The organism is Pseudomonas sp. 28 E 9, assembly GCF_900004785.1.
In the GTDB taxonomy this organism is placed as follows: Bacteria; Pseudomonadota; Gammaproteobacteria; order Pseudomonadales; family Pseudomonadaceae; genus Aquipseudomonas; species Aquipseudomonas orientalis_A.
This window is the reverse complement of record NZ_CVTK01000052.1, coordinates 1-57671: the sequence shown is the minus strand read 5'-3', so window position 1 is coordinate 57671 and position 57671 is coordinate 1. Positions and strand designations below refer to the sequence as shown.

Here is a 57671-nt window from a genome sequence, read left to right as displayed (position 1 = left end):
GGTAACAATGCCAATGGAAACTGGGCGCCCATCGCGATCAAGACGCTGAACAGCAACCTGGTGGTACACCCCTTCATCGCCGCGTCCAGTGAGTTGACCCTTACCCGGGAACAACCGATCGACGGCTCAGCCACCCTGGAAGTGGTGTACCTCTAACCCTTCATCTTCGTACTAAGGAAGGTTCAAACGATGACTTACCTGAGCGCTGTTCCCTTGGCCGTCCTCTTGTTGGGCGCCTCATCTTTCACGCTGGCAGGCAGCAGCCAGGACCTTACGGTCAAGGGCATCATCACCCCGAGTGCCTGCGCGCCCATGGTCTCCGGTGATGGCACGGTTGACTTCGGCAAGGTATCCGTCAGAGACCTCAACCCCGACACCTACACCGACCTGCCCAGAGAAACCATGCTGCTGAGCGTGCGTTGTGAGGGGCCGACCTTTTTTACCCTGAACACCATCGACAACCGCGCCGGCACCACCGCCAGCCACTTCGCCTGGCATGGCCTGGGCGTGACAGCCAACGATGAAAAAGTCGGCGATGCCGGGCTCGGCCTGTACAGGCCAGTGGCCGATGGCGTGCCGGTACGCACCATCACCTCAAGGGATGGCGGCGTGACCTGGATGCCCTCGGTGATGCTCAGCCATACCTTGCTGACGGCGGTCGCCGACAACGACGGCCTGGCGCCGATCGCAGTCCAGGCGCTGGACGCCGAAATACGCCTGATCACGCACATCGCCCCTGCCAGCAGCCTGACGCTGACCGACGAAGTGCCCATCGACGGCCACGCCACTGTGCAAGTCAATTACCTCTAAGGAGCTCCCCCGATGAAAACCCGATTGACCACCCTGGCCGCCAGCGTGCTGCTGCTCAACTCGGCCACCGCCTTCGCCGCGTCCAGCGTGGACCTGACCGTCAAGGGCCTGATCGTGCCCAGCGCCTGTACGCCGACCCTGTCCGGTGGTGGCGTGATCGACCATGGCAAGGTCTCGGCCAAAGATCTGAACCCGGACAGGGCCACATCAATTGGCTTTCACACCCTGTCACTGAGCGTCAATTGTGATGCTCCCATCCAATTTGCCCTGCACCCCATCGATAACCGTGCAGCGTCAGGCATCTCGACGGACTTTGGCCTGGGCTTTATCAACGACACCCAGAAGCTGGGCCATTTCAGCCTCACATTGCGTAACCCGGTGGCTGACGACGGCGTAGCCGTACAGACAATCGCATCGATTGACCAAGGTAACACTTGGTACAGCGATTATTCCTGGGAGCCGAGTATGTATATGTCGGTAGCCTCGATGGATGACGACACCCAGCCACTGCCGGTCAAGGATTTGAGCATCGATCTGCAAGTCAACACGCTCATCAACCGTACCGATGGCCTGGATCTCAGCAATGAGGTAACCATCGACGGTTCCGCCACCATTGAAGTGAAGTACCTGTAACCCATGGCTGCCCATCCCTTGAATTCCGGCAGGCATGGGCGGCGCCTGGTTTTGCTCATGCACGCCGCAAGGATGTGCACCTTGTTGAGCGTGATTGGCCTGGCGGCGATAACCAAAGCCCATGGGGCCTCGGCCGTCGACCTCACAGTCACCGGCCGGGTAACCCCGGATGCCTGCCATGTCGAGCTGACCCATGACGGCACCGTCGATCACGGCAAGATTGCTTCCCACAGCCTCAAGGACGACGAGTTCACCGTGCTGCCGATCCAGATGCTCGAACTGCGCGTGCAGTGCGCCAGGCCCATGCTGTTTGCGCTGGTGGGCATCGATAATCGCGCCGACTCTTCGTCGGCTCCCGATTATTTCTACGGGCTGGGCAGGAACATCCACGCCCCCGAAGAACGCCTGGGCTCCGTGGCGCTGGCCTATCGCAACGCGGTGGGCGACGCGCAGCCCATGCAGGTATTGGCCTCCGCCGACAACGGCGAAACCTGGTCGCAGGAGCCCAATGCCTACCCCGGTATCCATATGGCCTTTGCACCGACGGGTGACCGTCAACCCGACTTCATCAGCCAGTTGATCGTCCAGCTTCAAGTGAGCACCGCCATCAACTTCTCGCGTTACCTGACCCTGGACCAGGAAGTCCCGCTCGACGGAGCCATCGTTCTGGACCTGCGCTACCTCTGATCGATCCTCTTTTCGGCCTAATGGAAACCCGTCATGACGACGACATTCTCAAACACCGCTGTGGGCCTCCTTGCCTTGTTCCTTGTGCTCGGCAATCAGGTAAAAGCCGACGGCATGGTCCCGGACACGTCCGTGGTGATCGTGCATGAAGAAGACGGCGAAGCGTCCGTGTCGGTGACCAACACCGACAACCAGCTCGCCCTGCTGCATGTCACCTTGCAGGACATTGCCGAAGACACCGAACCACTGCTGGTGGTGACGCCGCCGCTGTCACGGGTCGAAGCGTCCAAATCCCAACTGGTGCGTTTCATTTTGCAAAACCAGCAGCCATTGCTTACCCAACGGCTTAAACGCGTGGTGTTCGAAGGCATGCCCCAGGGCCGCGCAGCCACCGCTGCCGGGCATGCCCGCGTGGGCGTGACCGTGCGCCAGAACCTGCCGGTGATCGTGCACCCCAAGGGCCTGGCCCCCAACCGCACACCCTGGACCGACCTGACCTGGACACTGCGCGACGGCCAGTTGCAAGTGCGCAACGACACCCCGTATGTGGTGCGGCTGGCGCAGGAGCTGCAACTGCTGCCCGGCGACGGCAAGGCCATGCTGCCGCGCACCTACGTGCTGCCGGGCGAAGCCTTGAGCGTACCGGCCAGTGGTGACCAGGCCCATACGGTGAGGCTGCAACCGGCCACCGTGTACGGGTTTGCGGTCAAGGCCTACGACGCACCGATCAGTTTCTGACGGAACATCCAGGCGGCATAACCTGCCGCCGCCTGAGTAACGCAGTGACCGCTCATTGAGCGGCACCCGAACGCCTGACCACAAGTCCCGGGCGTTCACCACTCGAGTACCTTGCGTGAAAACAGTATTGAGTTACCGTGACGGCGAAGCCGTGCCCGATCCCTCTGCCGGCGCTGCCCTGCCACTGGTGCTGCTGCTGTGTGCGCTGCTACCGGCCAGGGTCTGCGCCGAAGATTCCGGCCCGTCCGGCTTCGATGCACAGACCTTGCATCAACGTGGCATCGATCCGCAGTTGGCCAGCCTGTTGCTGGCCGCACCGCGCTACGCGGCCGGGCAACATACCGTCAATCTGCGCGTCAACGGTCAACCCCGTGGCCGCTTGGCGGTGAATTTCGATCAGCAGGGCAATCTGTGCTTTGACCGCACGTTGCTGGACGGCGCCCAGCTGATGCGTGCCGATGAGGCGGCCGGGTGCGAGGATTTCCTTGTCCGCTACCCGCAAACCCTGGTGGAGCCGGACCCGGCAACGCTGACGGTGTCGCTGGTGGTGCCCACTCAAGCGCTGCGCACCGAACAGCAGGATATCTCCGGCTTCGAAACCGGTGGAATTGCCGGGCTGCTCAACTACGACCTCAGCGGCTTCTACAATCGCTTCGGTGATGACGCCAGTCGCTTTGGCTCGGCCAATACCGAGGTGGGCTTCAATGCCGGCGACTGGATCGTGCGCAGTCGCCAGGTGCAGACCTGGCAGGATGGCCTGTCACGCAGCACCCACCTGGAAGCCTATGCCCAGCGCACCTTCGCCAGCCACCAGGCGGTACTGCAGGCCGGGCAGATCAACCTGTACAACCCGGTACTGTCCGGCGCGCAGATCACCGGCGTGCAGGTGCTCACCGAACACGCCCTTCAAGAACAGGGCCAGGGCGCGCAGATCCAGGGCATCGCCAACAGCCCGGCCCAGGTGGAGGTGCGCCAGAACGGCGCGTTGATTCATTCCACCGTTGTGCCCGCCGGGCCCTTTACCCTCACCGATGTGCGGCGCTTGAACACGCGCTCGGACGTCGAAGTCACGGTCAAGGAAAGCATCGGCGGCGAGCGGCGCTTTACCGTGCCGGCGGCGATGCTCGGGCTCGGGCTGCCGGCGCCGGGTTACTCCGTGGCGGCGGGCCGGGTGCGCAATGTGGGCGATGCCGAAGGCGATGATCCGTGGTTAATCAGTGGCGGCTGGACCGGCGCCCTGCACCCGCAGTTGACCCTGGGCACGGGCGTGCTGGCGGCCAGTGAATACCGCTCGATGGGCGCCACCCTGGGCGTATTGCCGTGGCTGGAGAGTCAGCTTCAGTTGTCCACTCAACTGTCCAATACCCAGGCCCGGGAAAAGGTGTCCGGCATACAGACCGATCTCTCCTGGTCCCAGCGCCTGGGCGAGCGATGGTCGATCAGCGCGGCCAATTCCTGGCGCAGCATCGGCTACCGTGAACTCGAAGAAAGCACTTACGCGCGCGACGACAACCACCGCGATTCGCGCTACCGCGACCAGCAAAGCCTCAACCTGGGCTGGTCCCATCCACGATTGGGTGCATTCAGCGTCGGGGTGTCGCGCTCGGCCAATTTTGCCGGCGACAGCAGCAGCCGTGCGCTGGCCTCCTGGGGCACAAGCCTGGGCGTGGTGTCGTTGTCAGCCAGTGCCGAGTGGCAAATGGGCGGTCGCCAGCAGCAGGACAACGCGGTGTACCTCACGATCGGCGTGCCGTTGGGCGAGAGTCGCCGGCTACGTAGCTGGGTGCGCAATTCCGGCGGCCAGAACCGTACCGGGCTGGGCATCACGGAACAGATCGACGACCAACTCGGCTATCGCGTCAGCGCCGAACACGACAGCAGCGACCATCAAGTGGAAACCACCCTGGGCCTGTCGGCATTACCGCGCTACAGCCAACTCGACGTGAGCTACAGCCGCTCCGATGCCGAGCGCTCCAGCTACCAGGGCAGTGCGCGCGGCGGTGTGGTGCTGCACGGCGGCGGCGTGACCTTTTCCCCCTACCCGGTGCGTGACACCTTCGCCCTGGCGTCGGTGGGCGACATGAGCGGCATCAAGCTCAACACCCCCAGCGGCCCGGTATGGACCGACTGGCAAGGCCAGGCCGTGGTGCCGCAAGTGGCTGCCTACGGTCGCAGCCCGGTGGAAGTGCAGACGCGTTCATTGCCGCGCAACGCCGATATCAATAACGGCCTGGCGATGATCTCGGCCGGACGCGGTGCCGTGGAGCGCGTCGAATTCGGCGTCGGCCTGACCCGCCGCCTGTTGCTCACCGTCAGCACGGAACAGGGCGAACCGCTGCCCGCAGGCGCCTCCGTCAGCAGCGCTGACGGCGAGTTCATCACCCTGGTGCAGGACAGCAGCCAGGTGTTCCTGCCCAATGTGCTGGACCAATCGACACTGTGGATAACCACGCCCCAAGGGGGTCGTTGCCAATTGCGCTACTCACTGCCGGAAAAAGCCGACCCCTCGGTGTACTTCGAAACGGCCCCCGCACGCTGTCATGCACCTTGAGGATTCCCGCCATGCCCCTTGCAACCTGCTTGCGTCAACTGTGCCTGTGGCTGTTGATCGGCGTCGCCGGCACTGCCCGGGCCATGGACGAATGCCAACTGAACGTCAGCGAACCGCTGCTGGATTTCGGCCTGATGAACCGCCTGGCGCAAAGCGACAGCGCGCCGGAACGCCTGCTCGGCGAACGTCGCCTGAGTGTGACCGTCAACTGCCCGCAGGCCGAAGACCTCAGCCTGTTCTACCGTGCAAAAGCCGCCAGCCCACAGCGCCTGCGGTTTACCGAGCACGGCAGCTATGCCATTGAGGCCGGGAATGCCCTGCTCGATGGCCGGGCGGTGGAGCTGGGTTTGCTGCCGGCCGTGGGTCAGGCACCCGTCGCCAATGGCAGCGTCGTGCAATGGCGACCCGGTCATGGCATCGCGCCGGTCGAACGAGGCGCTGTGCTCACGGGAAAAACCCTGGCGCTGCAATTGACCGTGCGCGCCTGGGCTGACCCTGCCGCCACCCAAGTGCGCGATGCCACCACCTGGGAAATCTCCGACATGCTGTACGGCGCACGCCACGGGCGCTACCGGGAACTGACGCTGCGTGCGCACTTTGCCCCGATCGCCTGCCTGCCGACGCTATCCGACCAGGGTGTGGTGGACTACGGCACTTTGTATGCCAAAGACCTCAACAGCAGCACTGAAACGCCCTTGCCCACTCGCACCCTGCGCCTGAACGTGACGTGCGACGCGCCGATCCGCTTCGCCCTGCACATGAAGGACAACCGCGACGGCTCGGCCACCGGCGGCACCGATGAAACCGCCTACGGCCTGGACCTGGATGCGAGCCGTGGCAAGATCGGGCGCTTTTACCTCACCCTCGATCCGGCGGAGTTCAGCGCCGATACCTTCCCCGCGTTGTACCGCACCGACTCCACCAGCAATGGCGTGGCGTGGAGCAGTTCCACCGCGCGACAAATCCCCATGGCCGCCAACAGCATCATGGGTTTTACCGACAAAACCGGCGTCACCAGCGGGCCTGTGGCCCTGCAGACCCTGACCGGCACGATGCGCATCAAGACTTATCTTGCGCCGATGCAAACCCTGGACCTGCGCGAGGTCGTGCGGATCAACGGTTCCGGCACGCTCGAAATCGTCTACCCCTGAGCCATCACTCTGAGGAGTCCATCCCATGAAAACCCGTCTCTTTTCCAGCCTGTTGCTACTGGCCGGCGCCCCCTCGGCGCTGGCCGCCTCGACTGTGGACCTGAGTGTCCATGGCCTGATCACTCCCGCCGCCTGCTCACCGCAGCTGTCCAGCGGTGGCCTGATCGACTACGGCAAGATCGCCCGGCAGGACCTGAACCTGGAGACCGCCACGCGCCTGCCGCCAAAGACCCTGCATATTGGCATCGTCTGCAATGGCCCCGTGCGCTATGCCTTGCGCATGCGCGACAACCGTGACGGTTCCGCCATGGTCAACAGCGAGATTTATTACGGGCTGGGGTTCGATAACAGCGGCAATCGCCTGGGGGTCTACTCCATGACCTTCGACCCAAGGCAAACCCAGGCCGGCAACACCGCGCAGGTCTATGGCACCGAATCCACCACCGGTGGCCTGGCATGGCGCACGTCCAATCTCAACCCCATCGACATCGGTTCCAGAAGCTACCTGGGCTTTACCGCTGTCGAGGGCAGCGTCAGCGGACCCACGGCCATCAGTCTCCTGGACGGCATTGTCACGGTGCAGACCGTGATCAACGCCCGGCAGAACCTGGACTTGAGCGTGGAGACCGCGCTCGATGGGTCAGCCACGCTGGAAGTGGTGTACCTCTAGACTTGCTCGCTGGTGACTTGCACGTAGCGTGCACGCCCGGCACCGAGGCCCGCGACGATGGCGCCCAGGCCGATCACGGCGAAGATCCAGCCGATGGCTGTCCAGCCGCCGGTCCAGTCATGCACCAGGCCGACCGCAAAAGGGCCGAGGGACGCCAGGGTGTAACCGATGCCCTGGGCCATGCTCGACAGGTTGGCCGCCACGTGGGAATCGCGTGAACGCAACACGATCAAGGTCAGCGCCAGGCTGAAGGTACCGCCCTGCCCCAGGCCCAGCACAATCGCCCAACCCCATAAGCCCTCCAGCGGTGCGTAAAGGCAACCGAACAAACCGCCCAGGGTCAGCAGCATCACCACCACGATTGCCAGGCGCTGGTCCTTGCCACGGGTGGCGAGCCAGGGGGCGGCAAGGGAGCTGAGCAGTTGCACGATGATCGAACCGGATAATGCCAACCCGGCCTCGGTGGCGCTCAGGCCGCGACCGATCAGGATCGACGGCAACCAGCCGAACACGATGTAGGCCAGCGACGACTGCAGGCCCATGTAGAGCGTGACCTGCCAGGCCAGTGGGTCGCGCAGCAGACCCTTTACGCGATAAGCAACGCGGTGACTGCCGTGCTGTTGGCCGACCTGGGGCAACCAGACCAACGCCGCCGCCAGCGCCGGCAGTATCCAGAAGCCCAGGCCAATGGTCCAACTGTCACCAAAGTAGTGACTCAACGGCACGGTAGCGCCCGCTGCCATGGCGGCGCCCAGGCACAACGCCATGGTGTAGACCCCGGTCATGGTCCCGGCCTGCCTGGCGAAATCACGCTTGACGATGCCCGGCAACAACACGCCGATAATGCCGATGCTCGCACCGGCAATCAGGCTGCCGACGAACAGGCCCACTTCGCCGAACGAACTGCGCAGGATGATCCCGGCGGCCAGGGTCAACAGAATGCCCAGCACCACGCGCTCGGCGCCAAAACGTCGCGCCAGCATCGGCGCGGTCGGCGCGAACAGGCCCAGGCACAGCACCGGCAAGGTGGTCAGCAAGCCGGCCTTGGCGGCCGACAAGCCCAGGCTGCTGGAGACTTCAGCCAGCAGCGGCGACAGGCTCGACAGCGCCGGGCGCAGGTTCAGCGCCACCAGGACCAGGCCGAGCAACAACAACCAGGGTCGCGCCACACTCGGCTGCGCGTGTTGCACACCCTCATCGTCGGCCTCGGCGTCAATCAGCAGCTCTTCAAGTTCAGTCTTGCGTTGCGTTTCAGGGGTCATTGATCAACTGCCGGCAGAGGGATTTGGCGCGTTGCGGGTCTTGCCGAGCGCAGTGCCTGCAGATCGCCTGCAGGACGGCCAATCATGGGATGAATTTTCCCACAGGCTATTCGGAGCTGCCTACAAAGGCAACGCACTAGAGTTCTTGGGCAGGAAAAGGAGCAGTATTTTCGATTGGTAAAATTACCCTCAGAGGGTAATTATTGGCCTCAGGTGTCTTATGGAAAAGTACACACCTCATTACGATTTGGCGGTGATAAAGGCGGATGTTATCCGGCTGGGCTATGGGGCGTTCACGGCAAGCGCACGGGATGGCGCTCGGCGACTTAAGCTGAGCATCCGCCAAATGCAAAGCGTGATCTGCGCCCTTGAGAAAAAAATGTTGTACAAGTCAATGACCGCCTATTCAGACCCTCGGATATGGCAGGACGTCTATTTAATCAAGATTTTTGGCACGGAGATTTACATCAAAGTGACTTACCGCCCAAGCGGTGGTCCTCCAGTAATCTCCTTCAAGGAGAGAGTCTTATGAGAACCCAACAGTGCATGAGCTGCGGAGCGCATGAGGGAATGCAGCACTTCGAAGGTCGCACTTTCACCATCGACACATACGGAATGATCCGCAAAATTCCTGATATTGCAGGCTGGGAATGTCAGGTATGCAAGGAGGTGGAGTTCGATTACGACGATGACAGCGCAGAGCGTTATTCCGATGCCAGCGATCAATTGTTAATTGATGCCAGGGCAATCATCGCCGCAGAAATGAAAAGAATCCGCCGAAAGCTGCACCTGACACAGAAAGAGGCGGTAAAGATACTCACTGGCCGTGGCCATAACGCGTTTTCTCGATACGAACGCGCGGAAATGTTCCCACCGCAGCCGCTATTAACGCTGATGCGTCTTCTTGATAAACACCCGCACCTGCTGGCCGAGATACAGGCCTTTAATACAGGCGAAGACCTGAATCGATTGCTCATGGCAAAAGACGAACAACAACTCGCGGCTCAATCCTGCGCATAAAGCCCACAGGCAAAAATAAACCCGGCACCAGGCCGGGTTTATTTTTCACCCATCGATCAATGCAAAATCTGGCTCAGGAACAACCTGGTCCGATCATTCTGCGGATTGTCGAAGAAGTCATTCGGCGCCGCCTGCTCCACGATCTCGCCCTTGTCCATGAAGATCACGCGGTTGGCCACGGTGCGCGCAAACCCCATCTCATGGGTCACGCACAACATGGTCATGCCGTCTTCGGCCAGGCCGATCATGGTGTCCAACACCTCCTTGACCATTTCCGGGTCGAGTGCCGAGGTCGGCTCGTCGAACAGCATGATCTTGGGCTTCATGCACAGCGCGCGGGCAATCGCCACACGTTGTTGCTGGCCACCTGAAAGCTGCCCCGGAAACTTGTGGGCCTGCTCCGGAATGCGCACGCGCTCAAGGTAATGCATGGCGATTTCCTCGGCCTTGCGCTTGGGCATCTTGCGCACCCACATCGGCGCCAGCGTGCAGTTCTGCAGGATGGTCAGGTGCGGGAACAGGTTGAAGTGCTGGAACACCATGCCGACCTCGCGGCGGATCGCTTCGATCTGCTTGAGGTCGTTGGTCAGTTCCACGCCATCGACCACGATACGGCCCTGCTGGTGCTCTTCCAGACGGTTGAGGCAGCGGATGGTGGTGGACTTGCCCGAACCCGACGGGCCGCACAGCACGATACGCTCGCCCTGCTTGACGTTGAGGTTGATGTCTTTCAACACGTGGAACTGGCCGTACCACTTGTTGACGCCCTGCATCTGGATAATGCCTTCAGGGCTCACAGGCTGTTTGATCGCTTCGCTCATAACAACAACTCCTAACGCTTGTGGCCTGTGTCGAGCTTGTGTTCCAAATGAATGGAATAGCGCGACATACCAAAACAGAAAATCCAGAACACCAGGGCGGCGAACACGTAGCCTTCGGTGGCCATGCCCAGCCATTTGGGGTCGGCGGCGGCTTGCTTGACGCTGTTGAGCAGGTCGAACAGGCCGATGATGATCACCAGGCTGGTGTCCTTGAACAACGCGATGAACGTGTTGACGATGCCGGGGATCACCATCTTCAGGGCTTGCGGCAGAATCACCAGGCCCATGCTGCGCCAGTAACCCAGGCCCATCGCCGCAGCCGCTTCGTACTGGCCCTTGGGAATCGCCTGCAACCCGCCGCGCACCACTTCGGCCACGTAGGCCGACTGGAACAGGATCACGCCGATCAATGCGCGCAGCAGCTTGTCGATGCCCATGCCTTCAGGCAGGAACAGCGGCAGCATCACCGAGGACATGAACAGCACGGTGATCAACGGCACGCCGCGCCAGAATTCGATGAAGGTCACGCAGACCACCCGAATCGCCGGCATGTTCGAACGCCGTCCCAACGCCAGCATGATGCCCAGCGGCAACGCGCCGGCAATGCCCACGGTGGCGATGACCAGGGTCAGCATCAAGCCGCCCCACTGGCTGGTGGCCACGTTGGTCAGCCCGAACGCACCGCCGTGCAGCAGGAAGAACGCGATGATCGGGTACAGCACCAGAAAGCTCAGGCCATAGACCGCCTTGCGTTGAAAACGCGAGATGAACAACGGCGCCACGCCGACAATCGCCAGCCAGACGGTGAGGTCTACGCGCCAGCGCAGATCGCCGGGGTAGTAGCCGTACATGAACTGGCCGAAGCGCTGTTGGATGAACACCCAGCAGGCGCCTTCCTTGGTGCAATCGGCGCGCGTGGTGCCGACCCAGTTGGCATCGATGATCGCCCAGCTGAGGATCGGCGGCACTACCAGGTAGATCAGGTAGAACGCCAGCAACGTCAGCAGCGTGTTGAGCCAACTGGAGAACAGGTTGGCGCGCATCCATGCCATCGGCCCGAAGACTTTGTTCGGCGGCGGCATATCAGGTTTGAACGTATGTGAACTCATGGGCGTTTCCTCACCGCTCGATCAGCGCAATGCGCTTGTTGTACCAGTTCATCAGCAGGGAAATGCTGATGCTGATCGCCAGGTACACGCTCATGGTGATGGCAATGACTTCGATGGCCTGGCCGGTCTGGTTGAGCACCGTGCCGGCAAACAGCGAAACCATTTCCGGGTAACCGATACCGGCGGCCAGTGACGAGTTTTTCGCCAGGTTCAGGTATTGGCTGGTCAGCGGCGGAATGATCACCCGCAGGGCCTGCGGGATGATGACCTTGCGCAGCGTCGGCCCGGGGCGCAGGCCCAGGGAACGTGCCGCTTCGGTCTGGCCATGGCTGACCGACTTGATGCCTGAACGCACGATCTCGGCAATAAATGCAGCGGTATAGACGGTCAGCGCCAGGGTCAGTGCCAGCAGTTCAGGGATCAGTACCCAGCCGCCGACGAAGTTGAAGCCTTTGAGCTCGGGCATTTCCCAGTGCAGCGGCGCGCCGAAGAGCAACGCGCACAACGCCGGGATCACGATGAACAACGCCAGCCCCGCCCAGAATTTATGAAACGGAACACCGGTGGCTTCAAAGCGCTTGTTGGCCCAGCGTGCCATCAGCACGATTGCCACGATGGCAACCACGACGCTGGCCACGAACGGCCAGAAACCATCAGCGGCAATCGCAGCCGGCATGTTCAGGCCACGGCTGCTGACAAAGAAGGTGTCGCCGAAATTGTGACTATTGCGCGGCCCCGGCATGGTCAGGAACACCGCAAAGTACCAGAACAGGATTTGCAGCAGCGGCGGAATGTTGCGGAATACTTCCACATACACGGTCGCCAGCTTGTTGATCATCCAGTTCGGCGACAGCCGCGCCACGCCGATGATGAAGCCGAGCAGGGTCGCCAGGACCACACCGATCACGGTCACCAGCAAGGTGTTGAGCAAACCGATCACAAACACCCGGGCATAGCTGTCCGACTCGGTGTAATCGATCAAGTGCTGCGCGATGCCGAAGCCGGCACTGCGCTCAAGAAAGTCGAAACCCGAGGTAATGCCCCGGTGCTGCAGGTTGGTCTGGGTGTTATTGAAGAGGTACCAGCCCAGCGAGACCACCGCCACAATCGTGATGATCTGGAAGAGCCACGCACGCACTTTGGGATCGCTGAAGCTGAGCTTCTGCTTGGGTGCGCCGATTTGATTTTGCATGAAGTGCCCCGAAAAGAATGGAACAGAACATCACCCGGCGGTTGGCCCACCGGGTGACAGAACCATCAGCGATCAGCGCACAGGCGGTGCGTATTGAATGCCGCCGTTGTTCCACAGCGCGTTCAGGCCACGGTCGATTTCCAGCGGGGTGCTCTTGCCCAGGTTGCGCTCGAACACTTCGCCGTAGTTACCGACCTGCTTGACGATCTGCACGACCCAGTCTTTCTTCACTTTCAGGTCTTTGCCGTATTCGCCGTCGGCACCGAGCAGACGGGCAACGTCCGGGTTCTTGGTGGACTTGGCTTCAGCTTCAACGTTTTTGGAGGTGATACCGGCTTCTTCGGCATTGAGCATGGCGTAGCCAACCCAGCGCACGATGGCCAGCCACTCGTCGTCGCCGTTACGCACGACCGGGCCCAGGGGCTCCTTGGAAATGGTTTCCGGCAGCACCACGTAGTCCTTCGGCGCGGCCAGCTTGCTGCGCTGGGCGAACAGTTGGGACTTGTCGGAGGTCAGCACGTCGCAACGCCCGGATTCCAGCGACTTGGCGCTTTCATCGGAGGTGTCGAAGGTGATCGGGGTGTACTTGAGGTTGTTGCCACGGAAGTAGTCGGAAACGTTCAGCTCGGTGGTGGTACCGGCCTGGATGCAGATGGTTGCACCGTCCAGTTCCTTGGCGCTTTTCACGCCCAGCTTGTTGTTAACCAGGAAACCGATGCCGTCGTAGTAGGTGATGAAACCCGGGAATTTCAGGCCCATGCCCGCATCGCGGGAGCTGGTCATGGTGGTGTTGCGCGACAGGATGTCGACTTCGCCGGACTGCAGCGCGGTGAAACGCTCCTTGGCGTTCAACTGGCTGAACTTGACCTTGGTCGCGTCGCCGAAAACGGCGGCGGCGACGGCACGGCACACGTCAGCGTCGATCCCGAGGATCTTGCCGCTGGCATCCGGCACCGAGAAACCCGGCAGGCCGTCACTCACGCCACACTGTACAAAGCCTTTCTTCTGCACGGCGTCCAGGGTGGCGCCAGCCTGGGCAAAACCACTGACACCCAATACGGCGGCCGCGGTCACGATGGCCAGGGTGGATTTCAATACCTTCATTCAAACCTCCAGTTGCTCTTGTTGTGTCGGAGCTCCAACCTCAGCGCACCCTTATGAGGCGATATCGACCCGTGTTGGCTTTTTTTGGGGTCAAGCAGCATGAGATCTTTGCGGTAATTCCAGTTGCTTCCCCACAAGCGGCAGTCACTGATAGTGTTACCGCCCTGGGAGAGTTCTGACATCGACCTACACATAGCAAGGCCCGTACCAGAGTGCCGGCCGAGTCGCCGAGTACCCTGTTCAATAGCAAAAGATTCAACCTTGCGACATTCTCTTAACAGATCAACCTGTCGCGCACCGTTGCGACGCACCCAATCGGAGCGCCTGCACATCTATGGAGCAAACATGACCGAACCCTTGATTCTAGAGCCCGCCAAGCCCGCAGACGCCTGCGTAATCTGGCTGCATGGCCTGGGCGCCGATCGCTATGACTTTCTGCCGGTAGCCGAAATGCTGCAGGAAACGTTACTGACCACCCGCTTCGTTTTGCCCCAGGCACCCAGCCGCCCGGTGACGATCAACGGTGGCTACGAGATGCCGAGCTGGTACGACATCAAGGCCATGAGCCCGGCCCGTTCGATCAGCCTGGAAGAACTGGAAGCGTCGACCGATACGGTCACGGATTTGATCGAAGCGCAGAAGAGAACCGGGGTAGACGCTTCGCGTGTTTTCCTGGCTGGTTTTTCCCAAGGGGGTGCGGTGGTTTTCCACACAGCCTTTAAAAAATGGCAGGGCCCGCTGGGTGGCGTGATCGCCCTCTCCACTTATGCGCCGACGTTCGACGATGAGCTGGAATTATCCGCCAGCCAGCAACGCATCCCGGCCCTGTGCCTGCACGGCCAGTACGACGAGGTGGTACAGAACGCCATGGGCCGCAGCGCCTATGAGCATCTGAAGACCCGTAGTGTCACCGTGACATGGCAGGAATACCCAATGGGCCACGAAGTGTTACCCGAAGAGATACGCGATATCGGTACCTGGCTGGCTGAGCGCCTGCGCTGACTCGCGCGTTTATGTAGTTGTATGACAGACGCACTACGCCGCGCCCGATTCTTGCATTACACTGGCCGGCGTACATTCCTTAACCAATTAATGAGATGACCGTGCTCAAAGCACTCAAGAAGATGTTCGGCAAAAGCGAGGCTGAGCCGCTCGCGCCTGTTCCCAGTGCTCCCGTCCCGCCAACCGGCAGCCGCAATGACGGCAGGCAGCCCGCCCGCACGGCACTTGTTGCCCAGCCGAACGTAACCGCGCCTGAACAGACAAAACCGGTTGAGACCGCTGCCGCGCCGGCCGCGCCAAAGCCTCGCCGCGAACACGCCCCGAAGCCGGTCGTCATCCCGTGGAAACTCGAAGACTTCGTCGTCGAGCCCCAGGAAGGCAAGACCCGCTTCCACGACTTCGACCTGGCCCCGGAACTGATGCACGCCATCCAGGACCTGGGCTTTCCGTACTGCACGCCGATCCAGGCGCAGGTGCTGGGCTTCACCCTGGCCGGCAAAGACGCCATCGGCCGCGCCCAGACCGGCACCGGCAAGACCGCCGCGTTCCTGATCTCGATCATCACCCAACTGCTGCAAACACCGCCGCCCAAGGAACGCTACATGGGCGAACCGCGCGCGCTGATCATCGCCCCTACCCGGGAGCTGGTGGTGCAGATCGCCAGGGACGCCGCCGACCTGACCAAGTACACCGGCCTCAACGTCATGACGTTCGTCGGCGGCATGGACTTCGACAAGCAGCTCAAGCACCTCGAGGCGCGTCACTGCGACATCCTGGTCGCCACCCCAGGCCGTCTGCTCGACTTCAACCAGCGTGGCGACGTGCACCTGGACATGGTCGAAGTGATGGTGCTGGACGAAGCCGACCGCATGCTCGACATGGGTTTTATCCCGCAAGTGCGCCAGATCATTCGCCAGACCCCACCAAAAGCCGAGCGCCAGACCCTGCTGTTCTCCGCGACCTTCACCGAAGACGTGATGAACCTCGCCAAGCAGTGGACCACCGATCCGTCCATCGTCGAAATCGAGGCGCTGAACGTCGCCAGCGAAAACGTCGAGCAGCACATCTATGCCGTGGCCGGTGCCGACAAGTACAAATTGCTCTACAACCTGATCAACGACAACGGTTGGGAACGCGTGATGGTCTTCGCCAACCGCAAGGACGAAGTGCGCCGCATCGAAGAGCGCCTGGTGCGCGATGGCGTCAACGCCGCGCAACTGTCCGGCGACGTGCCACAGCACAAGCGCATCAAGACCCTGGAAGGCTTTCGCGAAGGCAAGATCCGCGTGCTGGTGGCCACTGACGTGGCCGGGCGCGGGATTCACATCGACGGCATCAGCCACGTGATCAACTTCACCCTGCCGGAAGTGCCGGACGACTACGTACACCGTATCGGTCGTACCGGGCGTGCCGGGGCTGCGGGCGTGTCGATCAGCTTTGCTGGGGAAGATGACTCGTACCAGCTGCCGTCGATCGAGACGCTGCTGGGGCGCAAGATCAGCTGTGAGACGCCGCCGACGCACTTGCTGCGGGCTGTAGAACGCAAACGCCCTTAAGCTGAAATGCAATAAAAGTGTGGGAGGGGGCTTGCCCCCGATAGCGGTGGGTCAGCTAGACATAAGCTGGCTGATCCACCGCCATCGGGGGCAAGCCCCCTCCCACATTCTGATCTGTGCTGATTTTGAGATAGGTGTCCGGCTGGCTATTTCCAGCGATCCGCTGCGGCGTGGTCACTGCTGCGCCCTTCAACCCAACGCGCACCTTCCGGCGTGTTCTCTTTCTTCCAGAACGGCGCACGCGTTTTCAAGTAATCCATCACAAACGCACAGGCATCGAATGCCGCCTGGCGATGCGCACTGGCCGCCGCCACAAACACAATCGGCTCACCCGGCTCCAGCGCGCCGATGCGATGCAGCACCTCCAGCTTGAGCAACGGCCAGCGCTGCTCGGCCTCCACGGCGATCTTGGCCAGGGCTTTTTCGGTCATGCCCGGGTAGTGTTCCAGAAACATCCCCGACACGTCGCGGCCGTCATTGAAATCGCGTACATAGCCGACAAAACTCACCACCGCGCCCACGCCCACATTGGCTGCGTGCATCGCATTGACTTCGGCACCGGGATCAAAGGCCTCGACCTGCACACGAATGGCCATGCTCAGCCTCCGGTCACGGGCGGGAAAAACGCGATTTCGTCACCGGCCTCGACCGGCTCGTCGAGATTGCACAGTTCTTCGTTGCGCGCACACATCAGGCTCGCCTCGTTGAGTACCGCGAACTCCGGGTCAGCGGCCAGTGCCAGGCGCACGGCATCAACGGTGGCAAACTCACCTTCCATCTCCAACGAATCAAAGCCCACCGCTTCGGCGTATCGTGCAAAAAAAAGTACGTTGATACTCATTGCTGATCCGCCTTGAAATGCCCGCTTTTACCGCCCAGTTTTTCCAGCAGTCGAATACTTTCGATGGTCATGCCGCGATCCACGGCCTTGCACATGTCGTAGATGGTCAGTGCCGCGACACTCGCCGCCGTCAGCGCTTCCATCTCTACACCGGTCTGCCCGGAAAGCTTGCAGCGCGCCAGGATATGCACGGCATCCACGCCATCGGCGCGCAGTTCGACCTTGACGCCAGTGAGCATCAGCGGGTGGCACAGGGGGATCAAGTCACTGGTTTTTTTCGCCGCCTGGATCCCGGCAATGCGGGCCACGGCAAACACGTCGCCCTTGGGATGGGCGCCGTCGACAATCATTTTCAGGGTGTCGGGCAACATGCGCACCCGCGCTTCGGCCACGGCTTCACGGAACGTCACGGCTTTGTCGGTGACGTCGACCATGTGGGCGCGACCTTGGGAATCGAGATGAGTCAGCACAGCGATACTCCTGATCAGGAGCAGCGATTGTAAACCCAACACGGAACAAAATGTGGGAGGGGGCTTGCCCCCGATTGCGGTGGGTCAGTCAACAGAGATGTTGAATGTGCCACCGCTATCGGGGGCGAGCCCCCTCCCACATTGATCGCGTTTACAAATGAGACTCGGCGTACTCGGCCAGAATCGAACGTGGTACGCCCTGCAGCGCGATGTGCACGCCGTTCGGGAAGTCCTTGAAGCGTTCCGTCAGGTAAGTCAGCCCGGAGCTGGTCGCGGACAGGTAAGGGGTGTCGATCTGTGCCAGGTTGCCTAGGCACACCACTTTGGAACCGGCGCCGGCACGGGTGATGATGGTTTTCATCTGGTGCGGGGTGAGGTTCTGGCATTCGTCGATCAAAATCAGGCTCTGCTGGAAGCTGCGACCTCGAATGTAGTTGAGGGATTTGAACTGCAACGGCACTTTGCTGAGGATGTAGTCGACGCTGCCATGGGTGTTTTCGTCATCCATGTGCAAGGCTTCGAGGTTGTCGGTGATCGCCCCCAGCCACGGCTCCATTTTTTCCGCCTCGGTGCCGGGCAAAAAGCCGATTTCCTGGTCCAGGCCCTGCACGCTGCGGGTGGCGATGATGCGGCGATAGCGCTTGGTCACCATGGTCTGTTCGATGGCGGCGGCCAGGGCGAGGATGGTTTTCCCCGAACCTGCGGCGCCCGTCAGGTTGACCAGGTGAATGTCCGGGTCGAGCAGCGCATACAGCGCCAGGCTCTGGTAGATATCACGCGGTTTCAGGCCCCAGGCTTCCTGGTGCAACAGGGGTTCCTGATGCAGGTCGAGGATCAGCAGCTTGTCGACCTGAATCTCCTTGATCCAGCCCACGAAGCCCTGCTCGTCGACGATGAATTCGTTGATATGCACTGCCGGCAGGTTGTCGGTCAGCTGCACCTGATGCCAGGTGCGGCCGTGGTCCTGGCGGGTTTCGACCTTGCTGACACGGTCCCAGAACGAGCCGGTCATCATGTGATAACCACGGGACAGCATCGACACGTCGTCCACCAACTGGTCGGTACTGTAGTCCTCGGCAGCGATCCCACACGCTCGTGCCTTGAGGCGCATATTGATGTCTTTGGTCACCAGCACCAGACGCAGGTCCTTGTCGCGCGCGTGCAGGTCGATCAATTGGTTGATGATTTTGTTGTCGTTGAGGTTTTCCGGCAGCAGGCTGCTGGGCTCGCTGCGCTTGTTCATCAGGATCGACAGCAACCCCTTGGGCCCGCTCTTGCCACGCTGGATCGGCACGCCGACTTCAACGTCCTCGGGCGAGGCTTCGCCCAGGGTCTTGTCGATCAGGCGGATGGCCTGGCGGCATTCGGCAGCGACGCTGTGGTGGCCGCTTTTGAGTTTGTCCAGTTCCTCCAGCACGATCATGGGGATGGCGACGTGGTGTTCTTCAAAGTTAAGCAGTGCGTTTGGATCGTGAATCAATACGTTGGTATCAAGCACATAAAGGATTGGCTGGTCGGAAGAAGGGGTGCGTCCATGATCATCCATACTCGGTCACCTTTGTGGGAGCCAGTCGACGCAATACCTTGGCGGTGCTGCGCCTCGATTCGACCACCGACTGCACCTGGTGTGACGTCAAGTGCAGTGCCCACATTAGGAGTCTTGGAAGACGCCACCTGTGCTGCAGGTTTCGGCGGTCTGACTTCGTAATACCGCAAAACCCATGACAGGAAAAAGCACTTTGACGCTTTTTTGAAGTTTATTTTTCAGGATGACGAATAGCACTAGCCGAGTGCCATGCACCCCGTTAAAGTCGGAAGTCCGCCTGCATCGAAATGTCGCGGCAAATTACCCCGAAAATCCCCCTCGACTAACAGGGCCGGGCATTTCATCGAAATGCTTCACGACAGTCCTGCCAACCCAGGCCACTCTGCGCCGTCGACTGCAACAACATTGGCAATGCCACCCGCGCCTTGTCCTGGGGATCGTGGAACACAATCACGCCTTTGCGCCACAGCAGCATCAGCGTCAGCACCCGCTGCGCCGACTCTTCGGCCTTGAGCTTGCCCGGATCGTCCTGGGAATCGATGTCCCATAGCGCCACTTGCAGACCCTGGGCCTGAAAGAAGCCCTGGCTGTCCGCGCGCCGTTGCCCGTAAGGCGGCCGAAACAGCGGCACATAGTTTTCCGGCAGCAGGTTTTGCACCAGTGATGCACTGCGGGTGATGGAGTCCTGCCAATCGACCCAGTGGCTGTGAGAGCGATACTGCCAACCCTGGATACCCACGCACTGCCCCTGGTACAACGCCTGTACATCCGCAGCGGAACTGCGCTCCACACGGGTTTGCAGGCTGCTGCCGAGGGCGAAGAACGTGGCGTTGATCTTTTGCTTGCGCAGGTAATCGGCCAGCCAGTCGGTATTGCCGCCGACCGTTGCCGGGCCGCCATCGAAGGTCAGCAGAAACATGCGATCGTTAAGCTCATCGCCATTGCGCTCGTGGTCGCCAAAGCGCGCCACTTCGCTGCTGATCTGCGGCATCAGCGCGGCCTTGCGCAGCAGTTCATCGAGATAGCGCTCATGAAAGTGCCGGCTGGGCGCGGCCCAGCCTATATAGAACGAGTCGTCACTGACGGCGAACTTGCCGGCCTGCTCGCGCAGGTCGTCCATGTTTTCCACCAGATAACAGAACGAAGCGTCCTCTTCGCAGCTTTGCTGGGCGAACGTGTAGTTCTCCAACAGCCGCTGCCAGAGTTGGCGGCGCAGGTCGTCAATGGCGGCCAGGTTGATGATCTTCAGCCCCAGGCGCTGCTTGAGCGCGGTTTCGTCCAAGGCTTCGCTGGCGATCAAACCATGGGCGAACATCAGGATTTCCGCCCGCGAGGCCACGTCGAACAGCGCCGGGCTGCCGAGTTTTTCCGGCCAGGTGGCGCGGTCGAGGCTGGCGACATCAACCGGCGCGGCCTGGGCGTTCAGGCAGAGCAGGCAAGCCGATAATAAAAGCGCTAATCGCACACGGGGTCTCCCTCTCCAGAGTTACCGCCCATCATAGCGGACTGCCCCGCCCTTTTTGTGTAGGCGCGAGCTTGCTCGCGAAAAACGTCTGGGCACCGCGTTTATTCAGCCTGCCCGCGTTATCGTTGACGACTTTCGCGAGCAAGCTCGCTCCTACACAAAAACCGGGGCCTATTGGCTTGATAGGTGGAGTCGAACGCTCCAACCCCCTAGAATCCCGCACACGATTCCAGGAGCCAACTTCATGCTGATGGTGATTTCCCCCGCCAAAACCCTCGACTTCGAGTCCAAGCCGGTCACTGCGCGCTTCACCCAGCCGCAGTACCTGGACCATTCCCAGGAACTGATCGAGCAACTGCGCGAACTGAGCCCGGCGCAGATCAGCGAGTTGATGCACGTCTCCGACAAGATCGGCGGCCTCAATGCCGCCCGCTTCGGCAGCTGGACGCCCGCTTTCACCCCGGCCAATGCCAAGCAGGCCCTGCTGGCGTTCAAGGGCGATGTATACACCGGCCTTAACGCCGAAACCTTCAGCGATGCCGATTTCAGCTACGCCCAGGACCACCTGCGCATGCTCTCCGGCCTCTACGGCCTGTTGCGCCCGCTGGATTTGATGATGCCTTACCGCCTGGAGATGGGCACCAAGCTGGCCAACGCCCGTGGCAAGGACCTCTACGCGTTCTGGGGCACGCGCATCAGCGAATGGTTGAATGAAGCGCTGGCCGCGCAAGGCGACGACGTGCTGCTCAACCTGGCTTCCAACGAATACTTCTCGGCGGTCAAGCGCACGGCCCTGAACGCGCGCATCATCAACACCGAGTTCAAGGACCTGAAAAACGGTCAGTACAAGATCATCAGCTTCTACGCAAAAAAGGCCCGGGGCATGATGAGCCGGTTTGTGATTGAAGAACGCATCAACGATCCGGCCAGGCTCAAGCAGTTCGATATGCAGGGCTATCGCTTCAATGCGGAGCAATCCAAACCGGATAACCTGGTGTTTTTGCGCGATCACGCCCCGGAATAAGACCGCACAGATACTGACGATCAAATGTGGGAGGGGGCCTGCCCCCGATGGCGGTGGATCAGTCGATACTTTACATAGGTATCTACACAACTCTGAAGCGCCCAACCGTAACCACGATGCGAAGCGAGTCGCTCTTGATCTTGATCTGCTTTTGATCTCAGGCGCCCCGTTAAACCACGCTGGCCGAACGCAGGCTTGAATCCGTGGGTAACCCGGCAGGACGCCGGGTTAGCCGCCCCGCGCCATGGATGGCGCGTGGCGGCGGCCCACGGATTCAAGCCTGCGTTCGGGCACACCGAGCCTAGGCGAGGTGCCGAGTGGTGGGGCAAGAGCCCTTTTGGTTACTTTTGGGGCTCTTTTCCAAAAGTGACCCGCTGTAAAAGCGGAACCAATAGAGGCCGTTACCGCAGAAACGGATATGTACTCGGTCTGATCCAGCATCCTGGTCGGCCCTGAGGCCCCCATCGGGGGCAAGCCCCCTCCCACATTTCGCTGGTATTCCAAACCAGCAAAACGTCACTTATTTGGCGCCAGAAAAACACCCAGACACAACCCTAACGATTTATTCACTCGACATTCATCGTTTTTTTTCGTAGTGGCACCAATTTTTTTATTCAGTAGTGGCACAAAACTATCCCCTCTCGCCAACTCCCCATAACTACTGGCCTAAATAGCAAGTGCTATCAATATACTACCAGTGCCATCCTCCCTAATATTTCAAGAAATTTCCGGAAACAGGATGAGTGGCCAGGAACTTCGTCCTGAAGCACCGCTCATACCACCGGTAACGAAATTCTCTGCTGCTGTAAGAGATGACTTACATAACGACCAATGGAAGTAGTCAAGTTGTCTTAAAACACTTTGACTCTATGGTCACACCATCAACTGATCGAGTTAAGGGTGGCGATAAGTACGCATTGCTATCCCCTACAGGCCAAGGCAGCGCTGACCTAAATGAGCCCGTGCAACCACTCAAGGCATTGAAAAAAAAGGCAATTTGCCTGCATCAATACCTTGCCGCACCGGCGCCGAAGTCTTCCTCCAGGGAAGCACGGCTGCATTTCAGGGCAAGCCCCAATAATAAGGCCTGGCTGCGCACAACTTGAGTGCACTAGTGAGTCACTCGTTTATTCAACATGCCTGCACGCGATAAGTCGGCGTCTATTCGCCTAACTTTTGCGGCATCAGTGACGCTTGTAAACATGAACTCCGGCCATCTAATGGCATGATTTAAATATTGAGGTAATTGCGATGCGCATCAGCATATTCGGTTTGGGTTACGTTGGCGCAGTATGTGCCGGTTGCCTGTCTGCCCGTGGCCACGAAGTGGTCGGCGTAGACATCTCCAAGGAAAAAATCGACCTGATCAATGCGGGTAAATCGCCGATCGTTGAGCCGGGCCTGGGCGAGCTGTTGAGCCAGGGTATCCAGACGGGCCGACTGCGTGGCACCACCAACTTCGCCGAAGCCATCCGCGATACCGACCTGTCGATGATTTGCGTGGGCACGCCGAGCAAGAAAAACGGCGACCTGGAACTCAACTACATCGAATCGGTATGCCGCGAGATCGGTTTTGTCCTGCGTGACAAGACCACCCGCCATACCATCGTGGTGCGCAGCACCGTACTGCCGGGCACCGTCGCCAACGTGGTGATCCCGATCCTCGAAGACTGCTCCGGCAAGAAAGCCGGCGTCGATTTCGGCGTTGCGGTCAACCCTGAATTCCTGCGCGAATCCACCGCCATCGCCGACTACGACCTGCCACCGATGACTGTTATCGGCGAGTTCGATACCGCCTCCGGCGATGTCCTGCAGTCGCTCTACGAAGAACTCGACGCGCCGATCATCCGCAAGGACATCGCCGTTGCCGAGATGATCAAGTACACCTGCAACGTGTGGCACGCCACCAAAGTCACTTTCGCCAACGAGATCGGCAACATCGCCAAGGCCGTCGGCGTCGATGGCCGTGAAGTGATGGACGTGGTCTGCCAGGACAAGACGCTCAACCTGTCCCAGTACTACATGCGCCCGGGTTTCGCTTTCGGCGGCTCGTGCCTGCCCAAAGACGTGCGCGCCCTGACCTACCGCGCCGGCTCCCTGGACGTGGAAGCGCCGCTGCTCAACTCGCTGATGCGCAGCAACGAATCCCAGGTGCAGAACGCCTTCGACATCGTCTCCAGCCACGACAAGCGCAAAGTCGCCCTGCTGGGCCTGAGCTTCAAGGCCGGTACCGATGACCTGCGTGAAAGCCCGTTGGTAGAACTGGCGGAAATGCTGATCGGCAAGGGCTACGACCTGAGCATCTACGACAGCAACGTCGAGTACGCCCGCGTGCACGGTGCGAACAAGGACTACATCGAAGGCAAGATCCCCCACGTGTCGTCCCTGCTCAACTCGGACTTCGATGATGTGATCAACAACTCCGACGTGATCATCCTCGGTAACCGTGACGAGAAGTTCCGTGCCCTGGCGCATAACGCTCCGGAAGGCAAGCAAGTGGTCGACCTGGTGGGCTTCATGTCCAAGGCCACCAGCGTAAGCGGCCGTACTGAAGGTATTTGCTGGTAACAGCAACGGCAAGTTTCAGGCTGCCAGTGGCTTTATCCCCAGCGCTTGCAGCCTGAAGCCTCCTCCCCTTCCGGATGACGCTTATGTCCAAGTTAAAACATGTATTTCTGCAAGCCGCCGGCTGGCTGTTGTTTCTCAGCCTGCTGATGGGACTCGCCCTGCTGTTGCCGGCGAGCACCTTCGATTCGCAATCGAAGAATTTTATTTTCCTGATTGGCGCCGTCGGTATCTGGCGCTACTCGATGGGTGCAACGCATTTCTTTCGCGGCATGCTGTTCCTGTACGTGGTGTACCCGCACCTGCGCCGCAAAGTGCGCAAGCTGGGCAAGGCCGCCGACCCATCCCATGTGTTCCTGATGGTCACCAGCTTCAGGATCGATGCGCTGACCACTGCGCAGGTCTACAGCTCGGTGATTCGCGAAGCCATCGAATGCGGCTTCCCCACCACCGTGGTCTGCTCGCTGGTGGAAATGTCCGATGAGCTGCTGGTCAAGAGCCTCTGGGAAAAAATGAACCCACCGGCTCACGTCAAGCTCGACTTCGTGCGCATCGCCGGTACCGGCAAGCGCGACGGCCTGGCCTTCGGTTTCCGCGCCATCTCGCGCCACCTGCCGGATGACCGCGCGGTGGTAGCGGTGATCGATGGCGACACCGTGCTGGCCGAAGGCGTGGTGCGCAAGACCGTGCCGTGGTTCCAGCTGTTCGGCAATGTCGGTGGCCTGACCACCAACGAATTCTGCGAAGTGCGCGGCGGCTACATCATGAGCGAGTGGCACAAGCTGCGCTTCGCCCAGCGCCACATCAACATGTGCTCCATGGCCCTGTCCAAGCGCGTGCTGACCATGACCGGGCGTATGTCGGTGTTCCGCGCCAGCGTGGTGACTGACCCGGGCTTTATCGCCGACGTGGAAAGCGACTCGCTGCAACACTGGCGCCTGGGCCGCTTCAAGTTCCTCACCGGTGATGACAAGTCCAGCTGGTTCAGCCTGATGCGTCTGGGCTACGACACCTTCTACGTGCCCGATGCCGCGATCAACACCGTAGAACACCCGCCGGAAAAGAGCTTTATCAAGGCCAGCCGCAAACTGATGTTCCGCTGGTACGGCAACAACCTGCGCCAGAACTCCCGCGCCCTGGGCCTGGGTGTGCGTCGCCTGGGTCTGTTCACCAGCGTGGTGCTGTTCGACCAGCGCGTGTCGATGTGGACCTCCCTGCTCGGCCTGACCGTGGCAATCATCGCCACCTTCAAATACGGCGGCGCGTTCATCCTCGCGTACCTGCTGTGGATCGGCATCACCCGTCTGATCCTTACGCTGCTGCTGTCGTGCTCCGGCCACAAGATCGGCCCGGCCTATCCGCTGATTCTCTATTACAACCAGATCATGGGCGCGCTGGTAAAGATCTACGTGTTCTTCCGCCTTGATCAACAGTCCTGGACCCGCCAGGACACCAAACTGACCCGCGATTTGGCCAGCTTTCAACGTTGGTTCAACACCTGGTCGTCTCGGACCATGACCTTCTCCGCCGGCAGCATTTTCGTCGCCGTGTTGCTGATGATGGTCTGACCCTGCCAAGCCTGAATTAACTTAAGGAATGCCCTGATGAACAGCCAAGTAAACGCCAACGTAGTCCACGAATCCGAAGCCCAGCGCCAGCACGCCCGGGTCAAAATCCCGGCCAAGCTGCGCTTCTTCAACACCGACCGCACGCAGACCGAAGCACGGGTGATCGACTTGTCCGCCGGCGGCCTGGCGTTCACCGCCACCCAGCCGCTGACCATCGGTGAGGTGCACAAGGGTCGCCTGCAGTTCGTGATCGACAACCTCGGTCTGGCGATGGATGTGGAGCTGCAGATTCGCTCCTATGACCGCCAGAGCGGCCGCACCGGCTGCCAGTTCCAGAACCTCGATGCCCAGGATATTTCCACCCTGCGCCACCTGATCACCTCGCACTTGTCCGGTGACATCGTGACCATGGGCGACGTGCTGGCCACCTTGCAACGCGACAACTTCACCAAGGCCCGCAAGGTCAAGGACGGCGGCAGCAACATGAGCGCCTTTGGCCGCTTGCGCGCCGTGACCTTCAGCCTGGCGATCTTCCTGGTCGGCCTCGCCGCGTTCGGTTTCGTCTTCAAGTCCCTCTACGGCATGTACTTCGTCAGCCACGCCCAGGCAGGTATCGTCAGCGTACCGGGCATGAACGTGACCATGCCGCGTGACGGCACCGTGCAAAGCCTGCTCAAGGGTGACGCGGTAGCGGCCAAAGGCGCGCCGCTGGCGACCTTCAGCACCAGCATGCTCGATGTGCTCAAGGGCCATCTGGACGAAGACCAACTGCAACCGGCCAAGGTTGAAGAACTGTTCGGCAAGCAAATGACCGGCACCCTGACCTCGCCGTGCGATTGCGTGGTCGCCCAGCAACTGGTCGCCGACGGCCAGTACGCCAGCAAGGGCGACGTGATCTTCCAACTGGTGCCGCGTGGCAGTCAGGCCAACGTCGAAGCCCGCTTCACCTACCGCCAGTTTGGCGATGTACGTCCAGGTACGCCGGTGAGCTTCCAGGTCGCCGACGAAGAGCAGGTGCGCACCGGCACCATCGTCAGCAGCACCAGCCTGAACAGCGCCGACCTGTCCTCCGACATCCGCGTGCAGATCAAGCCGGATGCCCCGCTGGACAGCACCTACGCCGGCCGCCCGGTGGAAGTCACCAGTGACCGCGGCCCTTCGCTGAACTGGCTGATCGATAAAGCCATGGCTCACGGTCTGTAAGCGAGGACATGCCTGTGAACCCTATTTCAAGAACAACACAATCCCTGTGGGAGCGGGCTTGCCACAAAAAACCCTCCCACATGGGTTCGGTGGCGTTGCTGGCGGTTGCGGTGAGCCTGGCCGGTTGTGCCGGCCTGCCCGACCAGCGCCTGGCCAATGAAGCGCTCAAGCGCGGCGACACCGTCACCGCCCAGCAGAATTACCAGCAACTGGCAGACCTGGGCTACAGCGAGGCCCAGGTGGGCCTGGCCGATATCCAGGTCGGCACCCGCGATCCGGCGCAAATCAAACAGGCCGAAGCCACTTACCGCGCAGCGGCGGACACTTCGCCCCGGGCCCAGGCGCGCCTGGGTCGCCTGCTGGTGGCCAAGCCCGGCGCCACCGAAGCCGAACACCATGAAGCGCAAATGCTGCTGAAAAAAGCCTTTGCCAATGGCGAAGGCAATACCCTGATTCCGCTGGCGATGCTGTACCTGCAATACCCGCACAGCTTCCCCGACGTGAACGCCCAGCAACAGATCAGCCAATGGCAGGCCGCCGGTTACCCGGAAGCCGGCCTGGCCCAGGTGCTGCTGTATCGCACCCAGAACACCTACGACCAGCATCTGGATGATGTCGAGCGCATCTGCAAGGCGGCGCTGAACACCACCGATATCTGCTACGTCGAACTGGCCACGGTCTACCAGAAAAAAGCCGAGCCGGAAAAACAGGCCGAGCTGCTCAAGCAGATGGAAGCAGGCTACAGCCGTGGCACCGTCACCGCCCAGCGCGTCGACAGCGTCGCCCGCGTACTCGGCGATGCCACCCTCGGCACGCCGGACGAGAAAACCGCACAGACGTTGCTGGAAAAAATCGCCCCGGGTTACCCCGCGTCCTGGGTCAGCCTGGCGCAACTGCTCTACGACTTCCCCGAACTGGGCGACGTCGACCAGATGATGAAGTACCTGGACAACGGCCGCGCCGCCGACCAGCCACGCGCCGAGCTGTTGCTGGGCAAGCTTTACTACGAAGGCAAATGGGTGCCGGCCGACGCCAAGGCTGCCGAGGCGCATTTCGAGAAAGCCGTGGGCCGTGAAGTGGCCGCCGATTACTACCTCGGCCAGATCTACCGCCGCGGCTACCTGGGCAAGGTCTACTCGCAAAAAGCCCTCGACCACCTGCTGACCGCAGCGCGCAACGGCCAGAACAGCGCCGATTTCGCCATTGCCCAACTGTTTTCCCAGGGCAAGGGCACCAAGCCCGACCCGCTCAACGCCTATGTTTTCAGCCAACTGGCCAAGGCCCAGGACACGCCGGAAGCCAATGAGCTGGCCACCCAGCTCGAAGCCCCGCTGACGCCTGAGCAACGCGCCGAAGGCCAACGCCTGGTGCAACAGGAGCTGGCCGCCCGCGGCACCCTGGCCCAAAGCACGCTGCAACTGCACGCCCTGCAAGAAGAAGACGGCGAGGAATCCCTATGAAGCTCAATCCATTCGTCAAGGCCGGCATCGGCCTGTCCTTCGCCCTGCTGTGGTCGTGCCCGACCCTGGCCGCGCTGACCGAAGCCAAGAACTTCGGCCTGGAAGTCAAAGCCACCGCGCAGTCCGAAGACGACCGCGACCTGGGCACCCAGAAAGGCGGCGACGTCAACGGTATCGGCCTCGACCTGCGCCCTTGGATCTACGGCGAAAGCGGCGCGTGGAGCGCCTACGCCATGGGCCAGGCGGTGGCCTCCAGCGACATCATCGAGACCGACACCCTGCAACAGTCGGCCGATGACACGACCGAACAATCGAGCAACGACGACCGCAAGGCGAAGAAAAACTACCTGGCCCTGCGCGAGTTCTGGGTCGGCTACAGCGGCTTCACGCCCTACCCCGGCGAGATCCTCAAGTTCGGTCGCCAGCGCCTGCGCAATGACGACGGTCAATGGCGCGACACCAACATCGAAGCGCTGAACTGGACCTTCGACACCACCCTGCTCAAGGCCAACGTCGGCGCCGCCGAACGCTTCAGCGAATACCGCACCGACCTCAAGGAACTGTCGCCGGTCGACAAGGACCGCCAGCACTTCTACGCCGACGCCGCCTACCAGTGGACGCCGGGCCAGTGGATCGGCCTGCGCGGCCACCATACCCATGACGACGGCAAGCTCGACTACGCCGAACCGGGCGTGGCCAGCGACCCATTGGACAAGCGCGAAAACGGCGACCTGACCTGGCTCGGCATCGAAGCCAACAGCGACGCCTATAACTGGCGCAACACCAACACGGTCAACTACTGGGCCAGTATTACCGGCATGAAGGGCGACCGCGACACGGTCAACGCCTTGAACGCCGATGGCAGCCGCCCGACCAATGCCAAGCGCAGTGATGACGTGAGCGGCTGGGCCACCGATATCGGCGTGCGCCTGCGCCTCGATCCGCAGTGGCAAGTCGGCGCGGCCTACTCCCGTGCCAGTGCCGAGTACGAGCAGAACGGCCTGCAAAGCAACCGTTCGAACTGGACCGGCACCCAGTCCCGCGTGCACCGCTTCGGCGAGGCGTTTCGCGGCGAGATGAACAACATGCAGTCCATGAGCCTGTTCGGTTCCTGGCAGCTGCGCGAGGACTACGACGCCAGCCTGGTGTACCACAAGTTCTGGCGCGTGGACGGCAACAAGCCGGTGGGCAGCAACGGCATCGACGCGGTGCAGAACAACACCGACGACGTGACCGGCGCGATCCTCTCCAGCACCTCCCTGCCCCTTGAAGACGGCAAGAAGGACCTCGGCCAGGAGATGGACCTGGTCGTCACCAAGTACTTCAAGAAAGGCTTGCTGCCCGCCGCGCTGAGCCAGTCGATCGACGAGCCCTCGGCCCTGGTGCGCTTGCGTGCCGGCGTGTTCAAGCCGGGTGACGCCTATGGCAGCCAGGTCGACTCCTACATGCACCGCGCCTTTGTCGACGTGGTCTGGAAATTCTGATGGGAGCCTGCGCAATGAATGCTCAAAGCCTACTCGTCGCGGCAATGCTGGTGGCCAGTGCCCCAGCGTTTGCCGACACGGCGGCCAAGGCGCCGACCATCGCCAAGGAACTGCAACAGGCCAAGACCTACACCATTTCCAGCCCGCCCACCGCGCCGCTGGAAATGGCCAAGCCGGCGCTGCCCGACCTGTCGGGCTACACCGCTGCGGCCATGGAAAAGAAAATCGTCAGAAGCAAACCGGGCAAGATCAGCATCCGCCGCATGATGCAGGAAGACGCGCTCAAGGACTTTATCGGCGGCGACAACAAGATGGCCGAATGGGTGGTGCGCCAGCATGGCATTCCCCAGGCGATCTTTGTCGACGACGGCTACATGAACCTCAAGGACCTGCTGGGCAAGGTGCCCAAGCAGTACTTCAGCGAGACATCGCCCGGTGTGTTCCTGGCCAAGTTGCCCATCGTGGTCGGTCGTAAAGGCATCCTCGATATCGACAAGAACACCCAGGAACTGCGCCTGTCCCAGCAAGCCGGTTCGTTCCTGATCAACGACGGCCAACTGTTCGTGCGTGACACCAAGGTCACCGGTTGGGATGAAAAAACCAACGGCCCGGCGCTGTTCAAGTCGCCCAAGGAGTTCCGCCCGTTCCTGCTGGCCTGGGGCGGCACCGAGACCTATATCTCCAAGACCAAGATGGCCAGCTTCGGCTATGCCAACAGTAAGTCGTACGGGGTGAGTATTTCCCAGTACACGCCGAACATGGCCAAGGTGCTCAAGCGGCCCGAGCCGACCGGCTGGATCATCGACTCCGAGTTCTCGGACATGTGGTACGGCTTCTACTGCTACGAGACCACAGGCTTTGTGATCAAGGGTAATACCTACAAGGACAACATCGTCTACGGCATTGACCCCCATGACCGTTCCCACGGCCTGATCATCGCCGACAACACCGTGTACGGCACGAAGAAGAAGCACGGCATCATCATTTCCCGGGAAGTGAACGACAGCTTCATCTTCAACAACCGCAGCTACGACAACAAACTGTCGGGCCTGGTGATCGACCGTAACAGCGTGAACAACCTGATCGTCGACAACGAGATCTACCGCAACCACACCGACGGCATCACCCTCTATGAGAGCGGTGACAACCTGCTGTGGGGCAACAAGGTGATCAGCAACCGTCGCCACGGCATCCGCGTGCGTAACAGCGTGAACATCAAGCTCTACGAAAACACCGCCATGGCCAACGGCCTGACCGGCGTGTACGGCCACATCAAGGACTTGACCGACACCGACCGTGACATCGCCCTCGACCCGTTCGACGCCAAGGTCTCGCTGATCGTGGTCGGCGGTGAACTGGCGGGCAACGGCAGCGGGCCGTTGTCCATCGACTCGCCGTTGAGTATCGAGCTGTACCGCGTGTCGATGCTGGCGCCGACCAAATCCAGCGGCATCAGCTTCTCCGGCATTCTGGGCGAGCGCCAGGAAGAAATTCTCGACCTGCTGGTGCGCCAGCAGAAAGCCGTGCTGATCGACCCCGTCGAACGCCAGACCGAACTGCAGGACTGAGGATGACCCTTATGCACCCACACATGATCAAACTGCTGAGCCTCTCGGGTCTGACCCTCGGCCTGCTCGCGGCCAGCCAGGGCGTGCGCGCCGATGAAGTGAAGGCACCGACTTTCACTGCCGAACCGTGCTGCAGCCTGTGCCCGGCCGCCCACGACGCGAAGAACTACACCACGCGCTACCAGCAGAACTTCACCACCCTGGTGCAAGCCCAGGGCGACTGGCTGTTCCGTACCCAGGAAGACCTGCGCACCGAATTCGACACCACGCCGGCCGGCTACAAGCGCATGCAGCAGTTGCACGATGCGTTCAAGAGCAAGGGCGTGGAACTGGTGGTGGTCTACCAGCCGACCCGTGGCCTGGTGAACCGCAACAAGCTCAACCCCGAAGAAAAAGCCAGGTTCGATTTCGACAAGGCCCTGGGCAACTACAAAACCATGCTCGGCCGTTTCGCCAAGATGGGCTATGTGGTGCCGGACCTGTCGCCATTGACCAACGAGCAACTGCCCGACGAATTGCCGGCCCATGATTTCTACTTCCGTGGCGACCAGCACTGGACCCCGTACGGCGCCCAGCGCACCGCAAAAATCGTCGCGGCCAAGGTCAAGCAGATGCCGCAATACGCGGAAATCCCCAAGCGCGAATTCGAGACCAAACGCTCGGGCCGCATGGGCAAGACCGGCACCCTGCACAACATGGCCGGGCAACTGTGCGGCACCAGCTACGCGATCCAGTACATGGACCAGTTCACCACCGAACCCAAGGGTGAAGCCGGTGACGGCGACCTGTTCGGTGATTCGGGCGACCCGCAGATCACCCTGGTGGGCACCAGCCACAGCGGCAAGAACTACAACTTCGCCGGTTTCCTGCAGGAAGAAATCGGTGCCGACATCCTCAACGTCGCCTTCCCTGGCGGTGGCCTGGAAGGCTCGATGATCCAGTACCTGGGCAGCGAAGAGTTCCAGAAAAACCCGCCGAAGATCCTCATCTGGGAATTTTCGCCGCTGTACCGTCTCGACCAGGAAACCATCTACCGCCAGATGATGGCGCTGCTCGACAACGGCTGCGAAGGCAAGGCCGCGCAGATGTCGGCCAGCACCACATTGAAACCGGGCAAAAACGAACTGATGGTCAACAGCGCGAACAAAGACCTGCGCAACGCCAACCATCAGGTCGATATCCGCTTCGCCGATCCGTCGGTGAAAACCTTGCAAGCCACCCTCTGGTACATGAACGGGCGCCACGAGGACATCAAGATCGAGAAACCCGAAACATCCGATACAGACGGGCGTTTCGCCTTTGAACTGCGCACCGATGAAGACTGGGCCTCGCAGAACTTGCTGGCCGTGGAAGTGCAGGGCCCGGAAAAGGGTGCTGCCGCGCAGAAAGTCGAAGCGAAAATTTGCACACGCAACGTATTCCCAAGCGGTGGTCAGCAGACCGCCCAACTCGGGAAGTGAGGTTACCTATGCAAAAGTTATTGCTCCCCACCCTGCTGGGCCTGGCCATGTTTGCCGGCGCCGTGAATGCGGCCGCGCCACTGCGTCCGCCCCAGGGCTATTTCGCCCCGATCGAAGCGTTCAAGACCGGCGACTTCAAGGAAAACTGCGACACCATGCCGACGCCCTACACCGGGCCGTTGCAGTTTCGCAGCAAGTACGAAGGCTCGGACAAGGCTCGCTCGACACTGAATGTGCAGTCGGAAAAAGCCTTTCGCGACAGCACCGCCGACATCACCAAGCTGGAGAAAGACACCAGCAAACGCGTGATGCAGTTCATGCGTGACGGCCGCCCACAGCAGCTCGAATGCACGCTGAACTGGCTGGTGTCGTGGGCCAAGGCCGATGCCTTGATGTCCAAGGACTTCAACCACACCGGCAAGTCCATGCGCAAATGGGCACTGGGCAGCATGGCCTCGGCCTATGTGCGCCTGAAGTTCTCCGAGTCGCACCCGCTGGCCAATCATCAGCAGGAATCGCAACTGATCGAAGCCTGGTTCAACAAACTGGCCGATCAGGTGGTGAGCGACTGGGACAACCTGCCGCTGGAAAAAACCAACAACCATTCCTACTGGGCCGCCTGGTCGGTGATGGCGACCTCCATCGCCACCAACCGCCGTGACCTGTTTGATTGGGCCGTCAAGGAATACAAGGTCGGTGTGAACCAGGTCGACGACCAGGGCTTCCTGCCGAACGAACTGAAGCGTCAGCAACGCGCCCTGTCGTACCACAACTACGCCCTGCCGCCGCTGTCGATGATCGCCAGTTTTGCCCTGGTCAACGGCGTGGACCTGCGCCAGGAAAACAACAGCGCGCTCAAGCGCCTGGGCGACAAGGTGCTGGCCGGGGTCAAGGACCCGGACATCTTCGAACAGAAGAACGGCAAGGAGCAGGACATGAAGGACTTGAAGCAGGACATGAAATTTGCCTGGCTCGAGCCTTTCTGCACCCTCTACACCTGTGCCCCGGAAGTGATCGAGCGCAAGCACGGCATGCAGCCGTTCAAGACCTTCCGCCTGGGCGGCGACCTGACCAAGGTCTACGACCCGACGCATGAAAAAGGCAACAAAGGCAGCTGACGTAACGCGGTAAAAAATGTGGGAGGGGGCTTGCCCCCGATGGCGGAGTAACAGTCGCCATCTGTGTTGAATGACACACCGCTATCGGGGGCAAGCCCCCTCCCACATTTTTGAGCCGGTTTCGACAGTGAGATTGCAACACAACCCTCCCCGAATTTCGTGGGGGGGTTTGGGGGGGCTGCGGCCCTTGACTGTTGGTTTAAACATGGAGAGATCGGGATGGTTTTCTCGTCCAACGTGTTCCTGTTTCTGTTCTTGCCGATCTTTCTCGGCTTGTACTACTTGAGCGGGCAACGCTATCGCAACCTGCTGCTGCTGATTGCCAGCTACGTGTTCTACGCCTGGTGGCGAGTGGACTTCCTGGCGCTGTTCGCCGCCGTCACGCTGTGGAACTACTGGATCGGCCTCAAGGTCGGTGCCGCCGGTGTGCGCACCCAACCGGCGCAGCGCTGGCTGCTGCTCGGCGTGGCCGTCGACCTGTGCATCCTCGGCTACTTCAAGTACGCCAACTTCGGCGTCGACAGCATCAATGTGATGATGAAGTCGGCGGGCCTGGAGCCGTTTATCCTGACCCACGTGCTGTTGCCGATCGGGATCTCGTTCTACATCTTCGAGTCCATCAGCTACATCATCGACGTGTATCGCGGCGACACCCCGGCAACGCGCAACCTGATCGACTTTGCGGCGTTCGTGGCGATCTTCCCGCACCTGATCGCCGGCCCCGTGTTGCGCTTTCGCGACCTGGCCGACCAGTTCAACAACCGCACCCACACCCTCGACAAGTTCTCCGAAGGCTGCACGCGGTTCATGCAGGGTTTCATCAAGAAAGTCTTCATCGCCGATACCCTGGCGGTGGTGGCCGACCACTGCTTCGCCCTGCAAAACCCGACCACGGGTGACGCCTGGCTCGGCGCGCTGGCCTACACCGCGCAGCTGTACTTCGACTTCTCCGGCTACAGCGACATGGCCATCGGCCTGGGCTTGATGATGGGTTTCCGCTTCATGGAAAACTTCAAGCAGCCGTACATCAGCCAGTCGATCACCGAGTTCTGGCGGCGCTGGCACATCAGCCTGTCCACCTGGCTGCGTGACTACCTGTACATCACCCTGGGCGGCAACCGCAAAGGCACGCTGACCACCTACCGCAACCTGTTCCTGACCATGCTGCTCGGTGGCCTGTGGCACGGCGCCAACATCACCTACATCGTGTGGGGCGCCTGGCACGGCATGTGGCTGGCGATTGAAAAAGCCATCGGCCTCAATACGGCGCCACGCAGCTTCAACGTGCTGCGCTGGGCCTTCACCTTCCTGCTGGTGGTGATGGGCTGGGTGATCTTCCGTGCCGAAAACCTGCACGTCGCCGGGCGTATGTACGGTGCGATGTTCAGCTTCAGCGAATGGTCGCTGTCGGAACTCAACCGCGCCAACCTGACCGGCCTGCAAGTGGCAACGTTGGTTGTGGCCTACGTCACCCTGGCGTTCTTCGGCCTGCGCGATTTCTACCGCAACCGCCCTGCCGAGAAGAGCAAGCCGAGTGATCCGAGCCTGATCAAGGCGGTACCGGGCGACAACCCCGGCAGCATCCACGAGCCCGGTTTCAGCGTGGGCCGTGACGCCGCCGTGCAACCGGCCTACTGGACCGCTGACTGGCCACGCTACGCGATGCGCGCGGCGGTGCTGCTGCTGTTCGTGGCGTCGATCCTGAAACTGTCGGCGCAGAGTTTCTCGCCGTTCCTTTACTTCCAATTCTGAGGGAGCCGACCATGACCCGTTCATTACGCATCCTCTATATCAGCCTGTTCCTGGCGCTGCTGCTGGCCCTGGGCGCCTGGTCGCTGCGCAGCTTCTTCGGCTTCAGCACCAACGCCGACGCGACCGTGCTCAACGGCCGCTGGACCAAGGCCGTCGAGACGCACTACGACGAGGCGTTCCCGATCAAGCGCCTGGGCACCAACCTGTGGGCGGCGCTGGACTACAAGCTGTTCAATGAAGGCCGCCCTGGCGTGGTGCTGGGCCGCGATCACTGGTTGTACAGCGACGAGGAATTCAACCCCGCCGTCAACGAAGACCAGAACCTGCAAGGCAACTACGCGCTGGTCGAAGGCGTGCGCCAGAAGCTCAAGGCCCAGGGCATCCAACTGGTGATGGCGATCGTGCCGGCCAAGGTGCGCCTGTACCCGGAACACCTGGGTGAGGTGAAACCGGCAAGCATCCACGCCAACCTGTACCAGGATTTCCATGCCCGTGTCGCGGCAGACAACATCCCCGCCCCGGACCTGCTCGGCCCACTGCAACAGGCCAAGCTCGCCGGCAAGCAGGTATTCCTGCGCACCGACACCCACTGGACCCCGGACGGCGCGGAAATCGCCGCCAGGCAACTGGCCAGGGCGATTGCCGACAAGACTCCGCTGAGCGGCGAGCCGCAGCGCTTTGTCACCGAAGCGGAAAAGACCGAACCGCATAAAGGCGACCTGCGCCTGTTCCTGCCCCTGGACCCGCTGTTCGAAAACCTGATGCCGCCCAAGGAGCCGCTGCAAAAACGCGTCACCCACCTGGCCGAAGAGAAAGGTGATGACGCGCTGTTCAGCGACAGCGAAACCCCGGTGGCCCTGGTGGGCACCAGCTACAGCGCCAACCCCAACTGGAACTTCGTCGGCGCCCTCAAGCAAGCCCTGGGCAGCGACGTGGTGAGCTACGCCGAAGACGGCCACGGCCCGATCCTGCCGATGCTCAGCTACCTGAAAAGCGATGACTTCAAGAACAACCCGCCCCAGGTGCTGATCTGGGAGTTCCCCGAACGCTATCTGCCCGTCAACAACGAAATCGGTGATGCCGACCCCGCGTGGGTTGCGCAGCTTAAACAAGCCGGTTCGCGCCAACAGAACATGGCAAGCAACACCCCTGCTTTTAAAAATCAGAAATCCGAGACGCCCGACCGGGCGCAAAACTGAAAGAGAGGTAACTCACATGACTTTCACTACAACTCCTCGTCGTCTCGCCAAGACCCTGGCTATCGCCGCCGGCCTGAGCTTCGTATCCATGTCCGCCTTCGCCGGTGGTGACGCCGCGCTCTACGGCCCAACGGCGCCGAAAGGCTCGAGCTTCGTGCGCATCTACAACGCCAGCAACCAGGAAGTCAGCGCCACGGTCGGCGCCACCAACCTCAGCGACGTTGCGCCACTGGCCAGCAGCGACTTCAGCTTCATGCCGGGCGGCGACTACAGCGCCAAGGTCGGCAGCCAGACCGTACCGGTCAAGCTCGCCGCCGATCACTACTACACCCTGGTCAACAGCGGCAGCGGCCAGCCTCAGTTGATCGAGGAACCGCCGTTCAAGAACAAGCAGAAATCCCTGGTGCGCGTGCAGAACCTCAGTGACAAGGCCCTGACCTTGAAAACTGCCGACGGCAAGACCGACGTGGTCAAGTCGGTGGCCGCCAAGGGCCGTGGCGAACGTGAAATCAACCCGGTGAAGGTGAGCCTGGCGTTGTATGACGGTGACAAGAAAGTCGGCGATGTGAAGCCGGTTGCCCTGGAGCGCGGTGAAGCGGCGGTGCTGTACGTCACCGGTTCCGGTTCAAGCCTGTCGCCGGTCTGGGTGAAACGCCCAGTGTCGACCCGCTGATTATTTCCCGAACCGAACGCAATCTACTGCAGGAGCGGGCTTGCCCGCGAAGAACGTCAACGATGACGCAGCGCCTTTGGTTTATCGCGCTGCTCTCGGGTTTTTCGCGAGCAAGCTCGCTCCTACAGGGGATCGAGGCGCCGGTTCGGACCGAGACAAAAACAAGAGTGAAACGACAAACCTTCGTAGCTCTGACCCAAACTGATTCAAGGAGAAACACCCATGATTCCAGTCATCCTTTCCGGTGGTAGCGGCTCACGTCTTTGGCCGCTTTCGCGTAAACAGTTCCCCAAGCAATTCCTGGCCCTGACCGGCGAGCACACGTTGTTCCAGCAAACCCTGGAACGCCTGGTGTTCGAAGGCATGGACTCCCCCATCGTGGTCTGCAACAAGGACCACCGCTTCATCGTCAACGAGCAACTGAGCGCGCGCAAGCTTGAGTGCCAGCGCATCCTGATGGAGCCGTTCGGCCGCAACACCGCGCCGGCCGTGGCCCTGACCGCGATGATGCTGGTCAATGAAGGCCGTGACGAGCTGATGCTGGTGCTGCCTGCCGACCACGTGATCGACGACCAGAAAGCCCTGCAACGCGCCCTGGCCCTGGCCACCGTGGCCGCCGAGCGCGGCGAGATGGTGCTGTTCGGCGTACCGGCAACCCGTCCGGAAACCGGTTACGGCTACATCAAGTCCAGCAACGATTCGCTGCTGCCTGAAGGCGTAAGCCGCGTGCAGCAGTTCGTGGAAAAACCCGATGAAAAACGCGCCGTCGAGTTCGTCAAAAGCGGCGGCTACTTCTGGAACAGCGGCATGTTCCTGTTCCGCGCCAGCCGCTTCCTGGAAGAGCTGAAAAAGCACGATCCGGACATCTACGACACTTGCGTGCTGACCCTGGAACGCAGCGAGCAGACCGCCGACACCGTGACCTTCGACGAAGCCACCTTCGCCTGCTGCCCGGACAACTCCATCGACTACGCCGTGATGGAAAAAACCCAGCGCGCCTGTGTGGTGCCGTTGAGCGCCGGCTGGAGCGACGTGGGCTGCTGGGCCTCGCTGTGGGCGGTCAATGACAAAGACGCCAACGGCAACGTGAGCAAAGGCGACGTGGTGATCCAGGACAGCCGCAACTGCATGGTGCATGGCAACGGCAAACTGGTCTCGGTGATCGGCCTGGACAACATCGTGGTGGTGGAAACCAAGGACGCGATGATGATTGCCCACAAGGACAAGGTCCAGGGCGTCAAGCAGATGGTCAACACCCTTAACGAGCAAGGCCGCAGCGAGACCCAGAATCACTGTGAAGTCTATCGTCCGTGGGGCTCCTACGACTCGGTGGACATGGGCGGGCGTTTCCAGGTCAAGCACATCTCGGTCAAGCCGGGCGCCTGCCTGTCGCTGCAGATGCACCACCACCGCGCGGAACACTGGATCGTGGTCAGCGGCACCGCTGAAGTCACCTGTGACGACAACGTGTTCCTGCTCTGCGAGAACCAGTCCACCTACATCCCGATTGCCTCGGTGCACCGCCTGCGCAACCCGGGCAAGATCCCGCTGGAGATCATCGAGGTGCAATCGGGCAGCTACCTGGGCGAAGACGATATCGAGCGCTTCGAAGATATCTACGGTCGCTCCACGCCGATTGAACGTGGCGTGTCGGTGAAAACTATCGCGCAGTAAAACAGTCGTACAAGAAGCCCTCACCCAGCCCATTGCGTCCCCTATCCGCAGTGGGTTGGGTGGGGGCTTTTACCTGACGGTTCACTGGCCGCCACCAATCATCTCAGCGCCCATTGGGAGAGCGAACTCATCAGACCTCTGCCGGGCTTTATGCCCACCACGTAGACCGCTCCTTTGATATGGCGGTTTGCGCCAGCTTCGGTGACATTCCGTTTAACGATCGAGTATCCACGCTTCTTGAGTTGCACAACCGCTAGATCAAGGTCAGGCTGATGGCCAGTGTAAAACCGCACCTCGCCACCGGGCACGAGCAACTCATTCGCGGCGTTGAACCATAAATCGAAGTGATTTTGCGTGAAGGGGTGTCGCGTTCCTCGGAACAAGTACTCGAAGCTGACCGTATCGAATTGACCAGGCCCATTTATTCCGAGGGGAGTACCTTTGTATAAGGTGAAGTCAAACGCCAGGTCAGGCCGGGCGCCACTGTCGATATCCACCGTAAAATCCCGCGCATGTGTGCGTCCCAACGAGCAGGCAAACCCGGGAAATCCCATGACGGTGGTGCCTTCAGGGCTGGCACCGCAACCCACCACCAGGTTGCGTTGACCGGGTGGAACCTTGCGCAAGTACCCCTGTATGGTCCATCTGGGCTTGCCATCGACTGCCGGCAGCGCGGCAGCGCCTTCGGGTGACAGGGCGGTAGAGGAGGATGAAGCGGCTCCCGGCGCCTCCTGCTCCCGTTCAGGGCTGCTGACCACTTCAGCGGGTTCATACGGTACCGCGCCATTGACCAACTCTTTGACCAGCCCACTATTGTCGCGGTAAACCAGCGGCCGATTACCCACCATGCAATAAAGATTCAACCCGTCGACGGTGCCGGCCGGATCCGGCGCCGACCACCGCTGTAACCCGCATAGGTAATAACGTCGACCAAAATAATAGAGGCCTGTAGCGTCCTGCTCCTTGCCCGAATAACGCAACGTGCGATAACTCTCCTCGCTCGAATCGCCTCTCTCGGCGAACGCGGTACTGCCAAACGGATGATAAGTCTCGCGACTGATGACCCGCGCTTCACTGTCCAACTCCAGCGAACAGGAGCCCAGGTGGTCACTCAGGTTGTAGCGGTACTGATCTTTGGCAAGCTGCCTCGGTGGTGGGGTTTCCCAGTGCAGCACCTGCACGGTCTCCCGCCCAACCTGCACCTTGATGACCTGCATCACGTCGGCATCGACGCGGCGAACCTCCAGTCCCGCTGGCAAGTAGCGCGTTTCGCTGATCACGGTACGCGTGTTGGTCTGGCTCGAAGAGATTTTACGTTGGCGCATACCGTCGGCACCGTAGACGTAGCGCTCGGTGTCATCCAGGCCCAGGGTTCGTTCCACGGTATGCACGTGGCTCAGTTGATTACGCGCATCCCAGCTCAGTGTGCGGCCCCGATCCAACACCAACAGGTTACCGTTGGCATCGAAGCCTTCGGCGATCTGCGCTTCAGTCGGCGGCCTCCCCCCCACCTCGGGCAAGCAGCGATTACTGTGCTTGGCCGCCGTCAACATCCGCCCATGTTGCTGCGGGCCATGGTGAATCAGCTCCAACAGATTACCGCCAGCGTCATAACGATAGGTTTGACGATAGTTGGCCACGGCAGCTGGGTCTTCGATATGGGCCGGTCCGCGATTAGCGCTACCGGCCTCCCAGCCGGTGGCTTCGATCAACTGGTAAAGGCTGTCATAGGTATAGCGGTTGATCGGCTCGATGCGTTGGTTGGCGTAGAAACGAACCGGCAGGGCTTTGTCCTCCAGGCTCAGGATATTGCCTACCGGGTCATGGACGTAGCGCAAATCCTGTAGCGGTTCGTCGCCAGGTCCTGCAGCCCACAGACGGATCAATAGCCCGGTTTTCGGGCAGTAATCAAACCGACTGGTGACCTTGTTGCCTGCCGTTTGCCGTTCGACCTGCCCTTGCGCGTTGTAGCGAATTTCATGCACCAGCCGTTGAGGGGCAGTCGCGTTTTTCAGCTGCAGCCAGGCCTCGCGCAACTGGCCGTCGATGGTGTGATTGAAACGCTGCCGATTACCCTGCGCATCGGTTTGCTCCAGCACATTGCCCAGCGGGTTGAACTGCAAAGTACTGCGAGCACCGGCTGCTCGCTCAAGCAAATCATCACGCTCATCAAGGGGCAGTGGCCAGTCGGGCACGTCCAGGCGTTGCAGAAAGTGTTGATGCTGCTCCAGCACCGCGCCGGCTAAGCCGAATTCATTGAAATGCTGTGTTCCGGCAGGATTATCGTGGCGAATCAACTGGCCGCACTGATTGTGCGCGCCGAAGTGCGGCGCGGCCTCGTCGTAGTGCAAACGTTCAACGCACGCGGCCTGCTCGAACACCGCCACAGGCCTGAGCAACGTATCGTACTCAATCCACCGCTCATTGCCGCGGGCATCCCACCCGTGTACCTGTTGACCAGCCTCTGCAAACAGACTGGCCCGCCACCCCGCATCAACACTGTCGGAGCCCAACACCTTGTTGCCGAGCGAATACACCCGCGTCAGGTTGGCCGGTGCCGCAGGTTGCGCGACTAAACGCGGGTCCCATTCAGCCACGACGCGACCGACACTATCGATAACACTGCGATTGACCCGTGCCTGAGCCGGTGCCAGCGCACTGTCGCGCCAATAGCTCACGGCGCGAACCGTGAGGCCGCGAGGGTCACGAACACTCAACCCCGGTGTCTGCCGATGTACCGCCGGCGCGTTCATTGCAGTGTCTCCCCCTGAGCCTCTTTCATCGCCATCACCTCTTCATAGGTGTCGTTTTCATCCTCGTAAATGCTGTACCAAGGCCAGTAGGTATGACGCCGCAGGTAATCTTCCTTGGCGAGGACGGTGCGGGTAGGCCGGCCTAACGGGTCATAGAATTGGCGATCGCTATAACCATGCTGCCTGAAACTGACATCGTTGATGTAGCGATGATGATCGGCAAAATAGGGCCGGTACATGCGCACGGCCAGCCCTTTGTTGTTGTACTCGATCCGTTCGCTGACCCGCCAACGCGCGACATCCTGCACCATCACCGGCCGACCCTCGTCGTCAAGGGCCAATGAACCATCGTCCTGCACATGGTAGGCGTACCCGCGCTCGACCTTTTGCTTGCTCTGCAAGGCACGCCCGAAACCGTCCCAGCAGCCCAAGGTGATGCGGATCTGTTTTTCCGGGTCGAGCGGGTAGCGATCCGCCTGCAAGCTGACGGCATGCACAGGCTCGCGACGCACCTGCGGGATCAAGTTCAACAGGCGTTGCTGCGCGGGCGTCAACGCATCGGATGGCAACAGCAGGCGGGCAGGCGCACGAATATGCCCACTGGGCAGCAGGTCGCCGCGTGCCACGCATTCGTCCAACCATTGGCGGTCCTGCAGGTCGGCGTCAGGCACCCTGCCCATCCAACTGAATGGGTCTTCAAAGTGCGCAATGGCAGCATCCTGCAAAGCAGTGTCCGCCGCCTCAATGACTTGGCTCGGCGTGCTGCCCAGGAGGGGCAGGTAGTCACTGAGCGGTGCAAAACCCACCGCGGCTCCCAGTTCGGTACCGTAGACACTGCTGGCGATCACCTGGCCAAACGCGCCGAAAAGCACCTCCCGGGTGTTTTGATTGGGGTCGATCACTCGCGCCGGTTGCAGCAAGCGGTAGTCGATCGAATCGACATACGTCTCACAGCCGTCAGGTAGGTGTACGCGGGTATTCAGGCACCCATAGGGGTCGTAGCTCAATTGGGTCACACCATGACTGCGGGTTTGCTGCACAGTGAGGGTGTTATAGAAACCCGCAAGGCCAGCGTAGGTATTGAACCCGCGCTTGACCGACCACAATGACGCTTGCGCCCGAGCAATCGACGGCAACACCAGACGCATTTTGTGGTAGCCGACTTCCAGGAGCTTTTGCTCCAGGTCGAACGGCATTTCACCTGCGTCGTTGCGCAGCAAGTCGTAGGCTTTGAGCGCCGTCTCATCCAGTTCGGCAATTTCCAGCTCGTCGGCCAAGGCCAGAAACGTGGCCTCGCCATCCGGTGATGGGTGAATCCCGGACCGGTCCCGATAGCGTTGCACCGACTGCCCCACCAGCGTACGTTGAGCCTTGGGGTTCAAGGGGTTCACGTCGGTTTGCGCGATGAAGGCCTCATAGCTGATCGCTTTGGGTTGCAAGCCTTTGGGGCCAGGACCTTTACCCAGTACCAGCGCGTTTTCCCGTTGCTGGAAAGGCAGGTGCAAACGCCAGCCCTGTGGGTCTGTCAGGTGGATATACTGCGCCAGGTTTTCACTCAGGTAATAAACCTGCTGCGCCGCGTCATGGGCATCACACCACCAGCGTTTCTGCGGTGCGATTTCATTCGGGTCCAACTGGCAGGCAGGATCATCCTGGGCCGTCAGGCGCCGGGCATAACTGACCCTGACGCCATGGGTCAGGCTGCCAAAAGCATCCCAGCGCAGGTTGATCTCGTGCTGGCACTGCGGGTCATCTGCCTGTTGTTCGTACTGGTAGGCAATCGACTCCAGGGCCAAAGCCAGCATCACTTTGTAGGGCGCAAATTGACCGCCCACTGGCCGGTCCAGCACGCGTATCAGGTAGCGGCTTTGCTCTACCGCATAAGGGACGTCGCAGGCGTTGCGCCCCCCATAGGTTTCCACACGCATTACCTGGCCCGCCAGCGCTTGGAGCATGCCCGGTAAGTCATCGGTCTTGGGGACGACGAGTTCATCGACACCATCGGCCTCGTGATAACAGCTGAGCAAGGTTGCACCCAAGGGGTGGGCCGCCTGATCGCCGTGGAAATAATCATCGCCGGCCGGGTCAATCGCCTGTCCGACATGAAACCAGGTCTTGCGCAACACCGGTTCACTGAAGCCCGACTCCCGTAGCTCCTCGTCAGCAACGTCGGCGTCTGTCTCCAGGAGCAGGGCAAAACCTCGAAAGGTTCGCAGTAGACCGTCGTAAAAGCCTTTTCGATATTCGAAACGTTGCGTCAGCCGATTTCGGGTGATTTCGTCAAATTGAACCTGCTCACTCACCACCGGCACGGGGAAGGGTAAACGACACACGGCCGGTTGGTTGCTAGCGAGCAATTGCTGTTTTTCATCCAGCCACTCCTGGGCCGAACTGCGATATTTCACGCTCGCGGCGGCGCCCAGGTTGTTATTGGTGGCACCTAACAAATAGGGTTTGGCCGCGACAAAGTCATACCGCCAATGCCTGGGCGACATATGCGGCACCGTCAGCACCAGGCTGGAGCAGCCCAGCCCTTGCAGGTCGGCGGTGCTCACCTGGCAAAAGCGGTCGTAGAGAACGCCTTCGGGCCAAGGGAGCTCAACGGCGGCATCGAAGCCGTTGCCACCACGGTTCATGAATACCAGCGCGCATTCAGCCTTCAAGTAGATCAGGTCAGCAGCCCCGGAGCCGTCCAGATCCGCCAGCAAGACCCGCGACGCATCGAACGCGTCATAAGCAAAATCCAGGGCGCTGAACGTGAAACCTTTGCCAAAGCGGCCCCGTCCCAGGTTGGGCCAGCATTCAAGCTGGTTGTGGCGGATGCGGATCAGATGCTGCTGGCCGCTGCCGAGCACGTCACTGAAGGCGACCAGTTCGGTGGCGGCGTTACTGATCAATGGCAGATCATCCTCGTCTGCCTGACGCGAAACCTGGGTCGCGGGGGCAAAACCGGCTCGCCGCAGGTTGGCATATAAACGCACACTGCGCGGGCCAATCATCGCCAGGTCAGACAAGCCCGCCCCCATCAGGTTGGCCAACTGCCCCTGAGGATGGAAAAACTCGTGAGGGACAGCGTCCAAGGTCGCGAAGTTCGACCAGCTGCGGTCCGGGTTGCAGGTAAAAAAACCACACAGCCCCGGCTGGGCGACGAGCCATTCAAGGCAGCCATCACCCGTGATTTCGCTTAAAAACTGCCGGGGTGCCTGCAGGCGGTCGGCTACCGGAATCTCTGGCAACTCATGCCAATCGTCATAGGCCACTTCGTCGAGGTCGCTCGTAGCCTTCGCCCGCATGGGCGCACGGTAGTACCAGGCTTTGTCATCCGTATACAAAATGCCCGGCAGCCCTTCGCCGTATAGGTCGACGAACTGATAACGCTGGCCGTCGTTAAGGCCCGGCATTTTTTCGAAGGCTTGATAGCGCAGGGGGTCGGGCGCGAGTTCGAACCGGTTATAGGTGAACTCCAGCGGTGGCCGACTCTGTATCTTTCCCTCTCGGTCAACGGCCTGTTCATGGGCCGCGTGCAACAGGCTATAACCCAGTGACGATGGCCGATACTCCAGCACCAGCCGGCGCACCAGCACGGGCGCCGGGCCCATATCCGGCTCCTCGGGAAAACAATGGAACATCAACACTTGCCGACACAGTTGCCGCGTCCTGAGCTCAAACCCATAGGCATAGCTGGAAAACGGATCGCCGCGTCCTGGCCATGCCGAGGCGGCCTCATAAGGAGGCACGGACAAGAGGGCAGCAGGACGTTCTCCATGGTCGAACACCAGGTGAAAGTGCCATAGCACACCTTGCCAACCGTCCATGCGCCACGCGTACAGTTGGTCATCCGCCAGCGCGTTACCGTAAAGCACCTTGCTCAAATAACGCTGGGCACTGATGCCATCGTCGGCCTGGTATTGGTAGACAATATGCTCGCCACGAGGGTTGAGGCTTTCATCCAGCAGCCACGCCCCTACACGTGCATCATCCAGCGGATCGACACGTCGCGAAGCCGCCGTTTTACCGTACACGTGCAAATTGCCGTCCGCACTGTGAATCAACCAGAACCCTGCCGGGTCGGCGCTATCGGACCAATGCTCGATCAGTGCAAATGCGCCCTCGATGCGAGGCCAGTGACGTACCACGGTGTAAGGCCCCACCGGCAAGCCGTTATAGGCCGTCACGACCCGTGAGAGCTGTGCGCCCGTCGTCGGATTGCGCTCCGGCATCCAGGGTTCCCCGTCCGGCCCCAGGATCACATCTTTATCGGTGTAGGCCGGCACCCCTGTGGACGTTCGTCGAGTGATCGCATTGGGCGTCTTGCTCCAACCGATGCCGAACGGGCTGTTGCCGCCGCTGCTGCTGTAACCCAGGGCCAGATCCGGGGCGAAACCTCGACCGACGGAAATCGGCAAGGGCAGCTCGAACGATGCGTCACCGCTGGTACCGATCGACCCCAGGCCGTTGCCGATACTTTGGATAGCGCCGCCGCCCTTGGGCAGGGACGGCGTGGCGATCTGCACAGACTCGTGGTTGTTCAGCATGCCATCCTCCTAGCCAGCCTTGGCCGTGTAATCCAGTTTCAGGATGATATCGGTCAGCGATTTGAGCTGGCGCTCTCGCGCCACAAGGTCGGTAGAGGTGAATTCCAACGCCCAGCGTGAAATGGCGCCCGTACCTTCAAAGGGCAAGTAACGGTCATCGGTGAAACTGAACGTGAACAGCCCGTCGTCATCCACCCCGCCAGACAAGACGATTTGCTGACTGGCGCGCAGGTTTTCCTTAAGGGTGTCGCCTATCTGCACGGCGCTGTAGGTTTGGGTCAAGGTGGCGTGAATGTCTTCGTAAGGCCCCAGCAGCACCGGCAACGACACGCTGATACGCCTGACGCGACGCACGGTATGCCCTGGGTAATTGCTGTCGAACATCGGCTGGGTCAACTCGAAATCGGCGCGGCCGTTGTCTATCAGGCCAAGCAGGATGGTGTCCCAGTCCTGATTGATGGCGGAGTTCGGATCCTGGGCCTTGAGTTGGCGCAAGGACACCGTTTTGGTGATTTCCAGCAGTCGCTCATTGCGGCTCAGATACGCCGACTCCATTTTCAACAATGACAATTTCAACGCCTCGCCGGCGCTCAGGCCTCGATAGCTGTCCTTCCAGACACCCGCCTGGATAAAGCGTGTGCTGAAGTCGGCCAGTTCAAATTGCCAACAGGCTTCAGCGGCCAGGCACAGCGCCAAGGTGGCATCGTAGGCCTGGTAATAGAAAGTCGCGAACTGGTCGTTGAGCCATTGATAGAGTTGCGCATTGCTGAAACGCGTGCGTAGAAAATCGTAGCTGGCCAGTGCCTGATCCTGGGCGGTGCGGGACTGGTTCAATTGGAGAGTGGTGGCACGGACCTGCGCTTCAAGCACCTGCATCTGGGCCTCGATCTGGGTAATTTCCAACGCGGCTTGATCACGGGCCTGCATCCATTCCTGGTGGCGGCGGCGGAAGTGTTCAGCGCGATCCGCCGCTTCCGCGGTACCATGGAGCCTTGTGGCCGCGGCTGCGGAAAAAGCACTGACCATTTCGGCAACGCCCTCCAGGCGCCACCCGCCGGAGGACCCTACAGCAACAATACCGCCGGCCATGCCAGCAATAGCCCCCCCGCCAGCGCCGAACGCATTGGGAGGGATCTTCATGCCGGCGCCTACGGCCCTGGCTGCGTGACTGACGCCGTCTGCCACCTGACCAACCAGGTGCAGCGACGCTGCGGTGACTTCAACGACGCTCACCACTTCATCGGCCAACTTACTGTAAAACCTCAAGCGCCCCTGGGCCAGCGCCTTACTCGCCTCCAACGCTTTTTTCTGCTCGGCATCGATTCTTTGTGCCTGTTCTTGCAGGTCCACGGCAAATTGGGCGAACTCCCACGCCTGGTGGTATTGCAGTTCTTGCAGCTGCGCCTGCTCCTTACGTTCAATCAACGACAACAGGTTACTGCCGAACTGAATCAGGGTTTCCACTGCACTGCTGGCACGGTTGTGCATCACGCTGAACCGGTAGTGCGGTACCTCCTGGGCCAACAACCGCACAGCACCACCAGAGGCCGCGCCCTGGCCAAACGCAGCCAACAGGTCGCGCGGGTTCAAGGGGGCGGTGAACAGCGGCAGCATCAAGGGTTTGCCATCCAGCGTACGGTTGTTACGCAGGTTCTCCAGGCGCGCCTCGGCGATATCCCAGCTCTGCACCAGCTCACGGTTGAAGGGCAAGCGCAGGTAGGCGTTATCCAGCTCAAGCAATGTTGGGTCAGGCGCAAAAGTGCGCAGGTACAGCGGCGGTTCGGCAAACTGGTAAAGCGACTCGCCATGGTTGGCCGCAGCGCTTTCTTCGCGCAGTTGGTCTTGCCGGATCAGGCGCTGTTCGAACTCGCGCAATGTTGGGTTGCTGGCGTCGCTCAAGGTTTTCAGGGACATGGGTTGCCAATGAGACACCACCTTGACATCCGGGCGCGGCCCCAGCAGGTCAAGGACGCGCACATACCACAGCTTGGCTTCTGCGAGGCTGTCGGGGGTCAGCTGCCGGTAGGCGGCGTCGCCCCGATCCAGCAGGTTCTTGATGTAGAACATGTAGATCGCCTTGCGATAACGCACCGGGTGGCTGCTGGCGATACCGTCCGGGTCGGCAGGTTTGCGCGTGACATAGTCCATTTCCACCGGGTCATCCATCAATGGCCGTACGTTCCAGTAGTCCGGGCGGCCCTTCTCGTCTTTTTTGCGCGAGGGGTCGAAGATAAAGCTCAGCCAATGTTCGGCGCCCTCGAAGTTCTGCTCCTGGTTCAGGCGATGGCTGACCATGAAGGGCAGGTGCAGGAACAGCTCCCAGAAATACAATCCATTGGCACCGTGAAAATCCATCTGGTTAATCATTGCAGGTGGTTCAAGAGGGGGCTCCTCAAGGAGCTGGGTGCCCCAGGACAGGAGGTTTTCCAGGGCGATATTCGCGCGGTTGATCAATTCGCGTGCAAACAGGGTGTTCATGCGGATGGGTTGGCGTGGGGCGGTGCCGGCGTCGTTTAGGTTGATGCCCGAGTCGGTGAAGTCGATAAATTCGGCGGCGCCCAGAGTTGGGCTGACGCGAGTGTTGATACGAGGGGCAATCAGCGGTGTGGTGACTTGGGTGACAAGCTCCAGTTCTACGTAGGTCATTTTCAGGGCATGTCCCAAGACCGCCCAAGTGACATTATCAAATACTTTGATGCCATGGATAATCGGGATTTTTTTCGAACCGGTAGGCCAGGTGCCAGGCCAATCAGGCAACAGGGTCTCAGGGTTAATGGGGAGCTCTAGTGTATGGGTATCGGGAGGATTTATTACTGGAAAACCGGCTGAGTACCAAAGCGACTGCGCGCCGGGGTTAGCTGGCATCGGATCACTCAGATTCACAGGCCGAAGAATAACGTGTTGGAAGGAATAAATACGAGATTTTATAAACTCCAAGGTATCAGACCAAAAAACCTCCCCCCTCAAGTTCCCCTTAATCCTTTTTGCTTGAAAATCTGGCCGATCAAAATATTTTCGCCGCGCACTTTTAAAAACCTTAGAGGCTATTGATATAAAGCCGTTTGCATCCGGCACACCAAGAGTGCAATGCAAAAGATCTGGCGTATCACGTAAAAAATCACGCACTACATATTCTACTATCCCACCGCAATAAATAAATTCAAATCTACATTCCCCCCCGGACGCAAACAGCTGACCACTCAACACTTGAATTCTCGAGCCCTCCAAAAGCACCTCATAATCACTAGTCGATTCTGGAATTGCGGGAAGAACCAATTCAAGCTTATATCGATCATTCGCCAACCAATAATAAGCCTCCATAGTAAACGTCACAGTTCGCATTGAAAAAGAAGCCGAGACTTTAGAGCTGAAGTTAATTACATTTTTAATCTTATCAAATACAACATCAACGCCACGGATCGGACTAACAATCGCAACTTGCCTCCCTTCAAAATCCCAACCATCCAAATTTTGATGCGGTCGATGCGACTCAACACTTTTCACCGCTATACTCAGCCCAGGCACCTCGAACTGAAACCCCCCTTTATTATCCTTAGCAAATAGCCGCCCCACCTTCAAAACATGCAGTTTTTTGATCTCCGTACTATCCCCGACAATGGGCACATACCCTCGGCTGGGAAACAGCGCCGTTATATTAAAGTTTTTGTCGATCATCGCTGTTTTTAAAAACGCATATTGATCCGCCGCCCCGTCCATCGCATTACCTGCGATATACCCTGCATACATAGCCACAAACAGCGAATCCGGCATCGTCGAACTGTCGGCCACGGCAATGCTATCAACCAACTCCGCCAAATCCATAGTCTTGAACAACGGCGACTCACTCCAGGCTTCAATGACGGTTTGCGGCACACTCCAACTGCCATCGTATTTTTTATAAACCATGTTCAAACGCAACATCGGATTACTGTGCACCTTGGTTTCCGGTGAGCCCGCGTCAGGCGGCTTTGGTGTACCTTCGAGATAGCCCTGTACAACCGTCATGCTGGACGGACTGTTATCGACACACTCCACCCAAAATACAAATATGCGGTTATTGAACAACACCGGCCGGATTGTGCGCTCAATGGCACTGGCCGAAATCGGCAGGTTAGCCTTGTGCCAGTCCGACCACGCCCCCGGCTGCGGATAATCGAACTTTGGCCGGTCGGGGTCCGAGCCGTTGAGGTTCACGTAAGTACGCTGGGACATATCCACCGAACGCCAGTAGTACACACTCTCGGCCCGGGACTTGCCAATGAAGTAATACATGCCGTTCTTGAAATCGGCGGTATTGATGTAACCATTGATAATCGTCAGGTTGGCCACTTCCTCGAAGCTCGCCAGATAAGACAGCACCGCCTCTTGTGTCGTGTCGATATGGATCTTGTTCTGGTTGAGGTCGTTTTCCAGCTGCTGGAAGTACTTGGATTTGGTCAGGCGCAACGAGGGGTCGATATACAGTTCCGGGTAATAGCTCAACTGCTGGTTGGCGGCCCAGATCGGGTACTGGCTGTTGATCTCGCGCCATTGACTGACCAGATGATCTTCCATCACCTCGGTTTCATAGCCAGGCTCCATGCCCATCAGCGCGGCATTGATGTACTGCTGAATACTGGCGATGGCCGAGGCCACCGGGCTGGTGGGTACGGCCTGGCTGACCTGCACATCCAACAGTTTGTATTGGTAGAGATCGTTGGCGGTCTTGATTTTGTCGCTTAACTGCGCGTTGACAAACTCCGGGGCATTGGGCACCACCTCATCCAGATAGTAGGCCACCAAGGCATCGCGCAGGGTTTCGTTGAGCTGACTATCGATTGAGCTGGACATGCTCGCTCCTCATTCATCATGAAAGTGTGCAGGCGCTCAGCGCCGGGCAGCCATGACCGCATCGCCTACCGTTTGCCAGGCCGTACCTGTACTGTCGCCGTGCAGGGCGGCGGCCCTGAGCAAGTCCGCCGCAGCCAGGCCACTGGCGGCACAGGTGGCCTGGCTGCGCAGTATCCAGTCGATGTCGGCCATGGAGCAGGCGCGTTTTTGCGCCAGCTGTTGGAAAAGGTGATGCACTTCGTCGTGCTGCCACCCCACCAACCGGGCCAATACGGAAGCGGCCTGGTCGCTGACCGCTGCGCGCAACGTTTTGTTTTTGAGCGCTGTTTTCCCAGGGTTGGCCGCAATGAAGTAACCCAGCAACGCCTCTTCCGCCTGGCTTTGGCCATGAAACCACTGGCTGTAGCGGCTCAGCAGGTAGAAACTCTTGAGATTCAACTCCAGATTTTTACCGAGGACTCCCAGCCATTGGGGGTTAAGCAAAAATACACGCAAGGCACTGGTGCTCAACCGCAGGTCCATCACCACTTTGCCATGGCGCAGGACTCGCTCGAATTGACTGAGCAACGAATCGGTAGCGCTTGCGGTAGCCAACCCCAACACCGCGGACAACAGGGTGTGAACCGAGGTCTGCGCCCAACGTAATACAACCTGGGTGCGGTCCATCGGCAGGTTGATCATTTCTTGTACCAAACCTTCGATCAGCCGCAGTTGGCGGTCATGGCCGGCCAGTAGCAGGTCAGTCAGTACCGCTACGCTCTTCTCGCGCTCATGAGGGAAGAGGTTCAGTTGCCCCACCCGGTATTCAATAGCGTCTTGCAAGTAGTGATGGGGGTCTTCGAGACCTGTGAGCGGAACAGCGTTCACCAGCCCCTGCGGGTCCAGCAAATACTGCAGCACTTCACGCCATTTGATGGGTTCTCTTGCGCCGGCGGAGCTGGGGCGTTCATAGACAGGCAGATTCAGCGCCGAGATCTGCTCGTCGGTAATCAATACCTCTCGCGTCGCGGCAGCCAATAGACCCAAGCGGTCCACCAAACCTTGGGGCGGCAGGTAATCCCCGGGCTCCAGGCCCAAGGCGCGCCGTACCCCGGTAACACTTTGCTTGCTGTCCTTGAGCCAATTCACAGCCCAATCCATCTGCATCAACACATCGAGCACGTCAGGCGCGGGCTCCAGGGCATTCTTTTCCCAAACCTCTACCGTCGGCAGAAGTTTTTTGGGCAGCGCGCCGCACTTCACTTGCAGGTCGTGAATGGAAGACGATTGGTCGGTTATCACTTCCCATGCGGACCTTGAAAGGGTTTTGCCGCTGAGCGACAACGTCCCACCCGCGCTCAACGGTTCAAGCGTGAGCGTGCTGCCATCAAGATTACGCACGAAGCTTACTTCGTCTGAATACTGCGGCTGCCGCTCCAGAGTAAACACCCGCGTGCCAGTTGCTGCTGCAAAATCGGTCCCCGCCAGCACAAACAAGGCGGAACCTGGCAGCAACCGCAATAAGTTTCCTTCTTGCGCAGCATCGACCACCAGCACCAGCCTGATGCTCAGATCATTGTCTCCGCGCGCCGCCAACGACCATGTACTGAAGGACGACAAGGAGGGTTGCAGCAGGCGCCCGGTACAGAGCAATCGCTGGTACTCCACCCCCCCCAGCATATCCACCAAGCCCCAGCCTTCCTCCGCAGACAGACCAAACATTTTCGCAATACGCGCCTGACGGTAGAGAGATGACAGGGTGCCAAGGTCACGGAGTAACGGCCCGACAAAATCCTTCGTTTGGCCGGCCAAGCGAAAAAGCGATGACTCTGTAGGCTCAAGGCCGAGCGCGACACAGAGTTGTGCCACGATTTTTTTGTTCGCAGCGTCTGTCCCACGGACATTGAAGGGGGCTCGATTAAGCACCAATGGCGTATCGAACAGCGCAGAAGGATTAAAGACTTGGTCAAACAGCGGCACCCTGTCACCCGTGGCGTAAGGCGTGAGATCGTGGAGGAACGCTGCAAATTCTTCGGGCTGGATGCCATAACGTCGGCTGAAATAGCGATAAACACCCAGGACCCGCAGGGTATTGGTGTTCAGGTCCATGGTCAGGTTGTGTTCACCCTCACTGCGGATGGCGCAGATGAGCAGTGTGTCCAGTTCGGCAAAGGACAGGTTCATACCCAGGTCCTTTTGCAGCCAGCGCTGCAGCCGAATCATCCGTTGCAGGCGGTCGAACCGCTGAGGGGAGGTTTTAGTCAAGTACCAGACCGTGCGGTTAGCGGTCGTGGTTTCCCTGAGGTCCATGGAGTTGTCGAATTGGTCCGCACGAGTAGAGCCAATGGTTACAGGCACACCGCTGTCATAACGCTCACTGCCATGGCCGTTGACGTAACACGCGCCATAGTGAGAGGCGTGCGGGTATGCCTTGTCGATTGCGCTCCCCGTCCACTGTGGATTGCCGCTAGGGCAGTTGGGGGATACACGGGGGAAATACTGACGCTGAGATATAAGCGCCTCGACCTGCTCGGCATCCAGTTCCGTGCGCTGCATGAAGGTCTCGAGCTGCACCAGTGGGCTGTCAATGTCACTACCTTGAAGACCGTAATTGTGCTGAAAAAAAGCCTGCTGCTCGGCGGTCCACGTCACGTACTCGTCCAGGACAATGGTGAAACTGAGTACCGCCAGTGAAACTGGCTGAGTGGTAGTACCACTGGTGCTGGTGACGGTAAATGAGGCTCGATAGCCTGGTTCGATTGGAAACGGCCCTTCTCCCCCCCAGCGTATAGCCGTGCAGATCGTTGAGGTGTTCGCAGGGTGAAGATAATTAGGTGTCCATAATGAAGACGTGCTCGTATACCTTGGCGACGATGAATTAATCAACAAAAGCCCCTCGCGTTTAGCACCTTCAGGCCCCGAGAATTCAATAGCTGCGGCAGCAGTCAATCCCCCATTGCTGACGAAGGTTTGCGCCTGAGGATCAACACTCTTCAAGCTTGGCTGCGGGGGGATCAGTAAACCAACCCTGATGGCCGAGTGCGGACTCAGATGGGAAGTCCCCGGCCCCCTCCAGACCCCCGTCAGCTCAGCCTTAGAGAGATAAAACGTCGTAAACAACGACGGTTCGATCAACAACTGCTGCTGCTGAGGGCTCAGCCCCGACATCAACAATTGCGCTTGCGCTGCGGCATTCTGCACCACGCCATAATCGTTCAAGCCCCTTTGGCTGATGGGCAACTGCAAGCTGATTCGATAGCTCAACTCCCCCAGCTCAAGCTTCTTTTCGGCCAGGCCCAATCGGCATTGGTGGTGAGGGTAGTAATACGGGAACATGAACGGATAGCGCCGCTCGGCCAGTACCTCGTAGATGGGTTTGTTCTTATCCGGCATCTCACTGCGGTAGCGGGTGATATCGGCCATGAGGATCTCATTGACCAGTTCCAGCATCGGCCTTGGGGTAAAGGTGTTGTGCTGGTCAATGATCAGCTCCTCCAAATCGCGCCGCCGAGTCTCCAACAGGATCTTGGGCCGAGTGCCCTGGCCGGAGCCTTCCAAGGTGCGCGTGGCGAAACGATATTGAGCGCAGAGGTAAGACACCGGCGAGTCGACCGCCGCTATATCGCCCACTTTGCAGAACTCATCCCAGTTTTCCTTGAACAGGTTAGGGAAACTGGGCCCGACATCGACCAACGCACGCACACCGGTCCGCATACCCGGATCCTGGGCTCTCCCGCTAGACACTCGGTGTTCACGGTACAGCCGACCGATCTGCACCGCGTAGCACATGGCATTGTCATAAGCCACCTCGCCATCCGCCTCGCAGATCTCACCCAGACGTTGCACGAAGTGAGGCTTGGGTTGGGCAATGATGTCGAACACCGACTCCATACCCAACTGCTGCATCGCGTTGATGAAGCTGACTTTTTCCAGATCCTCTACCTGCAGTTCTGGCTCATCTACTACAAGCGTGCGTAGCAGACGGTCACTTCTCGATTCGTTGTCCATGCCCGCGTATTCCTTCAGATAGAGATACACACCGATATGTCCAACAAACTGAGCGCCACACGAAAAAAAAGAACCTGTGAGTTCTGACAGTAGCGACGAACGGCTTGGCGTTGGTTGAGGCGTCGATTGATGGTGCGCAGGCAGATGCTTCTGCTCAGTAAGTAAGCCATCGCGGGCTTGCCTGCGAATGCGTCCGGCCGGACAACGCAATGCTCCAGGTAACCAATCCAACCTACGCTTAAGTTAGGATGCTCGTTCCCTATGCGAGGTGGTCTCCATGTTCTTCGGCGTTCTCCTGATCATTACCTGGCTGATCCTGCTGCTGCGCTACCCGGCCAAAGCGTTGCCGGTGTCGCTGGCGGCGGCCGTCGGCCTGGGCTTCGTCGCCGTTTGGGTGGTCTGGCTGGACAACCGCGAAGCCGCGCAACTGGCCCGCCTTGAGCTGCGCATCGCCTATGCCCCGCAGGAATGCCCGGCCGACCGTCCTTTGAAACTGACCCTGAACAACGGCAACGACGTGCCCTTGACCGAACTGCGTTGGCGCGTCGCCGCCTATGCACCCGGCGATACCGTGAATCTGGCCGACAACGTCTACGCCGCCCCACGCTATCGCGGCCCCGGCGAATTGCAGGCCGGTGCCACTTGGGACGATTGCCTGCCCACACCGCCCCTACGCCCCGGCTATCGCCCGCAAACCCTGGAATTTCGCGCCGAGCACCTGCAAGGCAGTTTCTCGGACTGACAAAGGAATGATGCATGCCCAACGCACTGATCACCGGTTGCTCCAGCGGCATCGGCCGCGCTTTGGCCGACAGCTTCAAAACCGCAGGCTTTAACGTATGGGCCAGCGCCCGCCGCCCGGACGACGTCGCCGCCCTCGCCGCCGCCGGCTTCAACGCTGTGCAACTGGACGTCAACGACAGCGCCGCCTTGCAGCAACTGGCCGCACAATTGGGCGAGCTGGACGTGCTGGTCAACAACGCCGGTTACGGTGCCATGGGCCCGCTGCTCGATGGCGGCACCGACGCTATGCAACGTCAGTTCGAAACCAATGTGTTCTCCATCGTTGGCGTGACCCAGGCGCTGTTCCCTGCCCTGCGTCGCAGCAAAGGTTTGGTGGTGAATATCGGCAGCGTTTCCGGCGTGTTGGTGACGCCCTTCGCCGGCGCCTACTGCGCTTCCAAAGCCGCCGTGCATGCCTTGAGCGATGCGTTGCGCATGGAGCTGGCGCCGTTCGGTGTACGGGTCATGGAAGTACAGCCCGGCGCAATCAATACAAGCTTTGCAAAAAACGCCGGCGCCCAGGCCGAATTGCTGATCAACGAACAATCACCCTGGTGGCCGTTGCGCGAAGGTATTCGTGCGCGCAGTCAGGCGTCCCAGGACAAGCCAACCCCAGCCAGTGAATTTGCGGAGGATGTGCTCAAGGCTGTGCAGCAAGCACGACCACCGCGCCTGTTGCGCTCGGGCAACGGCAGCCGCGCGTTGCCGTTGATGGCCGCGCTGGTGCCCAAGGGGTTGTTGGAAGCCGTACTGAAGAAACGCTTTGGTTTGAAGGGGAATTTGTAAATGATCGACTACAGCGATTTTTTTGAAGAAGTGATCCAGACCCACGTCGAAATCGAGCAATGGTTCGCCGGCGTTGCGCCCGAGGGCACCTTGCAGAATTTACTGGCGCGCTTCTCGCCTGAATTCAGCATGGTTGCGCCTGCCACCGGCACACGCGTCAATGCAGCCGGGGTCAACGCGCTGTTTAATCGCCTGGGCGGCATGCGTCCTGGGCTGAAAATCACCTTGAGTGAAATGGCCGGGATTGACCGGCATGCGCGCGGTGCGACGGTGACGTATCGGGAGCATCAGGTGGACAACAGCGGCACCCGGACGGATCGTCGCGCGACCGTGGTCTTTGAGAAGCAGGCAAGTGGCGCGCTGTTGTGGCGACACTTGCATGAAACCTTCATCAAGGCATAACACGAGTCTAAATGTGCGAGGGGGCTTGCCCCCGATGAGCATAGGTATCCACACAACTCAGCAGCGCCCAACCGTAACCACCATGCGAAGCGAGCCGCTCTTGATCTTGATCTGCTTTTGATCCTAGGCGCCCCGTTAAACCACGCTGGCCGAACGCAGGCTTGAATTCGTGGGTAACCCGGCAGGACGCCGGGTTAGCCGCACTGGGCCAGGGATGGC

General features: G+C 60.1%; 42 protein-coding genes (1 of these 42 running past the window's edge). 28 read left to right on the top strand and 14 right to left on the bottom strand.

The features are described from left to right. The 8 genes from BFQ00_RS19505 to BFQ00_RS19470 all read left to right on the top strand — a co-directional run. Positions 1-156 carry the 3' end of a DUF1120 domain-containing protein gene (locus tag BFQ00_RS19505; protein WP_065934563.1) on the top strand. 483 nt of this gene lie to the left of the window's left edge, so the window shows 156 of its 639 coding nt (coding positions 484-639); its start codon lies beyond the left edge, outside the window; it ends in the stop codon at positions 154-156. A 33-nt stretch (positions 157-189) separates the two neighbouring features. After that, on the top strand, positions 190-810 hold the full coding sequence (locus BFQ00_RS19500; RefSeq protein ID WP_065885881.1) for a DUF1120 domain-containing protein: 621 nt from the start codon (positions 190-192) through the stop codon (positions 808-810). Between the two features lie 12 nt (positions 811-822). Continuing rightward, complete coding sequence (locus BFQ00_RS19495) at positions 823-1443, top strand: DUF1120 domain-containing protein (RefSeq protein WP_065934445.1); 621 nt, start codon at positions 823-825, stop codon at positions 1441-1443. Positions 1444-1515: 72 nt separating this feature from the next. Further along, on the top strand, positions 1516-2130 hold the full coding sequence (locus BFQ00_RS19490; RefSeq protein WP_371914201.1) for a DUF1120 domain-containing protein: 615 nt from the start codon (positions 1516-1518) through the stop codon (positions 2128-2130). Positions 2131-2163: 33 nt separating this feature from the next. Further along, entirely contained in the window at positions 2164-2868 is a 705-nt protein-coding gene (locus BFQ00_RS19485) for a fimbria/pilus chaperone family protein (RefSeq protein ID WP_065934443.1), read from the top strand. A gap of 115 nt (positions 2869-2983) precedes the next feature. Then, the gene (locus BFQ00_RS19480) at positions 2984-5419 is read left to right on the top strand and encodes a fimbria/pilus outer membrane usher protein (RefSeq protein WP_170827575.1); all 2436 of its coding nucleotides are present in this window, start codon (positions 2984-2986) and stop codon (positions 5417-5419) included. Positions 5420-5430: 11 nt separating this feature from the next. Continuing rightward, positions 5431-6570, top strand: a complete 1140-nt coding sequence (locus BFQ00_RS19475; protein WP_065934441.1) for a DUF1120 domain-containing protein — start codon at positions 5431-5433, stop codon at positions 6568-6570. Between the two features lie 25 nt (positions 6571-6595). Continuing rightward, on the top strand, positions 6596-7240 hold the full coding sequence (locus BFQ00_RS19470) for a DUF1120 domain-containing protein (protein WP_065934440.1): 645 nt from the start codon (positions 6596-6598) through the stop codon (positions 7238-7240). On the opposite strand, the gene BFQ00_RS19465 is transcribed toward BFQ00_RS19470, so the two are convergent. Then, the gene (locus BFQ00_RS19465) at positions 7237-8502 is read right to left on the bottom strand and encodes a CynX/NimT family MFS transporter (RefSeq protein WP_065934439.1); all 1266 of its coding nucleotides are present in this window, start codon (positions 8500-8502) and stop codon (positions 7237-7239) included. The two genes, BFQ00_RS19470 and BFQ00_RS19465, sit on opposite strands and share 4 nt — an antisense overlap. 220 nt (positions 8503-8722) lie before the next feature. Here BFQ00_RS19465 and BFQ00_RS19460 point away from each other — a divergent pair, with 220 nt between their 5' ends. Continuing rightward, positions 8723-9034 carry a type II toxin-antitoxin system MqsR family toxin gene (locus BFQ00_RS19460; RefSeq protein ID WP_065934438.1) on the top strand — a complete coding sequence of 104 codons (312 nt, stop codon included), beginning with the start codon at positions 8723-8725 and terminating at the stop codon, positions 9032-9034. Then, positions 9031-9522: a type II toxin-antitoxin system MqsA family antitoxin gene (locus BFQ00_RS19455; RefSeq protein WP_065934437.1), complete on the top strand. Its 492-nt coding sequence runs from the start codon at positions 9031-9033 to the stop codon at positions 9520-9522. Before BFQ00_RS19460 ends, BFQ00_RS19455 begins: the two co-directional genes overlap by 4 nt. Positions 9523-9578: 56 nt before the next feature. Here BFQ00_RS19455 and BFQ00_RS19450 read toward each other — a convergent pair whose 3' ends face one another. The 4 genes from BFQ00_RS19450 to BFQ00_RS19435 form a co-directional block, all read right to left on the bottom strand. Then, on the bottom strand, positions 9579-10343 hold the full coding sequence (locus BFQ00_RS19450) for an amino acid ABC transporter ATP-binding protein (protein ID WP_065934436.1): 765 nt from the start codon (positions 10341-10343) through the stop codon (positions 9579-9581). A gap of 11 nt (positions 10344-10354) precedes the next feature. Then, complete coding sequence (locus BFQ00_RS19445) at positions 10355-11452, bottom strand: amino acid ABC transporter permease (protein ID WP_016978216.1); 1098 nt, start codon at positions 11450-11452, stop codon at positions 10355-10357. 10 nt (positions 11453-11462) lie between these two features. Continuing rightward, on the bottom strand, positions 11463-12644 hold the full coding sequence (locus BFQ00_RS19440) for an amino acid ABC transporter permease (protein WP_065897350.1): 1182 nt from the start codon (positions 12642-12644) through the stop codon (positions 11463-11465). A 72-nt stretch (positions 12645-12716) separates the two neighbouring features. Next, the gene (locus BFQ00_RS19435) at positions 12717-13748 is read right to left on the bottom strand and encodes an amino acid ABC transporter substrate-binding protein (RefSeq protein ID WP_016978213.1); all 1032 of its coding nucleotides are present in this window, start codon (positions 13746-13748) and stop codon (positions 12717-12719) included. Positions 13749-14093: 345 nt separating this feature from the next. On the opposite strand from BFQ00_RS19435, the gene BFQ00_RS19430 reads away from it, so the two are divergent. Together BFQ00_RS19430 and rhlB are read left to right on the top strand one after the other, a co-directional pair. After that, complete coding sequence (locus BFQ00_RS19430) at positions 14094-14750, top strand: alpha/beta hydrolase (RefSeq protein WP_065897349.1); 657 nt, start codon at positions 14094-14096, stop codon at positions 14748-14750. A gap of 95 nt (positions 14751-14845) precedes the next feature. Next, positions 14846-16306 carry an ATP-dependent RNA helicase RhlB gene (rhlB, locus tag BFQ00_RS19425; RefSeq protein ID WP_170827574.1) on the top strand — a complete coding sequence of 487 codons (1461 nt, stop codon included), beginning with the start codon at positions 14846-14848 and terminating at the stop codon, positions 16304-16306. Positions 16307-16452: 146 nt separating this feature from the next. Here rhlB and moaE read toward each other — a convergent pair whose 3' ends face one another. From moaE to BFQ00_RS19400, 5 genes are all read right to left on the bottom strand, one after another. Beyond that, positions 16453-16902: a molybdopterin synthase catalytic subunit MoaE gene (gene moaE / locus BFQ00_RS19420; RefSeq protein WP_065934435.1), complete on the bottom strand. Its 450-nt coding sequence runs from the start codon at positions 16900-16902 to the stop codon at positions 16453-16455. A gap of 2 nt (positions 16903-16904) precedes the next feature. Continuing rightward, on the bottom strand, positions 16905-17147 hold the full coding sequence (gene moaD / locus BFQ00_RS19415; RefSeq protein WP_065885867.1) for a molybdopterin converting factor subunit 1: 243 nt from the start codon (positions 17145-17147) through the stop codon (positions 16905-16907). Next, entirely contained in the window at positions 17144-17617 is a 474-nt protein-coding gene (moaC, locus tag BFQ00_RS19410; protein ID WP_065934434.1) for a cyclic pyranopterin monophosphate synthase MoaC, read from the bottom strand. Before moaC ends, moaD begins: the two co-directional genes overlap by 4 nt. 151 nt (positions 17618-17768) lie before the next feature. Next, a complete protein-coding gene (locus tag BFQ00_RS19405) occupies positions 17769-19163 on the bottom strand; it encodes a PhoH family protein (RefSeq protein ID WP_065885865.1) in 1395 nt (464 codons plus the stop codon). 340 nt (positions 19164-19503) lie between these two features. After that, positions 19504-20628, bottom strand: a complete 1125-nt coding sequence (locus tag BFQ00_RS19400; RefSeq protein WP_065885864.1) for a polysaccharide deacetylase family protein — start codon at positions 20626-20628, stop codon at positions 19504-19506. 244 nt (positions 20629-20872) lie between these two features. On the opposite strand from BFQ00_RS19400, the gene yaaA reads away from it, so the two are divergent. The 13 genes from yaaA (at position 20873) to BFQ00_RS19335 (ending at position 39376) form a co-directional block, all read left to right on the top strand. Then, entirely contained in the window at positions 20873-21652 is a 780-nt protein-coding gene (gene yaaA / locus BFQ00_RS19395; protein WP_065934433.1) for a peroxide stress protein YaaA, read from the top strand. Between the two features lie 1251 nt (positions 21653-22903). Beyond that, positions 22904-24220: a nucleotide sugar dehydrogenase gene (locus tag BFQ00_RS19390; protein WP_057724657.1), complete on the top strand. Its 1317-nt coding sequence runs from the start codon at positions 22904-22906 to the stop codon at positions 24218-24220. Positions 24221-24303: 83 nt separating this feature from the next. Next, positions 24304-25785, top strand: coding sequence for a mannuronan synthase (gene alg8, locus BFQ00_RS19385; RefSeq protein WP_170827573.1), 1482 nt, complete (start codon positions 24304-24306; stop codon positions 25783-25785). Between the two features lie 36 nt (positions 25786-25821). Next, complete coding sequence (locus BFQ00_RS19380; protein ID WP_065934431.1) at positions 25822-26988, top strand: alginate biosynthesis protein Alg44; 1167 nt, start codon at positions 25822-25824, stop codon at positions 26986-26988. Between the two features lie 80 nt (positions 26989-27068). Then, positions 27069-28448 carry an alginate biosynthesis TPR repeat lipoprotein AlgK gene (algK, locus tag BFQ00_RS19375; RefSeq protein WP_065934430.1) on the top strand — a complete coding sequence of 460 codons (1380 nt, stop codon included), beginning with the start codon at positions 27069-27071 and terminating at the stop codon, positions 28446-28448. Further along, positions 28445-29932 (top strand): alginate export family protein, encoded by a 1488-nt coding sequence (locus tag BFQ00_RS19370; protein ID WP_065885859.1) that lies wholly within the window; start codon positions 28445-28447, stop codon positions 29930-29932. The genes algK and BFQ00_RS19370 overlap by 4 nt, the downstream gene beginning before the upstream one ends. Then, positions 29932-31500 carry a mannuronan 5-epimerase AlgG gene (algG, locus tag BFQ00_RS19365; protein WP_065885858.1) on the top strand — a complete coding sequence of 523 codons (1569 nt, stop codon included), beginning with the start codon at positions 29932-29934 and terminating at the stop codon, positions 31498-31500. Before BFQ00_RS19370 ends, algG begins: the two co-directional genes overlap by 1 nt. Before the next feature lie 11 nt (positions 31501-31511). After that, positions 31512-32960 carry an alginate O-acetyltransferase gene (locus tag BFQ00_RS19360; RefSeq protein WP_065934561.1) on the top strand — a complete coding sequence of 483 codons (1449 nt, stop codon included), beginning with the start codon at positions 31512-31514 and terminating at the stop codon, positions 32958-32960. Positions 32961-32968: 8 nt separating this feature from the next. Next, entirely contained in the window at positions 32969-34078 is a 1110-nt protein-coding gene (locus tag BFQ00_RS19355; RefSeq protein ID WP_065885857.1) for a mannuronate-specific alginate lyase, read from the top strand. A 219-nt stretch (positions 34079-34297) separates the two neighbouring features. Beyond that, the gene (locus BFQ00_RS19350) at positions 34298-35830 is read left to right on the top strand and encodes an MBOAT family O-acyltransferase (RefSeq protein ID WP_065934429.1); all 1533 of its coding nucleotides are present in this window, start codon (positions 34298-34300) and stop codon (positions 35828-35830) included. 11 nt (positions 35831-35841) lie between these two features. Beyond that, positions 35842-37029 (top strand): alginate O-acetyltransferase, encoded by a 1188-nt coding sequence (locus BFQ00_RS19345; protein ID WP_065934428.1) that lies wholly within the window; start codon positions 35842-35844, stop codon positions 37027-37029. Between the two features lie 16 nt (positions 37030-37045). Then, complete coding sequence (locus BFQ00_RS19340; RefSeq protein ID WP_016978194.1) at positions 37046-37702, top strand: alginate O-acetyltransferase AlgF; 657 nt, start codon at positions 37046-37048, stop codon at positions 37700-37702. Positions 37703-37924: 222 nt separating this feature from the next. Next, positions 37925-39376 carry a mannose-1-phosphate guanylyltransferase/mannose-6-phosphate isomerase gene (locus BFQ00_RS19335; RefSeq protein WP_065895311.1) on the top strand — a complete coding sequence of 484 codons (1452 nt, stop codon included), beginning with the start codon at positions 37925-37927 and terminating at the stop codon, positions 39374-39376. Positions 39377-39474: 98 nt separating this feature from the next. Here BFQ00_RS19335 and BFQ00_RS19330 read toward each other — a convergent pair whose 3' ends face one another. Genes BFQ00_RS19330 through BFQ00_RS19315 form a run of 4 tightly spaced genes read right to left on the bottom strand, consistent with a single transcriptional unit; the run spans position 39475 to position 55481 of the window. After that, positions 39475-42129 carry an RHS repeat-associated core domain-containing protein gene (locus BFQ00_RS19330; RefSeq protein ID WP_065934427.1) on the bottom strand — a complete coding sequence of 885 codons (2655 nt, stop codon included), beginning with the start codon at positions 42127-42129 and terminating at the stop codon, positions 39475-39477. Beyond that, the gene (locus BFQ00_RS19325) at positions 42126-46664 is read right to left on the bottom strand and encodes a SpvB/TcaC N-terminal domain-containing protein (RefSeq protein ID WP_242527091.1); all 4539 of its coding nucleotides are present in this window, start codon (positions 46662-46664) and stop codon (positions 42126-42128) included. Before BFQ00_RS19325 ends, BFQ00_RS19330 begins: the two co-directional genes overlap by 4 nt. 9 nt (positions 46665-46673) lie before the next feature. After that, entirely contained in the window at positions 46674-51494 is a 4821-nt protein-coding gene (locus BFQ00_RS19320; RefSeq protein ID WP_065934426.1) for a Tc toxin subunit A-related protein, read from the bottom strand. Positions 51495-51530: 36 nt separating this feature from the next. Next, positions 51531-55481 carry a Tc toxin subunit A gene (locus tag BFQ00_RS19315; RefSeq protein ID WP_065934425.1) on the bottom strand — a complete coding sequence of 1317 codons (3951 nt, stop codon included), beginning with the start codon at positions 55479-55481 and terminating at the stop codon, positions 51531-51533. 277 nt (positions 55482-55758) lie between these two features. On the opposite strand from BFQ00_RS19315, the gene BFQ00_RS19310 reads away from it, so the two are divergent. Genes BFQ00_RS19310 through BFQ00_RS19300 form a run of 3 tightly spaced genes read left to right on the top strand, consistent with a single transcriptional unit; the run spans position 55759 to position 57452 of the window. Beyond that, positions 55759-56223, top strand: coding sequence for a multidrug transporter (locus BFQ00_RS19310; RefSeq protein WP_065934424.1), 465 nt, complete (start codon positions 55759-55761; stop codon positions 56221-56223). A 14-nt stretch (positions 56224-56237) separates the two neighbouring features. Then, positions 56238-57050, top strand: a complete 813-nt coding sequence (locus BFQ00_RS19305; RefSeq protein WP_065934423.1) for an SDR family oxidoreductase — start codon at positions 56238-56240, stop codon at positions 57048-57050. After that, on the top strand, positions 57051-57452 hold the full coding sequence (locus BFQ00_RS19300; RefSeq protein WP_065934422.1) for a DUF4440 domain-containing protein: 402 nt from the start codon (positions 57051-57053) through the stop codon (positions 57450-57452). Positions 57453-57671 lie beyond the last annotated feature (219 nt).

Bases quoted from the DNA above. Each gene is read 5' to 3' on its own strand.
- BFQ00_RS19500 (WP_065885881.1), top strand. From the start codon at position 190: ATGACTTACCTGAGCGCTGTTCCCTTGGCCGTCCTCTTGTTGGGCGCC.
- BFQ00_RS19495 (WP_065934445.1), top strand. From the start codon at position 823: ATGAAAACCCGATTGACCACCCTGGCCGCCAGCGTGCTGCTGCTCAAC.
- BFQ00_RS19490 (WP_371914201.1), top strand. From the start codon at position 1,516: ATGTGCACCTTGTTGAGCGTGATTGGCCTGGCGGCGATAACCAAAGCC.
- BFQ00_RS19485 (WP_065934443.1), top strand. From the start codon at position 2,164: ATGACGACGACATTCTCAAACACCGCTGTGGGCCTCCTTGCCTTGTTC.
- BFQ00_RS19475 (WP_065934441.1), top strand. From the start codon at position 5,431: ATGCCCCTTGCAACCTGCTTGCGTCAACTGTGCCTGTGGCTGTTGATC.
- BFQ00_RS19470 (WP_065934440.1), top strand. From the start codon at position 6,596: ATGAAAACCCGTCTCTTTTCCAGCCTGTTGCTACTGGCCGGCGCCCCC.
- BFQ00_RS19465 (WP_065934439.1), bottom strand. From the start codon at position 8,502: ATGACCCCTGAAACGCAACGCAAGACTGAACTTGAAGAGCTGCTGATT.
- BFQ00_RS19460 (WP_065934438.1), top strand. From the start codon at position 8,723: ATGGAAAAGTACACACCTCATTACGATTTGGCGGTGATAAAGGCGGAT.
- BFQ00_RS19455 (WP_065934437.1), top strand. From the start codon at position 9,031: ATGAGAACCCAACAGTGCATGAGCTGCGGAGCGCATGAGGGAATGCAG.
- BFQ00_RS19450 (WP_065934436.1), bottom strand. From the start codon at position 10,343: ATGAGCGAAGCGATCAAACAGCCTGTGAGCCCTGAAGGCATTATCCAG.
- BFQ00_RS19445 (WP_016978216.1), bottom strand. From the start codon at position 11,452: ATGAGTTCACATACGTTCAAACCTGATATGCCGCCGCCGAACAAAGTC.
- BFQ00_RS19440 (WP_065897350.1), bottom strand. From the start codon at position 12,644: ATGCAAAATCAAATCGGCGCACCCAAGCAGAAGCTCAGCTTCAGCGAT.
- BFQ00_RS19435 (WP_016978213.1), bottom strand. From the start codon at position 13,748: ATGAAGGTATTGAAATCCACCCTGGCCATCGTGACCGCGGCCGCCGTA.
- BFQ00_RS19430 (WP_065897349.1), top strand. From the start codon at position 14,094: ATGACCGAACCCTTGATTCTAGAGCCCGCCAAGCCCGCAGACGCCTGC.
- rhlB (WP_170827574.1), top strand. From the start codon at position 14,846: ATGACCGTGCTCAAAGCACTCAAGAAGATGTTCGGCAAAAGCGAGGCT.
- moaE (WP_065934435.1), bottom strand. From the start codon at position 16,902: ATGGCCATTCGTGTGCAGGTCGAGGCCTTTGATCCCGGTGCCGAAGTC.
- moaD (WP_065885867.1), bottom strand. From the start codon at position 17,147: ATGAGTATCAACGTACTTTTTTTTGCACGATACGCCGAAGCGGTGGGC.
- BFQ00_RS19405 (WP_065885865.1), bottom strand. From the start codon at position 19,163: ATGGATGATCATGGACGCACCCCTTCTTCCGACCAGCCAATCCTTTAT.
- yaaA (WP_065934433.1), top strand. From the start codon at position 20,873: ATGCTGATGGTGATTTCCCCCGCCAAAACCCTCGACTTCGAGTCCAAG.
- BFQ00_RS19390 (WP_057724657.1), top strand. From the start codon at position 22,904: ATGCGCATCAGCATATTCGGTTTGGGTTACGTTGGCGCAGTATGTGCC.
- alg8 (WP_170827573.1), top strand. From the start codon at position 24,304: ATGTCCAAGTTAAAACATGTATTTCTGCAAGCCGCCGGCTGGCTGTTG.
- BFQ00_RS19380 (WP_065934431.1), top strand. From the start codon at position 25,822: ATGAACAGCCAAGTAAACGCCAACGTAGTCCACGAATCCGAAGCCCAG.
- algK (WP_065934430.1), top strand. From the start codon at position 27,069: ATGGGTTCGGTGGCGTTGCTGGCGGTTGCGGTGAGCCTGGCCGGTTGT.
- BFQ00_RS19370 (WP_065885859.1), top strand. From the start codon at position 28,445: ATGAAGCTCAATCCATTCGTCAAGGCCGGCATCGGCCTGTCCTTCGCC.
- algG (WP_065885858.1), top strand. From the start codon at position 29,932: ATGGGAGCCTGCGCAATGAATGCTCAAAGCCTACTCGTCGCGGCAATG.
- BFQ00_RS19360 (WP_065934561.1), top strand. From the start codon at position 31,512: ATGCACCCACACATGATCAAACTGCTGAGCCTCTCGGGTCTGACCCTC.
- BFQ00_RS19355 (WP_065885857.1), top strand. From the start codon at position 32,969: ATGCAAAAGTTATTGCTCCCCACCCTGCTGGGCCTGGCCATGTTTGCC.
- BFQ00_RS19350 (WP_065934429.1), top strand. From the start codon at position 34,298: ATGGTTTTCTCGTCCAACGTGTTCCTGTTTCTGTTCTTGCCGATCTTT.
- BFQ00_RS19345 (WP_065934428.1), top strand. From the start codon at position 35,842: ATGACCCGTTCATTACGCATCCTCTATATCAGCCTGTTCCTGGCGCTG.
- BFQ00_RS19340 (WP_016978194.1), top strand. From the start codon at position 37,046: ATGACTTTCACTACAACTCCTCGTCGTCTCGCCAAGACCCTGGCTATC.
- BFQ00_RS19335 (WP_065895311.1), top strand. From the start codon at position 37,925: ATGATTCCAGTCATCCTTTCCGGTGGTAGCGGCTCACGTCTTTGGCCG.
- BFQ00_RS19330 (WP_065934427.1), bottom strand. From the start codon at position 42,129: ATGAACGCGCCGGCGGTACATCGGCAGACACCGGGGTTGAGTGTTCGT.
- BFQ00_RS19325 (WP_242527091.1), bottom strand. From the start codon at position 46,664: ATGCTGAACAACCACGAGTCTGTGCAGATCGCCACGCCGTCCCTGCCC.
- BFQ00_RS19320 (WP_065934426.1), bottom strand. From the start codon at position 51,494: ATGTCCAGCTCAATCGATAGTCAGCTCAACGAAACCCTGCGCGATGCC.
- BFQ00_RS19315 (WP_065934425.1), bottom strand. From the start codon at position 55,481: ATGGACAACGAATCGAGAAGTGACCGTCTGCTACGCACGCTTGTAGTA.
- BFQ00_RS19310 (WP_065934424.1), top strand. From the start codon at position 55,759: ATGTTCTTCGGCGTTCTCCTGATCATTACCTGGCTGATCCTGCTGCTG.
- BFQ00_RS19305 (WP_065934423.1), top strand. From the start codon at position 56,238: ATGCCCAACGCACTGATCACCGGTTGCTCCAGCGGCATCGGCCGCGCT.
- BFQ00_RS19300 (WP_065934422.1), top strand. From the start codon at position 57,051: ATGATCGACTACAGCGATTTTTTTGAAGAAGTGATCCAGACCCACGTC.